The sequence below is a fragment of the Leptonema illini DSM 21528 genome (assembly GCF_000243335.1).
In the GTDB taxonomy this organism is placed as follows: Bacteria; Spirochaetota; Leptospiria; order Leptospirales; family Leptonemataceae; genus Leptonema; species Leptonema illini.
The window spans coordinates 4117500-4175170 of record NZ_JH597773.1; the positions used below are offsets into that span (position 1 = coordinate 4117500).

The 57671-nt window shown below is 54.8% G+C and carries 51 protein-coding genes (2 of these 51 cut by a window edge); 26 read left to right on the top strand and 25 right to left on the bottom strand.

Features of this window, described 5'->3' with window-relative positions; translation table 11 throughout:
• Nucleotides 1–897 carry the 5' portion of an esterase/lipase family protein gene (locus LEPIL_RS19440; RefSeq protein ID WP_002775233.1) on the bottom strand. The gene continues 222 nt to the left of window position 1, outside the view, so only the first 897 of its 1119 coding nucleotides appear in the window; it begins with the start codon at nucleotides 895–897; its stop codon lies off the left edge, out of view.
• 506 nt (nucleotides 898–1403) lie between these two features.
• Here LEPIL_RS19440 and LEPIL_RS19445 point away from each other — a divergent pair.
• Nucleotides 1404–1856, top strand: a complete 453-nt coding sequence (locus LEPIL_RS19445; protein WP_157135120.1) for a Uma2 family endonuclease — start codon at nucleotides 1404–1406, stop codon at nucleotides 1854–1856.
• 6 nt (nucleotides 1857–1862) lie between these two features.
• Here LEPIL_RS19445 and LEPIL_RS19450 read toward each other — a convergent pair whose 3' ends face one another.
• Nucleotides 1863–2630: an SIR2 family NAD-dependent protein deacylase gene (locus tag LEPIL_RS19450; protein WP_002775235.1), complete on the bottom strand. Its 768-nt coding sequence runs from the start codon at nucleotides 2628–2630 to the stop codon at nucleotides 1863–1865.
• 182 nt (nucleotides 2631–2812) lie between these two features.
• Between LEPIL_RS19450 and LEPIL_RS19455 the strand changes: the two genes are divergently transcribed.
• Nucleotides 2813–3580, top strand: a complete 768-nt coding sequence (locus LEPIL_RS19455) for a GNAT family N-acetyltransferase (RefSeq protein ID WP_002775236.1) — start codon at nucleotides 2813–2815, stop codon at nucleotides 3578–3580.
• A gap of 174 nt (nucleotides 3581–3754) precedes the next feature.
• On the top strand, nucleotides 3755–3934 hold the full coding sequence (locus LEPIL_RS19460; protein WP_002775237.1) for a helix-turn-helix domain-containing protein: 180 nt from the start codon (nucleotides 3755–3757) through the stop codon (nucleotides 3932–3934).
• A 101-nt stretch (nucleotides 3935–4035) separates the two neighbouring features.
• On the opposite strand, the gene LEPIL_RS19465 is transcribed toward LEPIL_RS19460, so the two are convergent.
• From LEPIL_RS19465 to LEPIL_RS19480, 3 genes are read right to left on the bottom strand one after another with little or no spacing between them, the layout of a single operon-like run.
• Complete coding sequence (locus LEPIL_RS19465; RefSeq protein ID WP_002775238.1) at nucleotides 4036–5229, bottom strand: NAD(P)/FAD-dependent oxidoreductase; 1194 nt, start codon at nucleotides 5227–5229, stop codon at nucleotides 4036–4038.
• A complete protein-coding gene (locus tag LEPIL_RS23610; RefSeq protein WP_002775239.1) occupies nucleotides 5229–5789 on the bottom strand; it encodes a hypothetical protein in 561 nt (186 codons plus the stop codon). The genes LEPIL_RS19465 and LEPIL_RS23610 overlap by 1 nt, the downstream gene beginning before the upstream one ends.
• Nucleotides 5790–5848: 59 nt before the next feature.
• Complete coding sequence (locus LEPIL_RS19480) at nucleotides 5849–6727, bottom strand: helix-turn-helix domain-containing protein (protein WP_002775241.1); 879 nt, start codon at nucleotides 6725–6727, stop codon at nucleotides 5849–5851.
• Between the two features lie 138 nt (nucleotides 6728–6865).
• Here LEPIL_RS19480 and LEPIL_RS19485 point away from each other — a divergent pair, with 138 nt between their 5' ends.
• The 6 genes from LEPIL_RS19485 (at nucleotide 6866) to LEPIL_RS19510 (ending at nucleotide 13809) form a co-directional block, all read left to right on the top strand.
• Nucleotides 6866–8476 (top strand): NADP-dependent glyceraldehyde-3-phosphate dehydrogenase, encoded by a 1611-nt coding sequence (locus LEPIL_RS19485; protein WP_002775249.1) that lies wholly within the window; start codon nucleotides 6866–6868, stop codon nucleotides 8474–8476.
• A gap of 55 nt (nucleotides 8477–8531) precedes the next feature.
• On the top strand, nucleotides 8532–9128 hold the full coding sequence (locus LEPIL_RS22645) for a Crp/Fnr family transcriptional regulator (protein WP_002775251.1): 597 nt from the start codon (nucleotides 8532–8534) through the stop codon (nucleotides 9126–9128).
• 165 nt (nucleotides 9129–9293) lie between these two features.
• Nucleotides 9294–10346: a S1C family serine protease gene (locus tag LEPIL_RS19495; RefSeq protein ID WP_002775252.1), complete on the top strand. Its 1053-nt coding sequence runs from the start codon at nucleotides 9294–9296 to the stop codon at nucleotides 10344–10346.
• On the top strand, nucleotides 10343–10759 hold the full coding sequence (locus LEPIL_RS19500; RefSeq protein WP_002775254.1) for a GtrA family protein: 417 nt from the start codon (nucleotides 10343–10345) through the stop codon (nucleotides 10757–10759). Before LEPIL_RS19495 ends, LEPIL_RS19500 begins: the two co-directional genes overlap by 4 nt.
• 12 nt (nucleotides 10760–10771) lie before the next feature.
• A complete protein-coding gene (locus tag LEPIL_RS19505; RefSeq protein WP_002775255.1) occupies nucleotides 10772–11767 on the top strand; it encodes a glycosyltransferase family 2 protein in 996 nt (331 codons plus the stop codon).
• Nucleotides 11764–13809 (top strand): hypothetical protein, encoded by a 2046-nt coding sequence (locus LEPIL_RS19510; protein ID WP_002775256.1) that lies wholly within the window; start codon nucleotides 11764–11766, stop codon nucleotides 13807–13809. Before LEPIL_RS19505 ends, LEPIL_RS19510 begins: the two co-directional genes overlap by 4 nt.
• Nucleotides 13810–13823: 14 nt before the next feature.
• Here the strand turns inward: LEPIL_RS19510 and serS are convergent, their stop codons facing one another.
• Nucleotides 13824–15077: a serine--tRNA ligase gene (gene serS / locus LEPIL_RS19515; protein ID WP_002775257.1), complete on the bottom strand. Its 1254-nt coding sequence runs from the start codon at nucleotides 15075–15077 to the stop codon at nucleotides 13824–13826.
• Between the two features lie 49 nt (nucleotides 15078–15126).
• On the opposite strand from serS, the gene LEPIL_RS19520 reads away from it, so the two are divergent.
• Nucleotides 15127–16089, top strand: coding sequence for an RluA family pseudouridine synthase (locus LEPIL_RS19520; protein ID WP_002775258.1), 963 nt, complete (start codon nucleotides 15127–15129; stop codon nucleotides 16087–16089).
• Complete coding sequence (locus LEPIL_RS19525) at nucleotides 16074–16937, top strand: prepilin peptidase (RefSeq protein ID WP_002775267.1); 864 nt, start codon at nucleotides 16074–16076, stop codon at nucleotides 16935–16937. The genes LEPIL_RS19520 and LEPIL_RS19525 overlap by 16 nt, the downstream gene beginning before the upstream one ends.
• Here LEPIL_RS19525 and LEPIL_RS19530 read toward each other — a convergent pair.
• The 5 genes from LEPIL_RS19530 to LEPIL_RS19550 all read right to left on the bottom strand — a co-directional run bounded on the left by LEPIL_RS19530 (nucleotide 16929) and on the right by LEPIL_RS19550 (nucleotide 26004).
• Nucleotides 16929–18218 (bottom strand): GGDEF domain-containing response regulator, encoded by a 1290-nt coding sequence (locus tag LEPIL_RS19530; protein ID WP_002775269.1) that lies wholly within the window; start codon nucleotides 18216–18218, stop codon nucleotides 16929–16931. The genes LEPIL_RS19525 and LEPIL_RS19530 overlap by 9 nt on opposite strands.
• A 10-nt stretch (nucleotides 18219–18228) precedes the next feature.
• Complete coding sequence (locus LEPIL_RS19535) at nucleotides 18229–20136, bottom strand: PAS domain-containing sensor histidine kinase (RefSeq protein ID WP_002775271.1); 1908 nt, start codon at nucleotides 20134–20136, stop codon at nucleotides 18229–18231.
• Nucleotides 20133–21497, bottom strand: coding sequence for an NAD-dependent succinate-semialdehyde dehydrogenase (locus LEPIL_RS19540; protein WP_002775273.1), 1365 nt, complete (start codon nucleotides 21495–21497; stop codon nucleotides 20133–20135). Before LEPIL_RS19540 ends, LEPIL_RS19535 begins: the two co-directional genes overlap by 4 nt.
• Before the next feature lie 35 nt (nucleotides 21498–21532).
• Nucleotides 21533–24082 (bottom strand): methyl-accepting chemotaxis protein, encoded by a 2550-nt coding sequence (locus LEPIL_RS19545; RefSeq protein WP_002775275.1) that lies wholly within the window; start codon nucleotides 24080–24082, stop codon nucleotides 21533–21535.
• Between the two features lie 218 nt (nucleotides 24083–24300).
• Complete coding sequence (locus tag LEPIL_RS19550; RefSeq protein ID WP_169314836.1) at nucleotides 24301–26004, bottom strand: TolC family protein; 1704 nt, start codon at nucleotides 26002–26004, stop codon at nucleotides 24301–24303.
• Nucleotides 26005–26119: 115 nt separating this feature from the next.
• Between LEPIL_RS19550 and LEPIL_RS19555 the strand changes: the two genes are divergently transcribed.
• The 3 genes from LEPIL_RS19555 (at nucleotide 26120) to LEPIL_RS19565 (ending at nucleotide 29192) form a co-directional block, all read left to right on the top strand.
• Nucleotides 26120–26803, top strand: coding sequence for a hypothetical protein (locus LEPIL_RS19555; protein ID WP_002775279.1), 684 nt, complete (start codon nucleotides 26120–26122; stop codon nucleotides 26801–26803).
• Nucleotides 26804–26835: 32 nt separating this feature from the next.
• A complete protein-coding gene (locus LEPIL_RS19560) occupies nucleotides 26836–28491 on the top strand; it encodes a LamG domain-containing protein (RefSeq protein ID WP_002775281.1) in 1656 nt (551 codons plus the stop codon).
• Between the two features lie 74 nt (nucleotides 28492–28565).
• On the top strand, nucleotides 28566–29192 hold the full coding sequence (locus LEPIL_RS19565) for an LBF_2127 family putative lipoprotein (RefSeq protein ID WP_002775283.1): 627 nt from the start codon (nucleotides 28566–28568) through the stop codon (nucleotides 29190–29192).
• Between the two features lie 107 nt (nucleotides 29193–29299).
• Here the strand turns inward: LEPIL_RS19565 and acs are convergent, their stop codons facing one another.
• The 6 genes from acs to LEPIL_RS19595 all read right to left on the bottom strand — a co-directional run bounded on the left by acs (nucleotide 29300) and on the right by LEPIL_RS19595 (nucleotide 37033).
• A complete protein-coding gene (gene acs / locus LEPIL_RS19570; RefSeq protein ID WP_002775285.1) occupies nucleotides 29300–31189 on the bottom strand; it encodes an acetate--CoA ligase in 1890 nt (629 codons plus the stop codon).
• A gap of 201 nt (nucleotides 31190–31390) precedes the next feature.
• On the bottom strand, nucleotides 31391–32071 hold the full coding sequence (locus tag LEPIL_RS19575; RefSeq protein WP_002775287.1) for a 3'-5' exonuclease: 681 nt from the start codon (nucleotides 32069–32071) through the stop codon (nucleotides 31391–31393).
• 37 nt (nucleotides 32072–32108) lie between these two features.
• Complete coding sequence (locus LEPIL_RS19580) at nucleotides 32109–34037, bottom strand: DUF294 nucleotidyltransferase-like domain-containing protein (RefSeq protein WP_002775289.1); 1929 nt, start codon at nucleotides 34035–34037, stop codon at nucleotides 32109–32111.
• Nucleotides 34038–34158: 121 nt separating this feature from the next.
• A complete protein-coding gene (locus LEPIL_RS19585; protein ID WP_002775291.1) occupies nucleotides 34159–36087 on the bottom strand; it encodes a methyl-accepting chemotaxis protein in 1929 nt (642 codons plus the stop codon).
• A 127-nt stretch (nucleotides 36088–36214) separates the two neighbouring features.
• The gene (locus LEPIL_RS19590; protein WP_002775293.1) at nucleotides 36215–36439 is read right to left on the bottom strand and encodes a hypothetical protein; all 225 of its coding nucleotides are present in this window, start codon (nucleotides 36437–36439) and stop codon (nucleotides 36215–36217) included.
• Nucleotides 36440–36598: 159 nt separating this feature from the next.
• Entirely contained in the window at nucleotides 36599–37033 is a 435-nt protein-coding gene (locus LEPIL_RS19595; protein WP_040919155.1) for a sodium:solute symporter family transporter, read from the bottom strand.
• Between the two features lie 91 nt (nucleotides 37034–37124).
• Between LEPIL_RS19595 and LEPIL_RS19600 the strand changes: the two genes are divergently transcribed.
• Together LEPIL_RS19600 and LEPIL_RS19605 are read left to right on the top strand one after the other, a co-directional pair.
• Entirely contained in the window at nucleotides 37125–37406 is a 282-nt protein-coding gene (locus LEPIL_RS19600) for a transposase (RefSeq protein WP_002769616.1), read from the top strand.
• Nucleotides 37403–38269, top strand: coding sequence for an IS3 family transposase (locus LEPIL_RS19605; RefSeq protein ID WP_002771521.1), 867 nt, complete (start codon nucleotides 37403–37405; stop codon nucleotides 38267–38269). The genes LEPIL_RS19600 and LEPIL_RS19605 overlap by 4 nt, the downstream gene beginning before the upstream one ends.
• Here LEPIL_RS19605 and LEPIL_RS19610 read toward each other — a convergent pair.
• From LEPIL_RS19610 to LEPIL_RS19620, 3 genes are all read right to left on the bottom strand, one after another.
• A complete protein-coding gene (locus LEPIL_RS19610; RefSeq protein WP_081476507.1) occupies nucleotides 38234–39571 on the bottom strand; it encodes a sodium:solute symporter family protein in 1338 nt (445 codons plus the stop codon). The genes LEPIL_RS19605 and LEPIL_RS19610 overlap by 36 nt on opposite strands.
• A gap of 33 nt (nucleotides 39572–39604) precedes the next feature.
• Nucleotides 39605–39862 carry a DUF4212 domain-containing protein gene (locus tag LEPIL_RS19615; RefSeq protein WP_002775296.1) on the bottom strand — a complete coding sequence of 86 codons (258 nt, stop codon included), beginning with the start codon at nucleotides 39860–39862 and terminating at the stop codon, nucleotides 39605–39607.
• A gap of 317 nt (nucleotides 39863–40179) precedes the next feature.
• On the bottom strand, nucleotides 40180–41712 hold the full coding sequence (locus LEPIL_RS19620; protein WP_002775298.1) for a hypothetical protein: 1533 nt from the start codon (nucleotides 41710–41712) through the stop codon (nucleotides 40180–40182).
• Between the two features lie 656 nt (nucleotides 41713–42368).
• On the opposite strand from LEPIL_RS19620, the gene LEPIL_RS19625 reads away from it, so the two are divergent.
• Complete coding sequence (locus LEPIL_RS19625; RefSeq protein ID WP_002775300.1) at nucleotides 42369–42704, top strand: ArsR/SmtB family transcription factor; 336 nt, start codon at nucleotides 42369–42371, stop codon at nucleotides 42702–42704.
• A gap of 102 nt (nucleotides 42705–42806) precedes the next feature.
• A complete protein-coding gene (locus LEPIL_RS19630) occupies nucleotides 42807–43658 on the top strand; it encodes a DMT family transporter (RefSeq protein ID WP_002775302.1) in 852 nt (283 codons plus the stop codon).
• A 65-nt stretch (nucleotides 43659–43723) separates the two neighbouring features.
• On the opposite strand, the gene LEPIL_RS22650 is transcribed toward LEPIL_RS19630, so the two are convergent.
• Complete coding sequence (locus LEPIL_RS22650) at nucleotides 43724–46327, bottom strand: HD domain-containing phosphohydrolase (protein ID WP_002775304.1); 2604 nt, start codon at nucleotides 46325–46327, stop codon at nucleotides 43724–43726.
• 85 nt (nucleotides 46328–46412) lie between these two features.
• On the opposite strand from LEPIL_RS22650, the gene LEPIL_RS19640 reads away from it, so the two are divergent.
• Entirely contained in the window at nucleotides 46413–47558 is a 1146-nt protein-coding gene (locus tag LEPIL_RS19640) for an Acg family FMN-binding oxidoreductase (RefSeq protein ID WP_002775306.1), read from the top strand.
• Between the two features lie 4 nt (nucleotides 47559–47562).
• On the opposite strand, the gene hisS is transcribed toward LEPIL_RS19640, so the two are convergent.
• The 4 genes from hisS to LEPIL_RS23715 form a co-directional block, all read right to left on the bottom strand.
• A complete protein-coding gene (gene hisS, locus LEPIL_RS19645) occupies nucleotides 47563–48891 on the bottom strand; it encodes a histidine--tRNA ligase (protein WP_002775308.1) in 1329 nt (442 codons plus the stop codon).
• A 24-nt stretch (nucleotides 48892–48915) separates the two neighbouring features.
• Entirely contained in the window at nucleotides 48916–49980 is a 1065-nt protein-coding gene (locus LEPIL_RS19650; RefSeq protein WP_002775310.1) for a PilZ domain-containing protein, read from the bottom strand.
• Between the two features lie 77 nt (nucleotides 49981–50057).
• On the bottom strand, nucleotides 50058–52259 hold the full coding sequence (locus tag LEPIL_RS19655) for an OmpA family protein (protein WP_002775312.1): 2202 nt from the start codon (nucleotides 52257–52259) through the stop codon (nucleotides 50058–50060).
• The gene (locus tag LEPIL_RS23715; protein ID WP_002775314.1) at nucleotides 52216–53361 is read right to left on the bottom strand and encodes an SPL family radical SAM protein; all 1146 of its coding nucleotides are present in this window, start codon (nucleotides 53359–53361) and stop codon (nucleotides 52216–52218) included. The genes LEPIL_RS19655 and LEPIL_RS23715 overlap by 44 nt, the downstream gene beginning before the upstream one ends.
• 462 nt (nucleotides 53362–53823) lie before the next feature.
• Between LEPIL_RS23715 and LEPIL_RS19665 the strand changes: the two genes are divergently transcribed.
• The 7 genes from LEPIL_RS19665 to LEPIL_RS19695 form a co-directional block, all read left to right on the top strand.
• Nucleotides 53824–54288: a nucleotidyl transferase AbiEii/AbiGii toxin family protein gene (locus tag LEPIL_RS19665; RefSeq protein ID WP_002775316.1), complete on the top strand. Its 465-nt coding sequence runs from the start codon at nucleotides 53824–53826 to the stop codon at nucleotides 54286–54288.
• Entirely contained in the window at nucleotides 54285–54554 is a 270-nt protein-coding gene (locus LEPIL_RS19670; RefSeq protein WP_002775318.1) for a hypothetical protein, read from the top strand. The genes LEPIL_RS19665 and LEPIL_RS19670 overlap by 4 nt, the downstream gene beginning before the upstream one ends.
• A 161-nt stretch (nucleotides 54555–54715) precedes the next feature.
• Nucleotides 54716–55177, top strand: a complete 462-nt coding sequence (locus tag LEPIL_RS19675) for a hypothetical protein (RefSeq protein ID WP_002775321.1) — start codon at nucleotides 54716–54718, stop codon at nucleotides 55175–55177.
• Between the two features lie 113 nt (nucleotides 55178–55290).
• Nucleotides 55291–55692 carry a DUF4430 domain-containing protein gene (locus LEPIL_RS19680; protein ID WP_002775323.1) on the top strand — a complete coding sequence of 134 codons (402 nt, stop codon included), beginning with the start codon at nucleotides 55291–55293 and terminating at the stop codon, nucleotides 55690–55692.
• A gap of 63 nt (nucleotides 55693–55755) precedes the next feature.
• A complete protein-coding gene (locus tag LEPIL_RS19685) occupies nucleotides 55756–56313 on the top strand; it encodes a DUF6580 family putative transport protein (RefSeq protein WP_002775325.1) in 558 nt (185 codons plus the stop codon).
• Nucleotides 56313–56858, top strand: a complete 546-nt coding sequence (locus LEPIL_RS19690) for a peptidoglycan recognition protein family protein (protein ID WP_002775326.1) — start codon at nucleotides 56313–56315, stop codon at nucleotides 56856–56858. Before LEPIL_RS19685 ends, LEPIL_RS19690 begins: the two co-directional genes overlap by 1 nt.
• 260 nt (nucleotides 56859–57118) lie before the next feature.
• Nucleotides 57119–57671, top strand: the beginning of a protein-coding gene (locus tag LEPIL_RS19695) for a DEAD/DEAH box helicase (protein ID WP_002775328.1). 941 nt of this gene lie beyond the right edge of the window; 553 of the gene's 1494 nt are visible here — the first part of the coding sequence; the start codon lies at nucleotides 57119–57121; the stop codon falls past the right edge of the window.

A 57671-nucleotide genomic window follows, 5' to 3' on the forward strand; every position in this document is an offset into this window, starting at 1 on the left:
TCGATAACCCATCTGCTGCGAATTGATACCCACAAGGCCGTCATCGTCACGGTCCGTGCGACTTCCGTCGCCTTTACCGGCCGCTCCGTCGTTATCGCAGTCATCGACGCAGTAGCCGTCGCCGTCGATATCATAGAGGCCGTTCACAAGCAGGAACAGAGCCGGATTCACCGACAGACCGTTCTGCGCCGTCATCAGCGAGCCGTAGCGCGAGGCATAGGTCGAGCTCACAGGATACTTAACGTTGAAGTCTTTCGCACCCGTCGTCTTGCCGTCGTTCGCATCGTAGTCGTTATAAACGAGCTGCTTCGCCGCGGCGATGCCGTCGTTACCCGAACCGTAGATCGTATTGCCGAAGATCGTCGCAAGGGCGTTGATCACGTTTGTGACGCCGGGCTTCAGATCGAGGATGTACTTCGCCGTCGGAGAGCCGCGGTGAGGCGACGAAACGCTGATCAGCACCTTTACGACGGTACGTCCTTTACGCAGGTACAGCTCTTTTGCCGCCTTGCGCGCATCGAGACCGCCCTGCGAGTGACCGACGATGTTTACATAAGAAGCGCCGACGGTGGCCATGTAGCCTTCGGTGTCGTTCGCCAGATCGTAGCCGCGCACCTCAGAGGTCTGAAATGGCTGAACCTGAGCGGCAAAGGCCTTCTGTCCGGCGTCGATATAGCTGTTGCACGAGACTTCGAGAAACTCGTCGCAGGGATCGCCGACAAAGGTGCCATAGTCATCGCCCCAGTAGTCGTAGCCAAGAAGGTCATCAAACCCGGCCATACCGTGGGCAAACACAACGGGGTAGGTCGTACGCGCTGCCCCTGCATGAAGATTTCCGGCCGCTAAGACCAGAAGGATGGCTGGAGCGAGGCTCCAGATAGCAATGTTTTTTCGCATGTTCTTTTTCCCGGTTGAGTTGAAAAAACCCGACCGACGTAAAACTTGCCGCTTACGTTAAGGTTTCGTCAATCGAATTTCGATTCAGAATAAAAGACGCGAGGAAAAAAGGGATCGACGTACGTTTGTTGCCGGCGGCAGACTGATCGGTCTCTATGTTTGCAGGAGCTCCAGACTCTCTGTTGATTTGAACGTCATAACCATTTAGAGCCGGTTTTGAGACGTGTTCTTACGAGATAGCTTGTAGCCAGCAGGCATCCGACTCAGAAAGTGTTTTGATAGACTGAACGCGATAGCAGGCTGCTGAAAAAGCAGCCTGCTAAGGCAAAATAGGATGTTTTGCCAAAATGGCCTTTTTGGAAAAAGGCCATTTTGTAAGGATTTTTGGGCTTAGCTCAAAAATCCGTCAGCCGAAAAAGTCCACGGATGGACTTTTTCAGCAGCCTGATAGGACTGAAGTGGAAAAGATCGTAGAAGAAAGGATCGCAGGAACCCGTGTCGCCTCGATGCAAGTAGAAAGGGCCTTGCTCGAAGAGTTCGGTCATCTGCTTGCCTCTCAGCTCGAAACACCCGACTATCATGTTCGCATAACACATCCGCTTCATTTAGGTGAAGATTCCGTCGTTATCCCGCATCTACAGATCGCTCCCGATGCGTCTGAAATGCCCGCTCTCATTATCGAATTTTTTAACGTTCAGAGCAGGCAAACTACGGCGGCGCGCCTCCGACTATACGAAAGGCATCGTATTCGTGAGTACTGGGCCATTGATCTTGATACGCGCGAGCTGGACCGATACGTACTACTTGAAGGCTATTACCTGCCGCCGCATGCCTTCGATCTGCGAACGGACGCGGTCTTCTCTGTGGTCTTTCCCGAGCTGCGTCTTGAGCCCGCTTTTACGGGCTGGTCGATGTATGAGTCGAGCGATTTGCCGTCACACGATACGCCGGCGCAGTGAAGCGAATCAGGAATTGGCTTCGTCAACGATACGGCGGATGGCAAGCATCGATTCAGCAGCCCTGCCCGGAAGAAAGTGGCGTACGATCTTGCTCAGCTCCGTGCGATCCGGATTGATTTCGAGCGTCGGGATGCCGTGTCGCGCCGCCTCGACGACGGGGCCATATATATACGGAAATACCGCCGATGTGCCGATGACGACGACGCAGTCAAAGCCCCGATTCATCTCGCGCTCATAGACGCGGGTCGCCTCGTAAGGCAGGGCCTCACCGAACAGCGTTACCTGCGGGCGAATCAGTCCGGCGCATTGCGGACAGGCCGGCGGCAGCTCAAGGCCTATGTAATCGTCTCTTTCTTCTTCATGTTCGCAGACGGTGCAGGAAAGTCGATGCAGGTTCCCGTGGATCTCGACGAGCTTCTCGGAGCCGGCCATATGATGGAAGCCGTCGACGTTCTGCGTCAGAACCCAGAGCCGTTTCTTTTTTTTCTCAAGATAGGCAAGTGTCTCATGGGCGGCGTTAGGCCTGCGTCCACGGCTGCTTTTTTCAAGTTCGAGCAGGTACTTCCAGGTGAGCTCCGGACGCCGCTCAAACATATCAATCGACAGGATGTCTTCGATGGCATAACCTTCTTCGGTCTGGCCCGTATTATACAGACCTCCCACGCCTCTGTAGGTCGGCAGACCGGAATCGGCTGAGATGCCTGCTCCGGTGATAACGAGAATGTTGTCCTGTTCGAGGAAAAGTCGGGCCGCCTGCTCTATGGTCGTCTGCACGTTTCAATCTGATGACGCAGACGTATTCAGTAAAGTCATTTTGAATCCGAATCGCTCCCGGAAACCGCCCGGACTCTGAAACTCCGGAAGGACTTCAGGAGTCACATAGAAAACCGCATACTGTCACACAATCATCACACAGTACGGCGACGCTATGCACATCTAACCTGAGAGGAAAACTCATGCAAGGTGTTGCGTTAAAAGAGAAACAGCTGGAAGTGCGTCTCGCAGAAAACCAGCTTGAAATCGAGCAGACACTGTCTCTTCGATACGACGTGTTCAATCGCGAACTGGGCGAGGGCCTGCCCGAATCGGCCGCCACATGCAAGGATCGCGATGAATATGATTTCTACTGTGATCATCTGATCGTCGTCGACAGAGCGTCCGAGGATCGCATCGTCGGAACCTACCGCCTCCTGAGAGGTTCCGTCGCTCGCGCTAACATCGGCTTTTACTCCGACAACGAATTCGATCTGTCTCGCATCTATGACCTGAAAGACGAAACGGCTGAGATCGGCCGCAGCTGCGTGCATCCCGATTACAGAGACGGATCGGTCATCGGTCTTCTGTGGACCGGCCTTGGCTGGTACATCAAGAAGCATGACATCCGCTATCTGATGGGATGCGGCTCGGTGCATGACACTACCGTCGAAACCGCCAACGAGGCCTTCGCTTTTTTTAGAGAGAAGAATCACCTTGTCGACGCCGATCTGCGCGTAACGCCGCGTAACTCTCATCGCATGGAAGGGTTTAACCCTCTGCATCAACCCGAGAATCTGAAGGCGGCCATGTGGAAGATTCCGCCGCTGCTTCATGGTTATACGAAGGTGGGAGCGAAAATCGGCGGCGAGCCGGCTCTCGATGCCGTCTTTGGAACGACCGACTTCTTTATCTTTTTCGACTCAAAGAAGATCTCGGATCGCTACGAGAAGCACTACCTGAAAGACTGACTCCTCTCTCTTTTAACGCACTCCCGTGCAGGGCCGATCGAACCTGCACGGGAGACTCGTCCGCTATCGGTGCCATTCAGACCGCATCTGAGATTGTAACTCAAAAACAACTCCTGTTCACTCTCGCTTCATCATCGCAATTGACCGCCGCTTCGACTTCAACGTTTTCGTTGCATGGCAGATGCGACAGATACCATATTGAAGGCGATGAAAAAGGCAGGCAAGCCCATACAGGCCGGCGAGCTCGAAAAGGCGACCGGGCTACCGCGCAAAGACATCGATAAGGCTATGAAACTCTTAAAAGAAAGCGGTGCGATCGTATCGCCGAAACGCTGCTACTGGGAACCCGCCTGAAAGGAAAAAAAGGCCTCACAGAAGGGAATCTGTGAGGCAAACTACCAGGGAAACAGGCAGAGAAACAGGAGTTCTCTTACGTTTTCGTGTGCATGTCGCTTCTACATTCCGGGAAGCCGTGGTATCCGCTTGAGTTTCGTATTGCGGTAGTAGAAGCCCCATAGCCGCTTCACGGCATGTCCGATGAAGGGAAGCGGTAGAAAGAAAGCCCGTCGATCGCTTCGAAAAACAAGGGCCGCTCCGTTCCCGCTATCCATCAAGCAGATGATATTCAGATGTTCAAAGTATCCTCTTCGATGAGTGGAGCCTCGCTCCATGGCGAGAATGTTATACACAGCGGCCTGAGCCATCGCTTCTGCTATATGCCCCTGCTTCGCCCTCCAGTCGGGACCGTCCAGGGCGGCCGTATCGCCGATAGCAAAAACGTTATACGCGTCGAGAGTATCATCGAAGTTATGCATCACCTCGCAATAATGGTTGATCTGCACGAAGCCGGCCTTGTTGAGCGGTATGTCTGATTTCTTCAGAATCGGATGCCCTGCCAGACCGGGAATATAGATGATAAGATCCGATTCAATAAAGGAGCCGTCTTCGAAGGCGATACCGTTCTCTTTGAACTCAGTGATCTTAACGCCGAAGTGGCGTCGGATGTTCAATCGCTTGAAAAACTTGCCGAGAGCCGTAAGGGCATCGGGCCCCATACGCGCTCCAGGAGAAGGCATCGGGGCGAAGAACGTCAGCTCAAAGCGATCACGTACGCCTTTCTTTCTGAGCAGATGGTCGATGTTGAACATGAGCTCAAAAGCAGGGCCGCCGCGCACGGCAGACGGATCGTCGGGATTGCCGCCAAAACCCACTGCGATGCGTCCGCTGCCGGTTTCGATTATTTCGACTAACCTCTCTCTTATGCGGTCATGTTGATCGGGTGAGGCGCAGATAGAGAGGGTATGCTCCTCCATGCCTTTCACCGGCCTTTTTCCCGCGCCGAGGCCGACGATCAGATACTCATAGGCCGTCCATCCCGCTGTCGTCAGGCGCAGCTGCTTTTTCTTGATTTGAATCTCGGCAACCTCGTCTATCACGAGATCAAAGCCGTGTCTTTCGGCCAGTCGCTTGAGATCGATGCTCACGTCTTCGATCGTCCGCTCTCCTGTCGGCACCCAGATAGAAAGGGGATAAACAAAGAGCGACGGCCGATTGCTGATCAGCGTTACCGGCATACCGGCGCGGCGAAGTTGAATCGCCGCTTCGACTCCGGCGATGCCGCCGCCTGCAATGAGCACTCGCTTCTTCATCAACCGAGCTCGATGGCGCGCAGCATCAGATGGCGGCGATTCTCGCCGGCACGGATCTGCTCGTCGACCTGATCGAGGTTTCGCTCGATCGCGGCCAGTGCGTCATCGACGCTGCCTTCGCTGACGACGACGGGCGTGAAGGCAGTGCGCAGATTGCGGATGTTCGGTCCGTACTGCACCGAGCCGACGACGTTTACGTCATGCTTCTTCAACGCCGAGAAGATATGGCGGAACTTGCTTCCCGGTCCGCGGGGCTGCCGGTGTTCGCCAGATCCGGCTTCGTGTTCTTCACGGTGCCGGCCATGACCAGATCCGTGATGTTCGCCACGGCATGCCTGCCCATGATGGTGGGCGTGGCCTTCTGTGTGGTGTTCACCACGACATCCCTCTGCATGGTGGTTTCCATGCTGCCCGTGACATCCGGGGTTTGCAACGTCGGCGATGTGCTGCCACTGGCCGTCGTCGTTACGGCGATGGATGGAGTAGAGCGAAGCAGCACCGAAATGGGTTCGGCGCAGAGTCCTGTCAGATTCTGCGGCAAGGGCTACGGTAATCGTCATGGCCCTATTGTTATGATTTTCAGGAAAAGTGAAAGAAACGGAACCGGTTTTTTATGGCACTATTTATTCATTTGAGACTTATTTTCAGTTCGGAAGGCCTCCGGAGAGCGGCCCATCTCTTTGCGAAAGAAGCGGCTGAAATATGAGGCCTCCTCGAATCCAAGCTGGTCGGCAATATAGGCTATCTTCTCGTCGGAGTGAACAAGTAATCGACAGGCCTCAAGCACGAGCCGTTCGCGGATCAGCGAGCCGGCCGTTTTTCCGGTGCGGCGCTTGCAGAGCACGTTCAGATAGTTCGAGGTAATGGCGAGAAGACCTGCATAGTCGGAGGGCGCTCGCAGTCGCAGAAAGTGTTCGTCGACAAGGCGTTCAAACTGGCGAAAGAGGTCGGATCGTTCGGCCTCCGCTTTTGGAAAGGCGCGCGCCGCCTCAAGAAGCAGGAACTTCGTCAGCACCCGAAGAATGTTCGCATCGGCCTCTCTGCCGCGTCGGAACTCCTCGTAGATCAGATGCATCGGCCGCTCGATGCGATCGGCATCATTTTTGAGAAGAGGCTCTTCATCGAGGCTGTGAAAGTACGGCAGTTCGAGCAGAGGCGGATAGGCGCAGTTGCGTTCGATGAAGTTTCGCGAGAAGAGGATGTTATAACCCTGTACGTCGTCCGAGAGCTCCCACGAGTGGATCTGCCCCGGTGTCAGAAAGAAGGTGACGCCTGCCCGGATCTCATAGTCGTGAAAGTCGATGCGGTGGCGACCTGACCCGGCCGTGAACAGGATGATGTTATAAAAGTCGTGGCGATGCGGGAAGGTCGCATGGCGGATGACCTGGCGAAAGCTCTCGAAGCGATCGATATGGAAATCCTGGATAGGACTATCGGTCGTGATCCCTTCGATAATCTGGTCGATACGCAGAGGGGGGAAGAGCTGTTTTTCGCTCATCCTCACCAGCCTTGCATGTCATGCCCATTGCGCAAGCCAGTTCGCAGGCGTTGATTTCTGAACCGGTCAGAAAAGGCCGCCCCGCAATCCGCTGATTCTTAGATCTTGACTGCGCCAGGGCCGGATGAAGCGTTGAGTATGGCCGAAAACTCCGCTCTTCTGAAATACTTCCCGACCGAGCTTCCCGTCGATGTGGCGCCCGGCCTTCCCACACAGCAGCGTCGCTATCTCATCGACGGGCGCATCGAAGAGTGGAAGGGGCCGATGATCGACGTCTATTCGCCCGTTTGCGTGCAGAAGGATAACTCCGTTGAGCCCGTCTATCTGGGGTCGGCGCCGGCCATGGACGAAGAGACGGCGATGCGCGCCCTTGATGCCGCCGTGCGCGCCTGGGATCGCGGTAACGGCCTGTGGCCGCGCCTTTCGGCAGAGCAGCGTATCCAGGCCGTGCATGCGTTCACCAAACGCATGGAAGAGAGGCGCGAAGAGATCGTGCGCTGGATCGTCTTTGAGATCGGTAAGCCGCGATCCGAAGCCGAGAAGGAGTTCGATCGCACGACCGAGTATATTCGCGATACGCTTAACGCCGTGAAAGAAGGCGCCCGATCGACGGCTCGCTTTACCGTGGAGCAGAGCATTCTCGCGCAGATCCGCCGTGCTCCGCTGGGCGTTGTGCTCTGTATGGGGCCTTTCAATTATCCGCTGAACGAAACGTTTGCGACGTTTATTCCCGCGCTTGTTATGGGGAATACGGTACTTTTCAAGCCGCCAAAAAACGGCATCCTGTTATACGGCCCTCTGCTTGAGGCTATGGCGGAGTGCTTTCCTCCGGGAGTGGTCAATACCGTCTATGGCGACGGGCCCGTCGTCATTCCGCCTGTTATGCGTTCGGGTAAGGTGGATGTGCTGGCCTTCATCGGATCAAGCCGTGTAGCCGATCAGTTGAAGAAAGAGCATCCACATCCGCATAAACTGCGGGCCATTCTGGGCATGGGCGCGAAGAACGCCGCCATCCTGCTTCCCGACGTGAAGATCGAGTCGGTCATCGACGAATGCCTGCGCGGAGCGTTAAGCTACAACGGGCAGCGCTGCACGGCGCTCAAGATCTTCTTCGTGCCTCGTGATAAAGGCGAGCAGTTTGTCGAGGCCTTTCGCGAGAAGATGGCCTCTCTTTCCGTTGGCATGCCCTATCTGGACGGCGTACAGATCACTCCGCTGCCCATCGAAGGCAAATCGCAGTATCTGCAGGGGCTTGTCGATGATGCCGTTTCGCAGGGAGCCGCCGCATACGGCGGAGGGTATCTCGGTCCGCTTTTTCTGCCGGCGATCCTTTACCCTGTAAAGAAAGGCATGAAGGCCTATGAAGAAGAACAGTTCGGCCCCGTCGTTCCTGTCGTGCCCTATGATGATCCCGAAGAGGCCCTTGACTGGATCGTCGAATCTCATTACGGACAACAGGCATCATTATTCGGCGAAGATCCGGCGCAGGTGGCGCATTTTGTCGATGAGCTTGTACATCAGGTGTGCAGGGTTAACCTGAACAGTCAGTGTCAGCGAGGGCCTGACGTCTTTCCGTTCACAGGCCGCAAAGGATCGGCCGAAGGAACGTTATCCGTATCGGATGCTCTGCGCGCCTTCAGCATCCGCACGCTTGTGGCGGCGAAAGAAAACGACGCAAATCGTGCACTGCTGCGAAAGATTACAGAAGAGCGTCTGTCGTCGTTTATCTCGACGGATTTCCTGTTCTGAGTTGTGTGGCGTTATTCACTTGACCTATGCGTTCGCCGGGCGATCAGCATGCAAGATGAGAGCATGCACGGCTGAGGAATTTACCGCCCTTCGCACGATCATTGATCGAATCTCGCCCATCCCCGATGTGGAGTGGCAGTATGCATCACAGTTCCTTGTGGCGGAGGATTTTGCCGGCGGCGCATTCTTGCAGAGAGCGGGCGACAATCCACAGGCCTCGTTCGTGATTGTCGAAGGAGCGGTTCGCATTTATTACCTGAGTCGCGGCGGGCGCGAATACAATCAGGCTTTTTTATGCGAGGGACAGATTGCCGCCTCGATGCGTTCTGTGATCGGCGGGATTCCATCGAAGTTCTTTATCCAGGCGATGCGCCCGACGAGGACGATCCTGCTGCGGCGCGACAGCGTGCTGAAACTCTACGATCGCAACGATTGCTGGAATCGACTGGGCCGTGTGAGCGCCGAAGGAGCGTTGATCGGTCTTGAATCGAGACAGGCGATGACCTTTGAGTCGCTTGAAGAACGGTATCGCACGTTTCTCGATGAGTATAAGGATTTTCCTTACCGCATTCCCAACTATCAGATCGCCTCGTATCTGGGCATTACTGACGTCGCCCTCTCTCGTCTGCGTCGGCGTATGAATCTGGTTTAAGAGAACAGGATAGATGTTCGGAATGTATGAATTCGACCGGATGCTCAGGCAAGCCAAAAAATCCCGAATCCGGAGGTACGGTCGCTTCGCGGCGGTTGTAAATCTTTGTTTCTGCCCTCTCATACGGGTTGATTTTATTGCGAAACTTCCGAAATTGAACCTGTTATGATGCGATTGCCACAGAGATTGATCCTCATCCTTGCGATGCTGAGCCTGGCCACCCTTCACGCCGAACCGGGCGGGCAGGCGCGGGAGCTCCAGAATACCTTTCACCAGATCTACGAGAAATACCAGGACTCCGTCGTCTTTATAGCGACCGAGCGTACGGTGAGGGTGCAGTCCGATCCGCTCATGCAGCATTTCTTCGGACAGAGGACTCCGCAGACGCAGCGTCAGCAGGGCATGGGCACGGGCTTTGTGATCAGCGAGGATGGTTACGTCTGTACGAACCATCACGTCGTTGCCGGATTCGATCGCGTGCGCGTGCGCATCCACGAACGGGAGTACGAGGCGAAGATCGTCGGCTCCGATGCGCTCACCGACATAGCTCTATTGAAGATTGAAGGGGCGAAGGGCCTGAAGCCCGTGCAGTTCGGCGATTCGTCTAAAGTACAGGTCGGCGACTGGGCCGTCGCCATCGGCAACCCATTCGGCCTCGACCGCACCTTCACCGTCGGTGTGATCAGCGCCGTCGCCCGACGCGGCGTCGACGACATGGGCATGGACCATCTGCAGACCGATGCGTCGATCAATCCGGGTAACTCGGGCGGTCCGCTCATCAATCTCGACGGCGAGGTCGTCGGTATGAACCGCATGATCTTCTCGCAGACGGGCGGCAACCTCGGCATCGGATTTGCCATCCCCGTCAACCGCGTGCGCGAGATCGTCGATCAGCTGCGGCAGAAGGGAAAGATCGTACGCGGTTTTATTGGCATCCGCATCGCCCCGCTCACGCCCGAGATGATCAAAGAAGGGAATCTACCGATCGAAACGGGCCTGTTTGTGGCCGGCGTCTTTCAGAACGGACCGGCGGGCAAGGCCGGCATCCGCCCTGGCGATGTAATCTACGCGATGGATGGACGCCCACTCTCTGATCCCGAAGACCTGATCCGCTCTGTCATGGCCATGCCGCCAGGAAAATCGGTACGCTTTGCCGTAATCCGCGGGCAGAAAAAGCTTTCCGTCCTGGTGCATGTCGGGCAGCGTCCTGAGAAATGATCGATACGGATTCCCGAAGCGCCCCGGTGCTTCACCGGCGTACGTTTTTTGAGGCCGTGCGCTTCGCCGTTGTGGGCCTGGTCAATACGGCCATCACGCTTGTTCTGATCTACGGGCTTACGGCGCTTGGCCTTTCTTATCTGATGGCAAACGCGATCGGTTATGCGGCCGGCTTCGTGAACAGCTTTGTGATGAATCGACAGTGGACGTTTCGCAGCAGCGGACACTGGGGCAGGCAGGCCGTGGCCTTCTTTCTGGTCTTCGCCGTGAGTTACGGCGTTCAGTTCCTGGCCTTGCTGGCGCAGACGGAATGGCTGGGCGTGCCGGTCTGGCTGGCGCAGGGTACGTCGATGGTGGTGTATACGGGCGTGAATTTCCTCCTGAATAAGATTGTGACTTTCCGAAGCGTATGAAAACTGTCCCTGATGTTCCGGGGAAAGCTGTCCATTATCGTACCTTGTTACAACGAAGAAGAGGTCGTCAACGAGACCTACCGCCGTCTGAAGGCAGTCTTACAGGAGAGCGGACTGCGCGATCATGAGCTGATCTTCATCAATGACGGAAGCAGAGACGGGACGCTACCCCTTCTGCGATCCATCGCCGAAAAAGATCCCCTTGTCGTCGTGCTCTCTTTCTCGCGAAACTTCGGTCACCAGCCCGCCGTGACGGCCGGCCTGCACCGATGTACGGGCGATGCCGCCGTTATCATCGACGCCGACTTACAGGACCCTCCGGAGCTGATTCCGCAGATGGTGCAGAAGATGCTTGATGAAGAGGCGGGCGTCGTTTATGCCGTGCGCGACGAGCGCAAGGGCGAGACCTTCTTCAAACGCTTCACAGCGTCGCTTTTCTATCGTCTGATCAACGGCCTTTCTGATGTGCCGCTTCCGATGAATACGGGGGATTTTCGCCTTGTGGACCGCAAGGTCATCGACGAGTTCTGTCGCCTTGAAGAGAAGAACAAGTATATTCGCGGGCTGATTAGCTGGATCGGATTCAAGCAGGTGCCGATCTCATACGTGCGTGAACCTCGCTTTGCCGGCGAGACGAAGTATCCTCTGTCTAAGATGCTGAAGTTCGCGACGAACGCTCTTCTCTATTTTACAAGAAAGCCTTTGAAGATGGCGATGGGGCTCGGTTTCTCAAGCGTCGTTGTCGGGCTCTTCCTGACAGTGTATGCCGTTCTTTCGCGTGTTCTCTATCCTGAAACGACGATCTCAGGATGGACGTCGACGATGATCGCCATCGTCTTTCTTGGCGGCGTGCAGCTGCTGACGATCGGAGTGATCGGCGAATACGTCGGCTCAATCTTCGACGAGGTGAAGAATCGTCCGCAGTATATCATCGGCGAAACGATTTCAGGCAGGAAGACGAAGGATCGCAGTCGAGCGGCTAAGAAGGCGACAGGAAAGCGAAGATGATGTTGCGGTCTGTTTTCTGGGCTGCCGTCTTTTGCATCGGAGGCTTCGCTCTCTGGACGCAGTTCGCGAACTGGAATGAGCTCTTTCTCGCTACGTGCCCGAATAAGGACTCGCTTGTCTGGGACGGCAACATGCGCTTCGTGCAGGCCATCGACATCGTCGACGATGCAAGGCGAGGGGTTATTCTTCCCGGTATAAGCAGTATTCTTGCTTCTCCTACCTGGCCGCCGCTTCGCACGCTTTTCAGCATTGTCTTGCTTGTCTGGAACGGTTCACCCGATCCGGTGCTTGACGGTCGTCCGTCGGCCTTCTTTCTCTTTGCGACGGCGGCGCTGCTTTTCGCCTTTGCCTTCTTCTTTCGCAAGCAGAGTGAGGGTGCAGATCAGAGTCGGGAAGCGCTGCGACCTTACTTTAATGGTCTGCTTGCGTTAACCGTTCTCTTTCTGCTGCTCGGCATCGTCGATCTGCCGCAGTTTGTGTTCAGCTCCATGCTTGAGATCCAGGGCATGTTCTTTTTTACCTGGAATACCTGGGCGGCCTTTTCTATTCTGAGGCATATCGATGCCGGCGCTCGTATAGAGAAAAATGCGCGGAACGTTTCAGGCGATTGGGGCGTGTCAGGCGGGCGGAGTAGGTCGGATGCGAGCGCATCGGCGCTCTCGGCTGCGTCCGTACCGATGCTGCTGCTCTGGTCTTTCGCTCTTTCCGGCGCCGGCCTCTATCTTACAAAATATCCGTTTGGAATCCTTACGGGAATGGCACTTCTGCTTGTGTGTATCGTGCGCTCCCCCGGAGGATTCGCCTCGGCCGTGATACGCGTGTTGAAAGAACGTTATACGGGCTGGCATCTGATTCCGCTCGGCCTGCTTGCGGCGGCGGCGTTGATCATCGTGCTCGGTCCGTATCTCGGTTCGGCTGTGGTCAATACAAAGGGCGTGAAGCGCTTTCTTTATCTGGCCATCGTCATCGTCTTTATCGACTTCAATCATTATCTGTATCGCTGTCGGCCGGATTTCTTCTCGACCGAGCTGCGTCTTTTTTATCTGTATTTCCTGCTTCCGTTTGTCTTTATTCTTCTCTCGCATCCCGATCGCTTCGGATCGCTTGTGCAGGCGCAGACGGATCGCGTGCCGGGCGGCAGTCGCTTTTATCCGGTCGCTCTCTTTCAGGAGTATTTTCTGGCCTCCGATGCGCTGGCCGCCATCGTACTCGGTGGCCTGGCCTCGGCGTTGGTCGCCTTTGCCTTTGCTCTAAAATCTCGCTCACGGCATGAGCCGGCATCTTCAAGCGAGGGTATGCTGCGTTATACAGATGAACCCGCGGCCGAGCTGCCTTCTTTCCTGCGTTTCCTACCAGAGCGCACGTCGCTCTCTCTTGAGGGGCAGATGATCCTCTTTGTATGGGCGAACATCTTTGTCATGCAGTTCATGACTTCCAATCATCAGGCCCGCTATCTGTTTCAGATCTTTCCCGTGTTTCTGTTCTTTCACGGAATGCTCTTCTGGCAGCTTGGACGGTCGTTACCCGGCTCTTCGCTTCTGCGTCAGACGGTGCCGCTGCTTATGATCCTGCCTCTGCCGCTGCTGGCCGCCCGTCCTCTGCTTGCCGTCTCATCTGATTCGAGAAACGTCTGTTTCGCAACGACCGATCCGGCGCCGATTGACGCCGCCCGTCGCATCGCCGCTCACGTTCCCGAGAACACCGATGCAATTCTGCTGAATGACTTCCATGACACGGCGTCACCCGTTTTCGGAAGACGCCAGGCGACGGAGATCGATCTCTTTTTGAGATACCGCACCTACGGCGGCGGACGCATTCGCACGGATTCAAAGTACCGTTATCCGACCTGGATAGAGGATAACAGGCCGATCTTTAACGAGCTCGTGCACGTCACCTATCTGTGCGGCGAAAAGGCCGGGCAGGGACGTGATCGGGCGACGGAGCGTGCGTTAAAGGCGGGCGTGCGGATCGAGCCGGTCGATACGTATAACGATCCCGACGGTCTGTGTATGACGCGCTACAGGCTGCTGCCTTCGCGCTGAACGACGCCCCGGGCTTACAGATACTTCTGTAATACGTCGGGGATGTCGAACGTTCCGTCGGCCTTCTGGTAGTTCTCCATAACGGCGATCATGGTGCGACCGGCGGCAAGGCCCGAGCCGTTCAGCGTATGCGCATAGACGTTGCCGTCTTTCGTCTTGATGCGAATCTTGCCGCGACGGGCCTGATAATCCCCGCAATTTGAAACGGACGAGATCTCAAGCCAGCGGTTCAGGCCGGGCATCCAGACCTCGAGGTCGTAGGTTTTGCGGGCCGTCGCTCCCATATCGCCCGAGCAGAGAAGCAACACGCGATACGGTAGCTTCAGCGCCTTGAGCACCGATTCGGCATGTGCGAGCATCTGCTCATGCTCTGTCGCCGAGTTATCCGGATGCGTGATGCGAACGAGTTCGACCTTTTGAAACTGATGCACACGCACGAGTCCGCGAGTATCCTTGCCGGCTGCTCCGGCCTCGCGTCTGAAGCACGACGACGCCGCCGTAACGGCGACGGGCAGCTCTTCTTCTTTGATGAGTTCGTCGTAATAAAGATTCACAAGCGGCACTTCGGCCGTCGGAATCAGCGACAGGCCGTCGCGCTCGAGCTGATAGTACTCACCCTTAAACTTCGGATACTGGCCCGTCGTCATCATACACTGATCGTTGACGAGAATGGGAACCCACATCTCTGTATAACCATTCTGCTTTGTGTGCAGATCGAGCATGAAGCTGATGATGGCTCGCTCCAGCCGTGCGGCCAGGTCGCGATACGTGTAAAAGCGCGATCCGGCAAGTTTTGCGCCTCTTTCAAAATCGAGGATGCCGAGCTTCTCGCCGATATCATAATGCGGAAGCGGCTGAAAGTCGAAGCGGGGAATCTCGCCGACCTTTCGCACTTCGATGTTGGCCTCGGCGTCCGCTCCGTCGGGAACGTCGGCATCGACCCAGTTCGGAAGGGCGACGACGATCTCATCCTGCGCGGATTGGACCTCTTCAAGCTTCTTTTCAAGCCCGGTAATCTCGTCGCCGATGCGGCGCACCTCTTCTTTGCGAGCCTCGGCCTCGTCTTTTTTGCCCTGACCGATTAAGGCGCCGATTTCTTTGCTGGCGCGGTTCCGATCGGATCGGAGGGCTTCGGCGCGGGCACGTATCTCTTTCGATTCTTCGATCAGTTTCAGAAGTTCAGAGATGGCCACGCCTTCGTGGCGGCGGCGTGAAAGCATCTGTTTCAGCGCCTCCGGGTTTTCCTGGATGAGGCGAAGCTCGAGCATAGCCGCATAGAATGGTTGTCCGGCTGCCTGTAAAGTAATTTCTGGTGATGTGGAGTTCAAAGCAGAAGAATCGCAGATGCGGCTTGATCAATTCCTGGCACAGGAGCTGATCGCCCATTTTGGCGAAGAGCGTTACAGCCGATCGACGGTACAGCGCTGGGTCAAACAGGGAGCGGTGCGCGTTTTTGCCGAGGAGCGAGAACTTCCCGAAAAGAAGGTGAAGCCTTCGCTTGCCATTGAGACAGGCTACGTCGTTCATCTGGAGATTCCGGTGGAAGAACCGACGAAGCTTGAAGGCGAGTATGTCGATTTTACCGTTCTCTATGAAGACGAGCATCTTGCCGTTATCATCAAGCCTGCCGGTATCTCGGTGCACCCGGGCCCAGGTGAAAGCGGAGGTACGACGCTTCTTCACGGCCTGCTTCATCGCTGGCCCATTATCGCCTCGGTCGACTCGCAAGAGGCGAATCGACGCCCGGGTATCGTGCACCGGCTCGACCGCCCTACCGAGGGCGTAATGGTCGTCGCGAAAACGTCGCAGATGCAATGGCAGCTTTCGCGCCTCTTTCAGCGTCGTGAGGTCGAGAAGCGGTATCTGGCCTGGTTAAACGGCTCGCCCGGCGATCCCAAAGGACGCATCGAGCAGCCGTTGCGCCGGCATCCGACCGATCGCATGCGTATGCAGGTGCATAAAGACGGACGCCTTGCCATCACCGAATACAGCGTTCTCGACTATAAGATCTCGCGAAGAGGGCGCAAATTCACGAAGGTCGACGTAAACCTGCTCACGGGCAGAACGCATCAGATTCGAGCGCACTTCGCTTATTTGAAGTGCGCCATCGTCGGCGATGAGCTGTATTCCAATTCGGCTAAAGAGTTCTCTAAATTCGGATTGCTGCTGCTTTCGCGAAGCCTGAGCTTTGAACATCCGGTTACGAAAGAGCGGATGAGCTTTGAAGCGCCCATCCCCCGTCGCTTTACGGAGTTTGAAGAGAAGTGCATCTTTTTCTGAGTATTGCGCCCTATCTCTTTATCGCCCTGATCGGCGCCGCGCTGGGCAGTTTCTACAGGGCACTGGGCGATCGCATCCTCTATTATTTTTACGGGAAGGGCCGCAAAGAAGAAGTAAAAGAAAAGGGAACGAAACAAGAAGGCGGCGCCATCAGGCGAACGATGCCGGCTTCGAAGCGATGGAAGCTGCTTTTCACGCATCCGTCTTCGTGCCCTCATTGTGGAGGGCGCATCTCTATAAGCAGACTGATTCCCGTTATCGGCTGGTTTATTGCCGGTGGGCGCTGCGAGCATAGCGAGCATAGCAAGCACTGCGGGGAACGCATCTCCGTATGGCATCCGATAACGGAGGCGTTGTTTGCCGCCCTCGGCGTGTTCTTTCTGCATTACAGTCAGAATGCCGTCGCCGCTCTGATTCTGCTTCTTTTCTGCGGCCATCTGCTTGTGGCGATGGTTACTGACTGGAATCGGCTAACCCTCGATTACGAGAATACGGCCGTCTTGCTGCTTCTCTCTGTAATTTCGGTCTATCTGCATGAGGGCTATTCGAGTATGCCGATGCGACTCGCCGCCGGTTTCGGCGTTCTGGGCTTTTTCTTTGTTTCGTATATCGTAACGAAGGGGCGTCAGCCGGGCTTTGGAGACATACTGCTCGGCGCCGTTCTCGGCTTTCATCATGGATTTCCCTGGCTGCTGCTGCCGCTTCAGATCGGAGCGGCAGGTTCGCTTCTGCATCTGTGGCTGATCAATCGTAATATGCGATCGTCGGCTCCGCTCGGTTTTTATATGGCGGTGGGTTCAGTCGTTACGATGGTCGTAACGACGGTGCTGGCGTCTATGTTACTCTGAGCGAACACAGTTGCGACCGGCCTTTTTAGCCTCATAGAGGGCCCGATCCGCTCGATCCATGATCGAGTTGATCGTGTCGTTCATCTGAAACTGCGTGATGCCGACGCTTGTCGTAAGCGGCCTGTCGATTCCCTGAAAAACGTGAGAGGCGACGACCTCGCGCACCTTTTCACCGAGCAACATCGCCTGTTTGAGATCGGCTTCGGGAGCCAGGATAACGAACTCCTCGCCGCCCCAGCGTGCGAGAAAATCGGATTTGCGGATGCTGGACTGCACCTTTTCAGTGAACTCTTTCAGGATTTCATCGCCCATGAGATGACCGTAGGTATCGTTGATCGATTTGAAAAGGTCGAGATCGAGCATCAGAATAGAGAACGTATGCCCGCCATTATAGCGATGTATCTTCTGGATGTTGAACTGTAGAATCGTATTGAAGTGGTGGCGGTTATACACGCCCGTAAGCGGGTCGATGGTGGCCAGCTTTTCCAGCTCCTGCCTTTGAAGCTCCAGCTCCGTTATATCAAAGAACGAAACGATGTAACGATGCTCGAATCCTGGAACAAGGCTTGCGTGCGGGCTGAAAATACGCGTCGTACCGTCTGCGACGTCTTGCATCTTGACTCTCAGAGCGACGTTAGATGTGCTTGTCGCCTGCAGCCAGTCGCTCTTGCCCGAAACGAAGCCTTCTTCTTCAACGAAGAATTCGCATATGCACTTATGTTTAGCTCTGAATGCGGCAAGCGTTTCGAAACCCGTGAAGCGAAGAGCGGCTCGATTCGCTCCCGAAAGACTTTCACCGTCGGTGAGGATCGTAATGAGGTTCTGCGAATCGAGCACCGTCTCGATAAAGGATTGTTGAAGCGCGAGACGGCGTCGCAAAAGAATAACAGTGCGCAGCTCGTCAAGCGTGGCCAGCAACTCCTGCATATGTATGGGTTTCATGATGAAGCGCGTCACACCGGTGCGAATCGACTCCATCAGAACCTCGCGGTCTCCGAAGGCCGATGTGATGATGATCGGAGCATCATGCTGTATCTCTTTGATCTTGCCGGCCATCGTGATGCCGTCCATAACGGGCATGCGGACGTCTGTGATGACGATATCGGGGCGATGCTTTTCGAAAAGCTCAAGGCCCTGTTGACCGTCTTCGGCCGTTATTATATCGGGGAATCGCTGTTCGAGTATCTTAAGCGTGTACTCACGATTTACGTAGCTATCTTCTACGTAGAGAATCGAAAGCCTGCCCTCTGCCGGCGCGAAAAAATCTTCAATGAGTTCCATGCGAGGCCGGTCAGAATTGAAGAGTAAAGCAGGCGCCTTCCCTCCGGTTATGATGCCGGATTCCTCCTCTCATAGATTCAGCGATCATTTTCACGATATACAGTCCGAGTCCGGTGCCCGCTTCGATGGGGCGCGTCGTAAAGTAAGGTTCGAATATGCGGTCGGCGATATCATCGGGCACGCCTCCACCGTTGTCAGAGATGTCGATTTTTCTCAGCGTATCATTGACGTCGATTACGATTCTTCCACGGACGTCGGGCCTGGCGATACGCCTCTGGTTGATGGCATCTCGTGCGTTGTTTAAGAGATTGAGGATAGCCTGCTTGAAACGATTCGGGTAGCCGACGATTTCGAAGTCGCCGCCGAACGTTTCGATGACGATATCTGGCATCTGATCGTGCACGATTTCCACGCATTCGAGGATGCTCGATCGTACACGGAATTCTCTCTCTTCTGTCTCTGGTTTCAGGTAATCGCGAAAGTCGTCGATCGTTCGCGACATGTATTGCAATTGAGCAGTAGCGTCGTTTACGACCGATTCGACGGCTTCGGTGGTTAAACCTCCTCCGTGGCTCAACTCCGAAAGGTATTGCATCATCAGCGAGACGGCGTTCAGAGGCTGCTTCCACTGATGGGCGATGGCGCCGAGCATATCGCCCATCGCCGCCGTCTTCGCCTGTTGAATCAACAGACGTTCCGTCTCGCTTTTCTGTTTTTCCTTTTCCGTTTCCGCCGTGACGTCCTTGCACATGGCGTAGAGCACATAGCCCTCGTCGAGATCGACGCGCGAAAGGTCGACGTGTACATTGATTGCGTTTCCGTCGGCTCTGCGATGAAGATAGGTGAATTGCTGTCGGCCTTCATGCTCGGCTCGCGCAAATACCTGTGTTGCCCTTTCTTCGGAGCTCTGACCGTCGATCTGAAGCGGAGGGGCGAAGTCGTGAGGATGCCGTCCTTTGATCTGCTCTCGATCTGAAAGACCGAATAATGCGAGCGCGGCGTCGTTGCAGTCCAGGTAAACGGTGTTCTGTAAGATGAAGACGGCTCCGCCTGCTCTTTCGAAAAGCAATTGATACCGTCGCAGGATGTCGGTGCGACGAAGGATTTCTTCGTCGACCCGGCGTTGCAGATCCTGGTTCAGTTCTTTCAGTTCAGTCTCAAGTCTAACTCTGTCAGAGATATCGTGAATGATCGAGAAAAGGTACTGCCTGTCGTAGATCTGCGCCGGTGTACTGTGTACTTCTACCGTGCGAACCTCGCCTGATGCGAGACGATGCGGGAAGATGAAATAGTTACGCCTCAGCCGTTCCGCCTCATCCATTCGCCGTTTGATCTCATCTCGCGGCAGGGCGTTGATCTGCGAGATGGACATCTGCTCGAGCTCTTCGATGGAATATCCATAGAACAGAGCCGCTGATCGGTTCGCCTTCACGATTCGTCCGTTAACCGGATCAATGAGCAGAAAGATGGAGGAGTGCTTTTCGAAGAAGGATCGGTATTTTAACGACTCCATCATCAGAGCGTCGACGTTGTTCTTCTGCGTCGTTATGTCGGTAAGGTATCCGTAGATAAATGTCGGCCGATTGGATTCATATTCGACGTAGCCATATTCTCGCACCCAGCGGACCGAGCCATCGCGATGGATGATGCGATATGGTTGATGACGATACTGTGTCGCCCTCTGGACGTCGGTATAGAACGTCATTTCCTGAACGATTCTCTGTATGTCTTCCGGATGGATGATCTCACGATGATGCAATCCATCCAGAAATTGTTGTTTTGTATATCCGCAGAGGTCGTTCACGTTCTCTGAAATGGCCAGCACGGTCCACTGCTCATCGGCCTTTCGTTTGAAGAAGACGAGAGGGCCGTGGCTCAGCCGATCGAGAAATCCGATGATCTTTTCATCTTCGATCATAAAAGCCTTACTGTTTTTACGTTCACAAACGATCGAATCCCTTCAAGCGAAAGCTCGCGGCCATAACCCGAGTCTTTTATGCCGCCGAAAGGAAGCGCCGGATCGGATCGGACGGTGGCGTTGATAAAGACGCTTCCCGCCTCGATGAACGGAGCCATCGCCATCGCCCTTTCCGTATCGCCCGCCCATATCGAGGCGCCGAGCCCGAAGCGACTATCGTTAGCCAGTCGAACGGCCTCTTCATCTTCTGAGAAAGGCAGCACGGCTGCAACAGGACCGAAGGCCTCCTCATGATAGAGCTGCATGGCAGGCTGTAACGCGTCGATAATGGTCGGAGCATAATAAGCTCCCTTTTCGAAAAGCGGGCCGCCGCCGAGAACGATTCGCGCTCCGTTTGCGCCTGCATCTTCGACAAGCCCGTGCAGCTCCTCGCGAAGATCTTTTCGTGCGAGCGGCCCGATTTCAGTCTCGGACCGAAGCGGATCGCCGATCTTCAGGGCCTGCATACCGGCGCGAAAAAGATCAAGGAAAGAATCGTATATCTTTTCGTGAACGATGAATCGTTTCGCGGCGATGCAGCTCTGTCCGCTGTTAACGCATCGCGCACGGACGGCGTTCTCGGCCGCAACACGAACATCGGCATCGGCAAGCACGATATAGGGATCAGATCCGCCCAGTTCCAGAACGGCGGGCTTTAAGAAACGGCCGGCAAGGGCGGCAAGCGATCGACCCGCCGCCTCGGAGCCTGTGAGCGTAACGGCCTGGACCTCGGGCATGACGCTTTCGAGTCGCGAAGCGGGAAGAAGTAGCGTTCCAAAAACTCCGTCAGGAAATCCGGCCATTCGAAAGATCTCTTCGATCTCCAGTGCGCATCGGCTCACATTCGAAGAGTGTTTGAGTAGCATGACGTTTCCCGCGGCAAGGGCGGGCACGGCGGCGCGAAAAACCTGCCAGAACGGGAAGTTCCATGGCATGACGGCAAGCACGATACCGAGCGGATCAAAACGAACAGAGGAATGGCGAAATGGAGCGGAAGGACGGATCTCGGTCTGCAAGAAGCGTTCGGCGTTTTCGGCATAATAATCGCAGAGCAGGGCGCATTTGTCGACCTCTGCCAGCGCTTCAGTGATGGGCTTTCCCATCTCAATCGTCATGATGCGGGCGTATTTTTGCTTCCCATCCCGGAGGGTTTTCGCCGCTGATCGCAGCAGGTCCGTGCGACGCATCAGCGGAAGAGATTTCCAGTGAGCAAAGCTCCGACGAGCCCCGTCGATCAATCTCTGAACATCGGCCGGAGTATGAACGGCGAAGGTCTCAACGGTCTCGTCCGTAGCCGGATTGATACTGGTTAGAATCTCCATAGATGGCATTCACATGCCGGGAGCCCGCCTGACGTTCAAGGATTATTTCGATCATCCTCGTGCGGCAGTGCTCCGTTATCAAGGGCTTCGAGGCTTGCTTCAAGCTTGCGTTCCTGCTCCGTTTCTGTAAAGAATTGCAGAATCTCTTTCAGGTCGCCCGTAAAGCCCAGCAATGTGGCCGCTTCGCTGTGTATCTTTTCGTTCTGGCTGAGATGGCCGGTTACGGCCTTCATTACGGTATTCAGTCCGATTCCGATCTCGTTCAGCGCGTATCTCTGCTCTTTGCTATTGGCTGAGATAAATTTGACGATTTCGTTAATCTCGTTGTTACGTTCGGCGACGAATTGATTGGTGAGGCTCAGGTCGTTGCGGGTTTTTGCAATCTCTTCTATGACGTCGTTGATCGTGTTCATGTCGACAAGAACGCGGTTGAAAAGTCGTGCCGCTTCCGTAGCGTTTTCGAAACCGCGCTTGCTTTCTTCTCGGTTTCCCTGTACGAGCGAGCTGATGTTTTTCACGCTCTCTGAGATACGGTCGGCGAGTCGCGACACCTCGTCGGCGACGACGGCAAAGCCGCGTCCGGCCTCGCCGGCACGCGCCGCCTCAATCGAAGCGTTCAGAGCAAGCAGGTTGACCTGCTTCGAAATATCGTTGATAAAACCCACGATGCCTTCGATCTGATTGGCGCGATCGTCCAGGCTGCGCATCGCATCTTTTAGATCTTTAAGAAGAGATCGTCCGATGGACGCCTCGCTTCGCGTTGAGTTATAGAGGGAGTTCAGCTGATTCACAGTCTCATTCATCTTGCCGATTGTGACCGTGAGTTTTTCGATGGCCTGTAGATATTGATCGATGTTGCCGATCTGCTGCTGCGTCTTGTGATCGACCTCTTCAACCGTCGTCAGGATTTCCGTGCTTGAAGTGGCGATCTCTTCTACCGTCGCCGATATGGCCTGGAACTGCTGACGGTTCTCTTCGGTAAGAAGAAGGTTCTGCTGATTGCGTCTGAGGATGAGACCGATCGTAAAACGTGTCTGGTTCACGATGCTCTGCAGCTTTTCAATGAGCTCGTTCAGGTGCAGCGAAAGCTGGCCGAGGCTATCGCCGGTAATATACTCGATGTGCGCCTGAAGATCGCCCTCGGCAAGCCGTGTTACCTGATCCTTCAAGCTGCGAACGCTTCCAAGATTGAAAAACAGAAGCAGATGCATGCCGGCTGAGAATGCCAGGGCAAGCGGAAACATGACGAGAGAGATATAGAAAAGAAGATGGTCTACGTTCTTTTCAAGATGCTTCGCATCGGTCAGGAGCAGCACGGAAAGCGGCCCGCCCTGATGAGGACCGATGAGCACGCGATCGACATTGTCTTCGTGATAGTAGACGACCTGCGGTTTTCTTTCGTCGCCCGAAAACTCAGCGTCTTCGAGCGAGGCGAAGCTCTTCCCGATAAGAGAAGTATCAGGATGATACGCGATCGTTCCATCTTCTCTTGCAAGAACAATGTGCAATCCTGCGGGCAGGGCGGCCTGTATGAGAGAGAATTCGCCGTGGCCGTCATATATCAGGCCCGCAGCCGTATTTTTACCCGTGCAGGCGGCAAGCAGCAACGCTTTGTCGTTTTCATAAACGACATCAATAAAGAAAGAGCGACCCTTCCATTGATCGGGTGCGGGCAGGGTAAGCGAGCTTCCTCTGACTATTCCGTCCGCCCATCGAACGATGTATTTCAGCGTCGGGCTTTTCGGATGTTTCAATTGCTGACGGATCTCTTCGTCCGTGGCGTCTCTATCGATCAGAGAGCGGGTCTGTAAACATTGCGCCTCCATGACCTCGAGACGCTGATTGAGCTGCATCTGTAGAACGGTCCGCAGGCCTTCCTTTTCTTTCAGCTCTTCCTGAAACAGCGAGTGGCCGCCCGTAACCTTGATAACGAGAATCAACCAGCCCGTGAAGAAGCCGAGGGCGAGAAAGACCGAAAACGAAACGATCTCTCGTAGTTTATTAAACTGTAGAAGATGAACGGGAGCCTTTAAGAATTGCGTGGCGTTGAGCAGATTTCCGATCAGCAGTCGATGGAAGGCAAGCAGGACAAAGAGCGCGAGGCTTGCCGAGATCAAGGTCTGGGCAATAAACCGAACCGAATCATAGATGCTTGCATCGATAAATGCGAAACGTATCGTCATCGCAAGCACGGCGAGCAAAGTGATGCGTACGCTCAGGTTCAATGTGAACCGGAACGGAATCTGTAGCATCCGGTTCACGCTCTGCGCTCGCTGCTGCTCGCTCCAGGCGTTTAGATTATTCAGCTGTTCGAAATACGAGTCGACATCCTTCCGGTTTCTGAGGTAGCACAGAAGTCCCGCTATGACGGAAACCGAAAGAGAGGCGCCATAAGCGAAGAGAAGCGTCAGCGGCTGGTTGAGCAACGAAGGCTCAAGCAGGATCCTGAAAAGGAAAAAGATCGGCAGTGCAAAGATCGACAGCAGCGCCTCGGGCAGCAGAAAAAGCAACCTCTTGAAGGCCGTCGCTTCCACGGGGACGCGAATCGATCTGACATATTCGAGAATCCTGTCGACTATCAGCATCTCAACTCCATGAATCCTTACAGTATCGGCAGATTTCCCAAAGCGGCGGCGCGCAAAGCGGGGTTTTTACAGCCTGTTCTGAAAGAACTGTTCTTGATTTTGAGCCCGTCTCGAAACCCGTTCAGGTCTCGTTTTCAGGCCCTTTAGCCGGTGGCTAAACGCAGGCTTTCCTATGAGACGGAAGAACGCTGCGTTTTCTAAGCTTGAATCGGCGAGAGTTACTTTTCCAGTCGGTTTTCCATCTTATAGATAACGTCGTCGATATCGATGTTATATTTCGGGAAAATCCGATTCCGGATCATATCGTAACGGACGAGGGAGATGTTGTATTGTATGGAGGCGCGCGTCAGAGCCTGTCTTGCCTGAACGAGCGAATCAAGGGCGTTTTTAACGGCAACGGCCGTAAACCGACCGCGCTGATATCCGTTTACAAGACCGAGATAAAAGGCCTCCGTCTGGCGAAGGGCGTTTCGAGCCTTCTGAAGCGCCTGAAAGCTGACGCGAATCTGATCGTGACCCTGGACGACCTCATCCTTTACCTGTCGTGTAATCTCGGCCTTCTGGATGGTAAGCTGCTTTAACGTAATGCGAGCGTTGCGCGCATCGACCTTCGCCCCTTCATCCCAGAGCGGATATTGCATATAGAACTCCACTCCCGTTTCTGGATAACTTCCGTCGGGAACGGCGTTGAAGGCAGTCGTTCCATGACGGCCCCAGTCGCGACTGGAGTACTTACCACCGATGCGCATCGTAGGCAGCAGGTTGTTGTCGGCCAGCTCGGTAGAAAGGCGGGCAATCTCCATCTGTTTGTCGATGGCCTTCAGGTCGGGGCGATGCTGGAGAGCATATTCCGTATCTTTCTTGATGTCGATATCGGCGGGCAACTCGTCGATGAGATCGGTAGCGCCGGTAAGCTTCAGATTCGGATCAAGATTCATCGTACGCAGAAGATCACGACGCATCGTATTACGATTGAGCTCCGCCGCCTCTACCTGGATCTCGGCCGAGCTGACGAGGGCGTTCCATTGATTCAGTTCGAACCCTTCGGCCAGCCCGATGTTCAATTTCTGAGCCGTGATGTTTCTTATGTTCGTGGTGTTGTTCAGAAGCAGTCTCGACGTCGTCACTTCCTGTTCGGCGATGGCGAGATTCCAGTAGTTGATCATCGTCTGAACGACCAGGCCGGTCAGCTGATATTCAAGCTGCTCTCGCTTGAGCAGCGATTGCTTGCGGGCGATCTCGTTCAGACGTCGCTGGCTATAACCGAAAGAGTTCTTCAGCAGTTCCTGTTGAAGCTGAATGGATACGGCTCCCGTATGAACCGGCGGCTGGGCGAGTCGCGAAAGCAGCGAATTCGAAAGCGCCGTCGCACCTTCGCCGGCATTGGAATCGAAGCGCGTATCAGAGCCTTCCAGTCGCAGGAAGGTGCCGCTTTCAAACAGCTTCTCGATACCGGCCGTATACGTGTTCTGGCTGACCTTCGTTCCTGAAAAGATGGTCGAAGGAAGCGTTTTATCGGTCTTTTGATAGTTCTGCGCCTTGAAATCTACTTTAGGCGTATACTTCGCCTCTTCTTTCAGGAGGTCGGTGTCGGCCTTGACGATCTCAAGCTGTTGCAGGCGAACCGTATTGTTGTTCTGTAGAACGAGCTTGATCGTCTCTTCCATCGTAAGGGATCGCGGCTGCCCGGACTTATCGAGCGGAATCGTCATCAACTCCTCAGCGAAGGGAGACTGTGTTTCCGTCGTCTCTGCATCCGTTTCGGTCTCATCGACGGCCTCTGCGGGCTGAGTCGCATCCTGATCGGTCGTTTCTTTCAGGTTGGACTCCGCCGGGGAGTTCATCGTCGTGGATTTGCACGAGGCGACGAGGAAAAAGAGCATGCCGGAAAGCAGGGTGGTTAGGATTGTTCTTGATAACATGGCAGTTGTAATGATTGTCGGGTTCAAAAATCGTATCCAGATTGGTCCGTCCATAAAAAATATCAATCTCTCTCTAACAGAGGCGTGAAAAACGCCCGCAAAAGGCCTCATAACAATGAAAAACAGACGAATGCGAGACGGTCATTATGTTCGGATTGTTCAGTTTTTACTGAATGGTCGACCGAGCAATCGTTTTCTCGCCGCCCTGTCGCTTCTGATCGTAACGGGCTGTTCTACGCCGCCCCTGCAGACGGATGAGCCGGCCATACCGCTCTTTGACGGCTATCCGCTGCCCGTTGATTCGCTTCAGCCGGCGGGTCCCCTTGTTGTAAAAGGAGACGGCGAGGGCCTCTACAGGCTGGCCGCTCAGAACGATGCAGCCTTAAAAAAGAGGCTCGAACAGGAGGCTACGCCGATTCGCCGGTCGTTCTGCGACGCGTGCAATGATGAGTGTCGTCGTCGCCGTGTCGACGACATGAAAGCCCGTACAGAAAGACGTAACCTGGCCCTGCGAAAGCAACTGAAGCTGCGTCTGGACGCACTTGAGGGTCGCCTTGAGACCCATTCTCGCAGGCAGGGGCCCGATTCTGTGATGTCGGAGTTCCGACGTAACCGGCTTTTGCTCGAAACAGTAGCGGATGAGCGACTGCTTCACATCCAGGAATACTGGCTGCAATCCCTTCTCGCCTGCGAAAGCGCTGTACGGCCCGAGGATCGATTGTTCCTGCCCTATTATACGGCCTATTTCAAGCTTGTGAAGTCCTTGCCTGCGGGATTTGCAGCAGAGTTTTTTCCATAAAGGGGACGGAAAAAACGGCCGACCTTTGCAGAGTGAAAGCCTGGCTTCCTCTTGCTCTTCTAACGGTCTCGGCGCTATCCGCCGCGCCGCGTATCGTTCCCGCTCCCGAACGCCTGCCCGTCGACCTCGCCGCTCTGGCTCGCAAAAATCCGCTTTTACAGTATCGCAGTGGATTGCAGCTCGCCCCCGGAACGGCCGTCGACCTGGACAATGCCCTTCTGTATCTCAACTTCGATGAGCCGGCAGCTCCGTTGCTCAAGGATCGCCGCGGGCTTTACAGGGTACTCGAATCGAATTACACACCCTCCACAGAGGCGCATTCGGGCGATCGATCTGCCTTCTTTCGCTTTCGCCGGCAGATGATCCGGCTACGAACCACTGAAGACCTGTGGCCCCTGCAAAACGAGCAGGCCTTTACTATCAGCTTCTGGATGAGGCCGAGACATTTCTTTCGTTCTTCTAACCTTTTTCGCCGCGTAGCCTACGCCTCTGGAGAGCGCAAAGGTATCGAGATACTGCTGGAGCAGGATCGTCTGCGGCTGAACCTTGAAGGCGTCCTCGTCTATGAAGGCGAGACCGAGCCGTCTCACAGCATACGTGTGCCGCGACCGTTGCAAAAGGATCGCTGGTACCATCTCGCCGTATCTTTCGATCTTCCAAAATCGACCGTTATTGTGTTTCTCGACGGGAAAGAAGAAGGGCGCTTTCGCCTGAATCGCGACGGCCGCCTGCCTGAAATCGACTTCAGCGGGCCGGAGCTTGCGCCGATCCAGCTCGGCGGCGACTTTATAGGACAGATCGACGAGTTGATGATCCTTGCCGGAGCGTTATCCGAGGAGTCCGATCTCGACACTTCGCCTTATGGAAAACTGCAGTACAATCATCAATCCGGACGCGGAACTCTGCCTGTGGTGCCCGTTGTAACCGAAGTCTTTCAGCTCTCCGGAGCTTCAGAAGCGATCGATATCACCGCGAGCGGTGAGGCCGGCGGCGGCTCCTCTCTTCGCCTTTACTACAGAATATCAGATAAGCCCTTTCATGAGAGCAATCGCACGCTTCCCTGGATACAGTTCGCCGATCTTGCCCGGGGTGGAAGCCACCGGCAGAATGTTCCTCAATCGGGACGTTACGTGCAGCTGAGAGGAGAGTGGCAGCCCGATCCTTCGGGAACGATGGGGCCTGTCTTAAAATCCATGGCCATCGAGCAGCATCCGCTGGCTCCGCCGATCAAGCCGAGCGAGGTGCGCATCATTGAAGAGCTGTCGCGCGACGGAAGGATCTGCCTTGAGTGGCGGATCAATCCCGAGATAGAAATAGAAGAGCGCGGCGGTTATCTGGTCCATGTCGGCGTCAGGCCGGGCGAGTACGAGGCCGTTTTGAATAAGGCCTTTGCCGCAAACGATCTCGTTCTGATCCGTCGCCGGAACTTCATCGAGTTTCCCCTGACGGCCGAGGAGCGACGTCTTGAACAGTTGCGACCTGAAAGGATTCGCGAATGGAAGCGTTCCCATATACGTATTTTTCTGGATAACGCCCTTTTATCGCGGGCAAGGTTTACGCAGAACGTGCGCCGTCCTCTACCCTTTTTTGAGCGAAACCATCCATACTATTTTGCCGTCAGTGCCTACATACATGAACAGGCTCCGTCGAAAGTTTCTGCTCCGGCTCGGTCGATTTTCAACGATTGAAAGAGCCCGAGCAGATGAAGACAGGCGAAGCCGCTAAAGTGTTGACGGCCTGCCGGTAAGGGTAAGGCTTATTCATGCGCCTGCCTGCCTTGCTCCTTATTCTCTGCCTGCTTCATTGCTCCGCCGATGTGCGTCAGGTTCCGCTGCGCCGGCCATTTCCCGCTCCGCAGCCCGGCGGAAAGGTCCTGTATATAGGCATCTTCGACATCATCTCGTCGGAGCGCGAAGAGATGGTCGCACCGATGAAGGAATCGTTCCGTTCCTTCCTTCAGTCCGAGCGATACTTCGCCGATGTGCGCGACATGATGAACGATGCCGGGGCTGTCGGCAAAGAAGACGTCATCATAGATATACGCATCGGTATGCAGCTCGATGAGAGTTATAACTGGTGGTATACATGGCCGGGTGTGTATCCCTTCTCTGCCTACTGGCCGTTTCAGGGACGTCAGGCGCGCTATCGCACCGAGATGGACGTGCAGGTGAACGGATTGAGCGAGCAACCCATTCGGTTTATGTGCTCTCGCAGTAACACCGATTCCGTCGTTTTCTATGGCTTCTTTCGCGTCGCCTGGATTGAGTCCATTATTGCACAGACCAATCTTGAAATCTTTGATGAATGCAGTCGTCGTATCGTGCAGACCGTCAGGCTGTACGATACGAAGTCTGAAAAGCCCTCGCCCGAGAAGCCGGGCAGGCGATGAAACAGAGAAACCTCCCGATCTGACGTGATCTACGTTCCGATGGGAGGCTTCACTTTTGAATCGGTCTTAAAACTCAGGGTCAGGACCGATTCATATTAGAAATTCCGTCAATCTTCCAGCGTAGAAAGATCTCCTGCATCCTGTCCCATCTCCTGTGCTTTGAGCAGACGACGCACGATTTTGCCCGACCGTGTTTTCGGCAGGTTCGTGCGGAAGTCGACCTCGCTCGGCGTGGCGATCGGGCCCAGCTCACGACGAACGTGGTCGCGCAGGGTTAGACGGAGGTTCTCGGTCGGCTCATGGCCCGGCCGCAGAACGACGAATCCTTTAATACGCTCACCTTTCACTTCGTCGGGCAGACCGATAACGGCGGCCTCGGCCACGGCCGGATGCGAAACAAAAGCGCCTTCCACTTCGGCCGTGCCGATACGGTGACCGGCAACGTTCATCACGTCGTCGGCGCGACCGAGAACGCAGAAGTATCCGTCTTCATCATAGAAGGCGACGTCGCCCGCCGAATAGCAGCCCGGGAATTCGCTCCAGTATTCTTTATAGCGATCGTCGTCGTTCCAGATCGTCCTCATCATATAGGGCAGAGGGCGACGGATGATCAAGAGGCCGCCTTTGTTAGGCGCTACCTTTTCGCCGTCGGGTGAAACGACATCGACGATCGCGCCCGGCATCGGACGGCCGACCTTGCCCACCTTCGCTTCCATCGACGCAAGAGTGCCAAGAACGGGCGAGGCGATCTCGGTCTGCCACCAGTTGTCGACGATGTATCCGTGATCTTTAAGGATGTTTTTCTGGGCCCAGAGCTGCGCTTCAGGGTTAAGCGGTTCACCGGCCGATGCGATCAGGCGCAGGCTGCGAATATCGTATTTGTTGACGAATTCTTCGCCGAAGCGCATGAACATACGGATGGCCGTCGGCGCCGTAAACATGACGTTCACGCCGTGTCGTTCGACGACCTTCCAGACGACTCCCGGGTCGGGGTAGTTGATGGCGCCTTCGCGAGCAACGATCGTCGCTCCATTCAAGAGCGGCCCGTAGACGATGTAGGAATGTCCGACGATCCAGCCGATATCGGACGTCGACCAGAAGATATCGCCGTCTTTGATATCGTAGAAGGCTCGCGAAAGATAGTAGGTGCCGACCATGTAGCCGCCATGCACATGCACGACGCCTTTCGGGCGTCCCGTCGTACCCGACGTATAGAGAATGAAAAGCGGATCTTCGCTATCCATGATCTCGGGCTCGCACCATTGCGGCTGCGCTTCCATAACCTCGTTGAAATCCACTTCTTTCAGCGAGCCGAATTCGACCTGCGGCTCCTGACGGCGATGAACGACGATATGCTCCACGAATTCAAGATCTTCGACCGCTTCGTCGACGATGCCTTTCAGCGGCACGATCTTTCCGTTACGATAGGTGATATCGGAGCAGATGATTACTTTCGCATGCGAATCTTCGATTCGATTGCGAAGGGCCTGCACGCCCATACCGGCATAGACGACGGAATGGATGGCGCCGATGCGAGCGCAGGCAAGCATCGAATAGATACCCTGCAGCGTAAGAGGCATATAGATGATGACGCGGTCGCCTTTCTTTACTCCCATCGCTTTCAGAGCATTTGCAACCTGACAGACGCGACGGAGCAGGCGATCATAGGTTACGAGAACCTCTTCGCCCTGTTCGCTTGACCAGATGATGGCGACACGGTTTCGATTGGGACCGGCGACGTGACGATCGAGAACGTTTTTTGTGATGTTGAGTTTCCCGTTAAGAAACCATTTATGATGCGGAGCGTTAAACTCCATGACCTTATCCCACTTCTGATCCCATACCAGATCAGATGCGATGCCGCCCCAGAAGCTATCGGGCTGCGTAATAGAATGGAGATACAGTGCTTCGTAGTCCTGAATAAGAGCGTTTTGCTTCAGCGATTCGGTCGGTTGCAGCCGCTGATCCTGCTGCATCAATGTGTCGATCGTACTCATGTGATGAAATCCTCCCCTCAATTTAAACAGTGAGTGTGGTTACCCTGCGTGCAAGCCTCAGGAGATCAAATCATTTTATAAAATGTCTGTAATAATACCGCCGGCTCTTTGTAATGATGAAGTCGGCGTTAATTGAACGTTGTTCAGGAACAAAATGGTTTGTCGTCAAATGATATAGTGGTCGCAATCCGCTATTCAACATCAGAATGCAAGACTTGCCATCGTCATCGTCTGCTTCTCATCAATGCGGCTGAGCAGCTTGAGAAAGAGCTGCGCCGTTATATAGGCGTCGCCTGCGGCCGTATGTCTGGCTGTTCGCCTGATGTTATAGCGATCACAGAGAGCGTCAAGGCTGTATTCTTTCCAGTTGATTTCTTCGGGGTTTTTATTCGGATGCTCAAGGCGCACCGCCATGCGGGCCGTATCGATGCAGCGATTGTAGATCTGCACCGGGAAGTATCTCTTTAGATTGAAACTCAATATCTTTCTGTCGAAGGAGATATGATGCCCTACAACGACATCGCCGCGCAGATACTCGAGAAGAGGCAGCATAACGTCAGAAAGTTCTTCTCCCTTTTGAACGTCCGATGGGCGAAGCCCGTGGATGCCGATGCTTTCATCGGAACCGGCATGCTCCGATCGAACGATGCACTCAAAGGAATCGGCGATGATGATTTCTCTGTTCTGCACGGCGACCGCGCCGATCTCTATAATGTTGTCGCGCTTGAAATCCAGACCGGTCGTTTCGGTGTCAAGCACGACAAGGCGGCTCGATGAAATCCTTGCCGATAGATTCGTGTCGCGCACGGCGATAAGGTACTGCCGTATCGGGTCGGGTAACGATTTGCGAAGCAGCGCAAGGCGAAGACGAAGAGCATCCAAGAACAGACTCCTGAGAAGTTGTTATTTTTTTTCTCTGCTATCGCAGAAGGTCGAGCTGGAATCGAACGCGTACGATTCGCTGTATCTCCTCGATGGTCGAAAAGGTATTACGTAACGTCTGGCGGTCGATCTTGTCGAGTTCTTGAGGATTGATATAGCGGCCGGAGTCGTTATTTCGCAGCCCGTATGTCGCCCGGAATTGCATGTAGATGCCATAGGCCCGGATCGCCTCTTCGTAGATGGAGCGATGATCCGGCTCGAGCTCGATGAGTGTGCGATATCGTTCCACCGTCGAAACCGAATTCAAACGTTCATGACTGATCGTTAACAGACGGGCTGCATCTGCAAGCGGCATCATGCAACGCGCCTTGAGGTCAAAGCGATCTTCATGCGCTCCTGATTTCTCGACGATGAAGTTGCGGAAGAAATTCAACGGGGGCGGATTGGATATGGCGTTCTTCGCCAGAAAAAGCAAAAAGGCCGGGTCCTTCTTTTTATACGTGATGATACAGTTGCGAAGCTCGTCGGCAAGCGAGCTGTCGCCATAGGCCGGGCGCAAATCAAAGAAGATCGTCGTATGCATGACGGCCTTATCGTCGGGCACTCGAATCCAGCGTCCGAAATACTCTTTCCAGGCCGATACGGGTTTGCACCACATCGGGTTGCGCGCCATAATGTCAGACGGGCATTCCTGAAATCCGCAGGAGATCAGAACGTTGTTCACCTCGCGCCCGAGAGCAAGGTAGTAGCGTTCGTATTCATCTTCACGTCCGGGCGGCGGATCGGCATAGACGATGGCGTTATCCTGGTCGGTGCGCAGCAGCTGCTCTTTACGGCCTTCGCTACCAAGCGAGAGCCAGCAGAAGCGATCATCGGGTGACTGCAGGCCCATCTCTTTCAGTTTCTGAATCGATAAATCGATGGCCCGGTCGATCAATTCGTCGTTAATCTCGGTCAACGTACCGGCGATAAACTGAATGGAAACGTTCTGCTGCAAATAATCACGCAGCAACTGTTCGGCCCTGTCGCGAATGCGCGGCAGAGGCGTGAGATCGGTCGCCTGCTCGATCTCTTTCACAAGAACGGCCGGATTGTTGCCGTGAAGAACGAGAACGTCGTGCTCCGAGACCATGCCGCGCACGGCTGACTCAGACGTTCCATCTTCGGTGATGGCGACGTGTTTGATGTTGTGTCGCATCATGAGTACGATGGCGTCGGCCGCTGTCAGCTCGGGCGAAGCGGTGATCACCGGGCTCGACATGATTTCATCTGTGCGGCTGGAAATGGGAAAAAGACCCGTCGCTACCTTCTTTCGCATATCGGAATCGGTGATGATACCAAGCGGATATTGCCGATCGTCGAGCACCATGATGGAGCCGACGCGATGCTCCGTCATGATCTTTGCCGCATCGGAAACAAGCATATCGGGGCGGCATTGAACGACGCGCTTGGAGACGTGAATTTTGAGTATTTCGTCATGGGCGCTGAATTCGCTGCGATCATGGTTTTCCAGCCCCGTCCCGATGTTGCGCTTGTGATAGACGTGCATGCCGGCCGAGAAACCCGAGGAAAAAAAGCGCAGGATGCGCGGGTGCGTGTAGATAATCTTTTTGAAGGGTTCCCAGGGAAGCAGATAAAGGATGCAATCCTCCTCGGCCTTTGCCGTAAAAAGATACAGGCGTCGGGCGAGCAGGGCGGCAATTCCCAGGAGATCGCCTTCGTCCAGGGATTCGACCAGACCCGTTTCATTTTCTTCTTCAATGGTCAGGTGAATATGTCCTTGATTGATCACATAGAACACATCTTCGGGCTGCTCTCCCTGGTGGAAGATCACCTCGCCGGCTTTTCTGAACTGTACGCGGGCAAGGGCGCTCAGGCGAACAAGCTCATCCTCCTCAAGAAAGGAAAAGGGTGGATATTTCTTTAAGAAGTCGGCGATGCGATGCTTCAGGCTTTCAGAGACCATCGGCAAGTAGTCTACTCTCTTTATTAAAAATGTAAAGTAAAATCTCGGCCGCCGACAGCGGTAGCGCAGGAAACGGAGATTCGATTTTCTACGTCCTCAGCGTTCCGGGCAGGCCCGCAAATCATTGCTCGATCTTGAAGGCGATACGGATCGCTCCCCAGTGCTTACCGTTTACATAAACCGGAACGGAAAGGTCGTTCATGATCTCGCCCGTATCGCGGCGGTATGTCTGTAGCAGGTAAGGGGCCTCGTTGCGGGCCGCCTTAAGACCCACCGTATCGTTGAAAAGACGCTTTGTGCGATTCCCCCAGAGATCGGCCTTGTAATCGCCCGTAAGCGGTTTCGAGAATTTGAGGTTATGCGTGGGAATATAACCGTTGTTGTCGTTCATCAGGGCAAAGACGATGCGCGGATCACGGACCAGATAAGCCTCTTCGATATCCTGTATGTACTTATCGGTAAACCAGTCGAAGCGCGTATTGTACTTCACGGGGTTGGTTCCCTCGATGGGCCTGTAGTCGCGGTCCCACAGGTCGTCCATGCTCAATTCGCCCCGGCGCATCCCGTCTTCGAGGGCGGTAGCGCATTCACGCGACATCTCTTCGGCGAAGGTGCGGATGCGTTCGATGATCTCTTTCGTTTCGTCGCCGATTTCGAATTCGTTTGCATGCAGGCGAATGCTATCGGCGTCGGCTCGCAATCGGCCGATCGCCGTCGTGATTTCATTCAGGCTCCCTTCGTCGCCGCGCATCGCCTGATTGATATGCCCGAGATTACCGGCAAAGGTTTCGATGTTCTGAGCCTGTTCTTCTGAGATGGCCGAGATGTTCTGAAGTCGCTCGTTAACGACCTCGATGCTTTCGACGATGCGAATCAGATGCTCTTCGGCGCCGGATGATATCTCAATGCCGCGCCGGGCCTTTTCGTGGCCGTCCTGCACCGTTGCCAGCGTCTGGTCGGTGTTGTCCTTGATGCGGTTTACCGTTTCAGAAATCTCGCGTATCGCCTGTCGCGTGCGATCGGCGAGTTTGCTCACCTCGTCGGCGACGACGGCGAAGCCCTTGCCCGCCTCGCCCGAACGCGCCGCCTCAATGGCTGCATTCAGCGAAAGCAGGTTCGTTTTTTCGGCGATCTCTTCGATGACCTGAACGACGCGATGCACGCGTCTCGTCGATTCAGCCAGGTCGCTCGACGCCTTCACCGTTCGCTCAACAAGATCAGAGAGCGAACGCAGGGAGGCGATCGTTTCAGAGAGCGCCTTTTTGCCTTTCAGGGCGACGTCGTAGGCAAGGTCGGCATGATGTACGGTGCTGGCAATATCCTGCGTCGTCAGGTTGATGTTCTTGCTGAGTTCGCGAATGCCCTCGTCAAGGCGCTGCACCGATTCGGATTGTGAGGTCAGTCGGTTCTGTATGCCCGTCGTGCTCTGTAAGATGGCGTCGGCGGCTCGCGTAACGTCGTCTGACACCGATTGATAGAACATCTGCTGCTGTTCGTACCGGCGGCTTCGAGCCTTCACATCGCTGAGCGTATCGCCGTATGTCTTTTCAAGCTCTTCGTATTTGTGAATGGTTTCGAGTTGATCATGCTGTTCTTTTCGCGTCTGCCGTGCCGTTGTCCAGGCAAGGGATGCGGACGAAAGCAACAGTACGTTAAGACCGATCAGATGCTGCCATTGCGTGAACGGAGATCCTTCGATGAGGTAGGTAAGGGCGTTCAAGGCGACGAGCATCACGACGCCGAATACGGCGAGCGCATTCAGATTGATCACGGCCGAGAGAAAGATGATAGCAAGTACTGTATAAACCCATACGACGGGCTGCGCCGGAGTGGCGATCACAAGGCAGAGGGCGACGATGGCGCAGCCGATCATGCGAATCCAGGGAGAGATGCGCGGAAGCAGCAGGCTTGCGTTGCAGATAAAGGCCACGCCGAGCAGAAGCAGCGCCAGCGGTGAATCGGGCGGAGGAATGAGGGCCAGCAGAAGAAAAAAGACACCGACAAGAAAGGCGGTGATCCGAAGCCCTCGGTTTGTTGATTCCAGTTTCAAATCCGCCCTCCGCAGTTTATTATCTGTGTATTTCAGTCAGTTCTGGCTGCGTACTGAATGAGAGTATTTCACCCGTATTCCGTCAAGAAAATATGCATAATATTGCGAACGTATATCGACTTCCCTTCTATTGATCGGACTTCTGTTCATCATTCTGAAAATTCAAAACGCCGATTTTCACCAGAAGAAAGACGATACCAAGCAGAGCCAGGCCTATGCCCAGGGAAAGCGCAAGGTTGCCGCGAAGAAGCGGTTCAATATAAAAACGGACCGCCATAGTAATCGCGCCGTAAACGCCAAGGAAGATGATGGATTGAAGTCGATTCAGCTGGAAGATGGATTTTTCTTTCATCGTTTTTGCCTGTAAATGCTTGTGCGGATAACAAGAGCCCTTTCGCGCTCACTCCAGACTCTACTTACGAGTCTCCGTAACGGAATCGTCGTAGCAGAGGGGAGTAAAAAAAAGAAAGGGCGCGATTGCTCGCACCCTTTCCCCGATTCTGTAATGGAATCAATGGGCAGAAGCGCCGCCCGCTCCACGCGGATAACGGATGCTTTCTACCAGATCCATAACCTCTTGCGGCGGAGCCGGAGTGAACTTCGATACGACGTAAGCGACGATGAAGTTCAGAAGCATACCGACCGTTCCGATTCCCTCAGGAGAGATACCGAACAGCCAGTTTGCCGCCACATTCTGATCGGCTGCAACCATGAACTTGAAGTAGATGATGTAGCCGGCGGTAAATACCAGACCTGTGATAAGGCCGGCAACGGCGCCTTCGCGGTTCATGCGCTTGTTGAAAATCCCCATGATGATCAGAGGGAAGAACGACGATGCGGCAAGACCGAAGGCAAAGGCCACAACCTGCGCCACGAATCCAGGAGGCTTGATGCCGAAGTAGCCTGCGATGATGACGGCACCACCGGCAGCGATACGAGCGGCCATGAGTTCTCCTTTTTCAGAGATGTTCGGGTTAAGAACGTGATCTTCCCCCCTTTTCCTGGACAGGAGACAGTAAAATGAAAAGGGGTAATTTATGGGCAAAAGAGGCCAGCATTACGATGATAGCTTTCGCAGAATGGCGGTGGATCGGTGGATTCGCGGCGGCAAAACCAGCAAGGAAGTAGCCGACGATCTTGGAATCTCTGTCAATTCCTTGAGAGCATGGAAAGCGCTGTATCTATCAGAACCGGGTGGACCCCAGCAGCAAAACCTGCAAGAGGAAGTTAATCGTTTAAAAAAGGAAGTCATGGAGCTACAGGAGGAGCGCGATATTCTAAAAAAGTCCGTTGCCATCTTCTTGAAACCCCGAAAATGAAATTCGCCTGGATACAGGAGAATCGCTCCGAGTTTTCGGTAAGGAAGATGTGCCGTGTGCTTGATGTATCGGAGAGCGGCTTTTATGAATCACAGATTCGACCTCCTTCACAGCGCTCAACAGAAGATGCTCGAATTGTGGAAGCAATCAGAGTGATCGCTGATGAAACGTTTGGTACCTATGGCAGTCCTCGCGTGACTCCGGAGCTCCATAATACAGGCATGAAAGTTAACCGAAAGCGGGTGGAAAGGCTGATGAGGGAAAACGACATTTCTGCAAGAAATCCGAGGGTTTTTCGTGTAAAGACGACGGATTCCAATCATGAATTGCCGGTTTCGCCCGATCTTGTTCAGCGAAACTTTGAGCCAGGTGCACTTGATCGAATCTGGGTAACTGATATCACCTATATCGAAACAACCGGAGGATTCGCTTACCTGACGACCTTCATGGACCTTGGAAATCGTGAAATCGTCGGCTGGAAACTTTCTGACAATATGCGATCGGAGTCGATCGTTGCCGCTTTGAGGCAGGCCTTGAATCGAAGGGGGCAGAATACCAAAGGCCTGATTATACATTCAGATCGTGGGGTACAATATGCATCGAAAGAGTATCGTGATGTATTGAAAGGTAAGAAGATAAGCCAGAGCATGAGTCGCAAAGGGAACTGCTGGGACAATGCTGTTCAGGAATCGTTCTTCCATACCTTGAAAACTGAATGTTTATACAGAATCGGGTTTTTTCCGAATTTTGAAGACCTACGAAGAATTCTGTTTGACTATATCGAAGTGTTCTACAACCGTAGAAGGAGGCATTCTGCTCTCGGGTACTTAAGCCCGGTAGCTTATGCACAGCAAATTGCATGATTCCCTCCGGAATATTGGGGGAAGATCAACGCTCTTGATCAGGTCATGCGCCACAGAGGTCGAGATGACAAGCAACAGACCCGCAGCAGTCGACAGAGCGGCGGCAAGACCACCGGCAGCGACGAGAGCCACGACCCAGTTCGGCAGGCCGCCGATCTCGGGGTTAGCCAGAACCATGATGTCACGGTCTACAGTGAGTTCATTGCCCTTCCAGCCCGCTTCTTCGGCCGCTTTCAGAACGGATTCGTTCTTGGTCTTGTCGTTGTAGTACTGAACCAGACCGTCGCCGTTTTTATCTTCGAACTTCAGAAGACCGGTTTCTTTCCAGTTTTCGAACCAAGAAGGCAGTTCGGCAACGGGCTTGTTGTGAACGGTCTGAACAAGGTTCGTACGGGCGAAGGCGCCGACAGCGGGAGCCGTCGTATACAGCAGGGCGATGAAGAACAGGGCCCAGCCTGCAGACGTACGGGCGTCGCGTACTTTCGGAACCGTATAGAAGCGAACGATCACGTGCGGAAGACCGGCCGTTCCCACCATAAGGGCGACGGTAATGGCGAACATGTCGATCATGTTCTTCGTGCCCGCCGTATAGGCGTCAAAGCCGAGTTCAGTCGTCAGTCCGTCGAGACGATCGAGCAGGTAAATGTTCGATCCATCACTGAGTGTAGCGCCGAGACCGAGCTGCGGAATCACATGCCCCGTCATCATCAGCGAAAGGAAGATGGCCGGCACCAGATAAGCGACGATCAAGACGCAGTACTGAGCTACCTGAGTCCACGTAATGCCCTTCATACCACCGAGAACGGCGTAGAAGAACACAAGCACCATACCGATCACAACGCCGAGGTTGATGTCTACTTCGAGGAATCGTGAGAATACGATTCCTACGCCGCGCATCTGACCGGCTACGTAGGTGAACGACACGAAGATGGCGGCCACAACGGCAACCAGTCGAGCCGCTTTTGAATAGTAGCGGTCGCCGACGAAGTCGGGAACGGTGAACTTGCCGAACTTACGCAGATAGGGGGCAAGCAGCATGGCAAGAAGCACATAACCGCCGGTCCAGCCCATCAGATAGACGGCTCCGGAATAACCCATGAACGAGATCATACCCGCCATGGAGATGAACGATGCAGCCGACATCCAGTCAGCGCCCGTGGCCATACCGTTAGCAATCGGAGGAACCGATGCAGCGGCTACATAAAAGTCTTTCGTGCTTTTCGCCCGGGACCAGATGGCGATCCCGATGTAGAGGGCGAAAGAAAGCCCGACGATGATATATGTCCAAACTTGAACAGACATTCTGTCTCTCTCCTACCTTATATTTGTTTTCTCTCAGTCCTCGTGGACGTCGAATTCTTCGTCGAGTCTATCCATCAGCCATACGTAGATGACGATGAGAAAGACGAAGATGATCATCGAACCCTGCTGTGCAAACCAGAAGCCCAGCTGGAATCCGAAGAGCCTAATACTGTTCAGGGAGTCAGCAAACAGAATCCCTGCCCCGTACGATACCAGGAACCATACGGCAAGAAGGATACCCACGTAGGTGAGGTTCTTCATCCAGTAGTCCCGAAGGTTTTTACCGCTCATTCAGCTTCTCCTTCAATAGAGTCGGGGTTTGACCCCCGCTGTCGGGTCATCGCTGACCCATCTTACCGGCATCGCCGGAAGACCGTTATCAACTCCGATTCTCAGAACGATTCGCACCGCATATCGGGCTTCTGAAATCGGTCGCAGTATCGCTGCGAAGTGCTTCTCAATCAAATCAAGTCAAATCGAATCAAGTCAAAAGGTTAACAGAATCCTTCGAGCTGTCAGACAGCGAAGGATTGTGAATACCCTCTGAAATATCCATAACACTCGAAAAAAAACCGGGGCCGGAGCCCCGGTACAACTCTCTCCTCTTCTTAGAAGTTCTGTTGAACGCTGAATTGAATACGGTGGTTAACTACCGTATACGTTTTGCCGATTTCGCCTTTCTTGCTGATGACGGAATCGTTGTTGATTGTCAGACTGCCCACATTGAGCGTATCAACGCTCGCAGGAATTGCGTACGTTCCTGTCGTTGCGTAGTTAAGCGTGGCCATGTAGTTCTTGTCATTCTCTTTGTATTTGGCTGCCGAGTAGATATACTCGAAACCAATCATCGTCTTACCGGACGTGAGTTTGACACGCGGAGCGATCGTGATCACTTCTTTAAGATCCATGGCGTTTCGCCCGGTCACAACAGTCGTTCTCACTTCGTCGGCAGCGCCTTTGTTGATGGTGCGACCACCGACGATGCCGAACTCAAGGTCTTTACCATAGGAGACCTCGGCCCAGTAGGCGTGTGACTTCGTCTGCGAGAACTGACGCTTTGTAGTCTGCTGATAACCTGCTATGTCAGCTGCCGGTACACCAAGAGCTGCCAGGTTGGCTTCAAGGACGCTTTCTTTCATTGCATAGCCGCCGACGCCGAGCAGAGCAAACCAGTTGTCGCCCCAGGTCGTCGATGCTTTAATCTTCAGATCGCCCGTTTTAAACTGCATGTAGGCCGAGTAGATCTGTGTTCTGACTTCTGCGTTGTTGTTCCCGGTTCTGGTATTGGTACAGGTCGTGGTAGCAACGCCGTCGCAGTCTGTAGCGATCACAGGGTTCGTTGCGTTGAGCGGAACGATGATTTTATTGTCATACGTACCACCGACCGTGAAGCCGCTGATCGTGTAATCACCCTGTACGGCAAGTTCCGGACGTTTCGCGTTACGAAGGGCCTTGCCACTGGGTTGTCCGGTGATCAATGTGGATTGGACGTCAGCGTCGGCATGGTAGGATTGCTCCAGGGCATACAGGCTGAGGCGAAGGCCTTCAACCGGCTTGAACGTAAAGGCGATCTGCGGAGCTCGGCCCAACGGATGGATCGGTGCCAGAGGGTTAAACTGCAGCGTTCCAGGGAACACTCCACCCTGAAGGAAAAGCGGATGCCAGTCCTGGCCGGCACGGAAGGCGACTTTACCCCAATCAAGGTTGATCCATGCATGGCGCAGACGCGTCATGTTGGCGTTGTAGTTTGCGCTTCCAAAGAAATCGAGCTCGATCAATCCACTGACTTTGGCGCCGAAGGCGTCAGGGCCGGTAATCTTGCCGCTGAGTCGGGATTGGACGGCCGTCATGCCTGTTTGCCCGTAGGCGTTCAGATCTTCCTTGTTACTGAAGATGTACAGATCGCGCGCTGTCGCATCCGTAATTGCATCGGGTGCTGCCGTGATCTGGCTTCTTGCAGCCGGGTAAAGCAGGAACATATCATCGCGCGCAGCGACAACTGCTCGCGAATCGTTAAAGGCATCGAATTTCACGAAGCCGCCGAATTTTATTCCATACTCTGGCTCGCCCTGCGCATGTACCATGGCAGGGGCAATCAGAGCGGAAAGGGCCACTGTGAGCCACAATCTTTTCTTGGTCATACTCTCTCCTTTCAATCTTTCAATCTTCATCAAGGTTTTTATTTTATTTTAACTTTTTCTCTCGGACCGGATTCTGTCGCGCACTAAAAGCGTGCATGCTTACGCTTACGTAAGGGGGAGTTCTTCTGGCCTGCGTTTGCAACCTGTGCAATTCTCTGGATGATGTTTGCAATCCCCCCTGCTTCGCTTGAGCAGTATAACTTCAATTCCTGTTCTTAGAACAGGCCTTAGAGCATGGTCTTTGTGAGACGTGGCTCGAAGTCCTTGTTCTCAATCCTCTCTCTTCCTTGCAGCTTTGAGCCTGTCAGGTCGACAGCCTCTCATTGCAGCCTGCTTGCAGACGTCAGTGTCTCTCGGGCAGGGCCTCTTTGTTGCCCGGTTTCGAGAGATACTCTCAGAATCCGTTGCAGCAAATTACTATATTTTATAAAGGATATTGGAAGAGCCGCCGTATTTTACAAGAATTTTTTGACCTGGAGGCCCGAGAAATTAAAAAAAATTAATAATTCAATTTAAGGAATGAACGTCGTTCATCTTTGTTTCTGAATGGGTGTTCATGATTGTGTCGTGCGTTAGTCGGCAGCTGGCGAAAGTATGAAGCTGAGAATCATTATGAACTGAAGTTCGAGCCCGCTTTCTCAAAAGGACTATACAGTGTGTTCGCTTTTCTGGAAGGCTTGAAGTCGATGGGCGTTCCGAAAACCGAGGAATTCAACCGACAGCAGAATGAACTGGCTGCGATGGCCCGCGCGCTGGCCAGCCCGTCTCGTGTGGCGATTCTTGAATTCATTTACGATCGAGATAACTGCACGTGCAGCGAGATCGTCGATCGTCTGCCGCTTGCCCAGGCGACCATCTCCAGACATCTGAAAGAGCTGAAAGAGAACGGCCTCATAGAGGGCAGGGCCTCAGGCACCTCGGTGCTCTACAGCATCAATCGCAAAAAGTGGGATCTGTGCCGGGCTCGCTTCGAACGCTTCTTTCGCCGTTGAGCGGACTCTCGCAGAAGCTCTTATATATGAAGAAAGCGTGATTTTGCGTCGGCTGTCTGCCTCTTTCACTTTTCCCGGTTCGGCCCCGAAAAAACCTGGGTTGTGAGCCGCTGGCGAGACACTCTACTGTTACTGCTGACGGTCCTGTTCTGGGGCACGACCTTTCACGCCGCGCGCTACGCGATGCAGAGCTTCACTCCAGTGGCGCTCGCCGCCGCTCGATTCTTGATCGGAGCGCTCTTTTTACTGATAGTTACAGGGCGCCTCACGGATCTGACTTTGCTTCGCAACCGGGACTTTCTGGGGCGTATCGTGTTGCTGGGCGCCGTCGGAGTCGGCATCTATAATCTGCTTTTTTATGAGGGAATCGCCCGTGTGAATCCGGCCAGGGCCGCTCTCATTGCAGCGGCCAATCCAGGCATCACGGCGCTTTTGCTTCGCGTCTGGAAGAAGGAGGCGTTACCCGTAGCCTCGCTTGCCGGTATCGTCCTGGCCTTTGCTGGCGTGGCCTTTGTCGTCTTTGAACCCGGATCAGGCTGGTCGATCGGAGTGGGAGAGCTCTGCATCATGGGAGCGGCAACGGCCTGGTCGATCTATAGCATCGCCGGGCGCGATGTGATGCGCACCTACGAACAGCGTGCCGTGACGCTTTACTCCGTCGTCGCCGGGTCGCTGATGCTTCCGCTTTTTGTCGGGAGCGTGGACGATACGCATTTTGCTATCGGCCCATTTATTGCCGTGCTCTATATGGCCATCTTTGCCACAGGCCTTGCCTACGTCTGGTGGGCGAGGGCGGTGCAATCGCTCGGGCCGGCTCCCGCTGCCGTCTTCATGAATCTTGTGCCGGTGACGGCTCTTGTCATCGAGGTCTTGCTCGGCGGCAGCATTGAGACGCGACAGCTTTTCGGGGGCGCCCTTGTGATAGCGGGCGTCTGGCTGACGAATCGCCGATGAGCATTGATCGAAACACTAACAGGCTGCTAAGAAAAGCGGTGAGCAAACGGCGGGCAGACGCCCGGTCAGGGAGTGCGGGGCGAGATGTCGATCGTGACTCCCGTCCCGGCCAGTTCTTCGTCGAACTGCGTTTCTTCGGGGACGGGACGTACGTCGTTCAAAAAGAGCAAAAAGTCATCGCCCTGAATGCGAAAACACAGGCAGTCAGGGTACAGTTCTCGTAGCCGCCCTGCCACCCTCTGTAAGAGGACGTCGCCTTCATGCCAGGAAAGGCGTCGGTTATAAGAGTGAAATCCGTGCAGCTGCAGATCGATTTGCTTCGACAGAGCCGGGGTCTCGCCTTTTTTCTCAAGATAGGCGAGGTATTTTTCGTTATAAAGACGCGTCAACTGGTCGCGAAAGAAAAAGGCGAAGCGCTCCTGTTCGAGCATCGTCGCCGGTTCCTGGTGAATGGATTCGTCGACCGTGACGTCGGCAAGGGCCGGTCGGACGGCGGGCACGATCTCGGGATCATACCGGCTGCCGGCAAGTCGCTCGATTTCGTCGAGGGCGTCGTTCACGGTTTTTCTCGGGCGATAGATGCGGCTGGTCGTCATCGCATCAAAGGCGTCGGCGATTGTAAGAATCCGGGCCAGCAATGGAATCTGCCTGCCTCTCGCTCCTTTCGGGTAACCACTACCGTCGAAATGCTCGTGGTGATAGCGGATGATCTCGGCCAGATTGCGATAGAGCGGCGTGCCCGAAAGCATCGTGACGCCGATGTCGACATGCATGCGAATGAGTCGGTGTTCGTAGGGATCAAGCGGGCCCGGTTTCAATAGAATGGAGTCGGGCGTCGAGACCTTACCGACGTCGTGCAGCCTGGCGGCTCGCGTTAACAGCTGAATCTGCTCAGAGCTGAGGCCGAGTTCGAGAGCGATGAGTTCACTGTAGCGGGCGACGCGAGATTGATGTCCGGCCGTATAGGAATCGCGCTGTTCGATGAGGCGGGCGAAGGTCTCGATGACCTCTTCCTGTTCGAGGAACTTCTCCATCTCGATGCGCTGCAGGTCTTCTCGAATGCGAAAGGCGTTGATGGCGAAGCCGATATCTCCGGCAAGCTCTTCAAGCATGCCTGCCTCTTCGCTATCGAAGCCGCGCTCGCGTCGGGAGTAAATCGTTAACAGACCGATCGGCGGCAGGTCGGATCGGGGCCGCAGAGGATAACAGGCCACGGCCTGGATGCCGGCCTGAAGGGCCCGATCTTTCCAGGGCATGAAGTCTGCCGCTGTGGTGATATCGTTTATGATGTAAGGATGGTTGTCTAAAAGGGCTCTTCCCGCCGGCCCGCGTGAAAGGGGGTCTTTCGGGTCGAGCGAGATTTGAGGCTTCACCTCAAGGTAGCGCAGGTGATCCTCGGAGTGATAAGCGATTCTGCATTCCTGGCCGTCCACAAAACCGATCCAGGCCATGGTGTAATGCGAATGCTCGGCGAGTCGATCGCAGCACTTCTGTAAAAGAACGGGCAGGTCGGTCTCGGTGACGAGCAGCTGGTTGATGTCGGCGACGGTTTGAAGCGCTTGCCTGAGATACCGTTCATGCCTGTACATCTGATCGATGTAATCGGTCCTGCTCGTCAGTTCGACGCGCATATCTTTCAGGCTTCTGTTCAGACGATAGGATCTGTACGTCCACAGGGAAAGAACGAGCAAAACGGCAAGTGCTATGCCGATCAGATATAAATCATAATCATGCAAGAACTGCCTGAGTGAAATCGGTTCGGGCTCGTAGGGTTCTAAGGCCAGCTCGCGAAGGCAGGCGTGCACCTCTCTGTAGTCGGCCGGAGCGACCCATCCGATTCCGGCAGTGTTTAACTGAAGCAGGGAAAGCGTTACCGATCGGGCGAGGTCGGTCGGCGTACCCGGCATAGCGGCAAAGGCCCACTCCGGATACAGAGTCGAGCTGTGCCGCTCTTTCATGCCGGGCGTTAGCTGTTCGTTAATGACCGTGAGATCGTCGGGCGAGAACGTCTCGGATTGCAGCGATTCGATGATACCGGTACGCACGACGCCCGCATCGGCCGTGCCTGTGAGCACCGCATGGATGACCGCTTCATGCGTTCCGACGAAGATGATCCGGGAAAGATCATCGGTTTGAACGCCGGCTCGCTTCAGTTCGCGCAGAGCGGCGATCCATCCTCCAAAGGATGTAGCGTCCGGGGCGGCAATCGAGCGGCCTTTGAGATCGCTGATTGTATCTATGCCGGCAAGATCCTTCCGTTTGAAGATGACGGTGCTGAACGAGCTGCGCCGACCTCTGCCTGATGGAATCTCCATGGTAGCGATACGTGAGGCGCCATATCTGGATTCTGCGAGAACATAGATCGCCGGATTCGCGATCAAGAAATCGAGATCGGTGCGGCTCAGCGTTTTGTCTGTTTCGCTGAGAAGAAAAGGAACGGCCTCAAATCGGTAGCCCGGAATCGAGCGATTCAGTTGTTCGAGAGTGGGAGTAAAGTCCTCATAAATACGGGGAAGGCCTCGATGAGCCAGTATGCCGATACGCACTGTCGTCTTTTCTGCGTACAGGGAGTGGCGCGAGCCCGGTGCGATAAGGGAAAAGATTGACAGAACAACGAAAAGTGAAGGGATTTGAGTTGCTGATAACAGACGACGATGCAACTCTCGCATAGACCGGTATTGAAAACGCCTGCGCTCTGGTGGCAAGCAAAGATTCTCAGTTAAGGATCGAGAGGGTTCTACGATCGGAGGCATTATGGGTTTAAAAGAGAATCAATCTCACATGATTCTGAGTCGGCGAGAGCTACTTGCTGCGGGCATGGCAATATCCGTAGCTTCGCTTGTCGAATCGTGTGGATCGGTACGCGATGAAGAGTTAGTCGAATCCGATCCGATGCTTTTCGCACTGAAGATCGGGCCGACGGCGCCGAATCCTCATAACACACAGGCATGGAAGGTCAGGTTGATATCGTCGACGGAGGCCGAGCTCTATGTCGATGAAAAGCGCCTGCTTCCTGAAACCGATCCTCCGAACCGGCAGATCCATATCGGGCAGGGCACGTTTATCGAACACTTCGTCCTCGGTGCCGCAGCGGCCGGCTTTACAGCCAGTGTTAAGCTGTTCCCGCTCGGGCCGTACGGCGCCGCCGAAATCGGCCGAAAGCCCGTTGCCAGGCTAACGCTTACAAAAGATGCTATAAAAACGAGTGAGCTCTATGGCGCCATCGCTCTTCGGATAACGAATCGAAGCGAATACTCGGGGCCTGATATTACTGTCGCTGAATTCGAGCGGCTGAAATCTCTCGTCGGTCCTGTGGCCGGTCGTCTTGATACGAGAACGGGCAACGGCGGAACGCTGACCGATCTCTTTGTAAAGGCCTTCGCCGTCGAAACGAACACGCTTACCACAAACGAAGAATCGCGGCTTTGGTTTCGCTTCAATGATTCCGAGATTGAGAAATATCGAGACGGCATCTCGCTTCGCGGCAACGGCGTCTCGGGATTAAAATATCAGATCGCCTCCCGTTTCGTTATTGAAAACGATAAGGCCTACTGGAACGCCCCGGAGACGAAGCAGTATTCGATTGATGCTTTTCGCGGCCAGGCAACCAGCGCGAAAGGCATCGTCATGATCGTGACGCCGAAGAACGGCCCTGTCGACTGGGTGCAGGCCGGTCGTACCTATGCGCGCCTGCAACTGGCGGCGACGGCGATGGGCCTGTCCTCGCATCCGATGAGTCAGATCTTACAGGAGTACGAAGAGATGCGCTCACTGCGCGAAGAATTCGAACGCGAGGTCGGGGTCACAGGCTCCGAGAAGGTGCAGATGATCGCACGCCTTGGCCGGAGCGATTATTTCTTTCGTGCGCCGAGACGTGATCTTGCGTCGTTTCTTGTTTAGCCCCTCAGCGTTTCTTCAGATAATCGGCCACCGTATGCCGCGTCTCGGCATGCTGTGATCCCGTCTGTAGATCCTTGATGATAACGGTGCCGGCCTTCGCCTCGTCTTCGCCGAGGATCAGCACGTAACGGAAGCCTTTCTTTTCGGCGAGCTCGAACTGTTTGCCGAACTTCTTTGTCGCTTCAAGAGAGGCCTCGATATGCACCCCTTCGGAGCGAAGCTCTGAGGCGAGCTTCAGCGTCTCGCCGAGCAGATCGTTATTCATCAGAGTGAGGAAGGCGCGGTGCGATACGGTGCGCGACGACTCCAGCCCGTGCCCTTCGAGAAAATGCTCGAGTGTGACGTCGCCCATGCCGAAACCGACGGCCGGAATATCCTCTTTACCGAACTGCCCGAGCAGGCGATCATAACGTCCGCCGCCGAAGATCGCCCTGCGATTCTCGGGGTTCGTGTCATAGATCTCGAAAACAAGGCCCGTATAGTAGTCGAAGCCGCGAACGATCGCCGGATCAAAGAGCACGGCAGCTTCATGGCCCGATTTACGAAGAAGAAGCCGGACTGCGATCAGATGATTGAGAACGGCTAACAGATCGTCGGCCTTCTGGCCTTCGAGCTTCAGATGAGCGACGATTTCGTCAGGATCCCGGTCAAGCGAAGCGTTATCCATCGCAAGAAACGAGCGTACGCGAGATTCAAGCTCGGGATCTTCGCATTCTTTTGCCAGCTCTTCGGCGAAGGCCTCTTCGGTGATCTTTTCTTTCTTGTCGATCAGACGTCCGATGCGACGCAGCTTCTCGCGGTCGTCGATACCGATCCACAGATCGAGCAGACGTCGGTCGCTGATGCGAACGACGAACATATCGTCGCTTGCTCCGTAGGCGCGCATGAGGTCGACGGCGATCATGAGAATCTCGGCGTCGGCGCCGGGGCCCTTTGCTCCGAGCAGGTCGACGTTCAGCTGATAGAACTCGCGAAGGCGTCCGCGGCCGGGGCGTTCGTAACGCATGAAATTCGCGATAGAGAACCAGCGCAGAGGAAGAAGGCAGGAGGCGGGGCGATCGACGGCCATACGCGCAAGCGTCGGCGTCATCTCGGGGCGAATCGAAACCTCGCGATCGCCGCGGTCGGTAAAGGTATAAAGCTGTTCGTTTACGATCTCTTCAGATGACTTTGCGCGATAGAGATCTGTCGATTCAAGCACGGGCGCCTGATATTCGCCGTATCCGTAGCGTTCGCATACTTCCCGTTGAGTCTGGAACATCCAGTTGCGGAATTCCATCTCGGCGGGATAAAAATCCCGTGTGCCTGGATAGGGGCGAAATTTTGCAGCCATGAGCCCTCCCGGAGCTCACGTCTATCAGCTCCGCAGCAGTTTCTGAATCAGCGAGCGGTACACTTCTTTCGTGCTTTTGCGATAGTCGGAATGTCCCTGACCTGAAAGGTCGATTCCAACAAGCCATTCTCCGTCCTTCTTACCGATATGGCGGATGTTGCCGTAGAAGCGGATCGGAGCGTGCATCTTGAAAAGCAGGTCGAAGGTCAACCAGTCTCTGAGAGGCAGGTTTTTCTGTAGAACTTCACTGTCTATCTGAAGCGCCACACCTCCCTCTGAAATGTTTATGACCTTCTGCTTCTCTTTCACAAGAGAGGCATTTGCATCAATCACCTTCTGCAAGAGCTCGTCGGCCAGCTCTTCGGCGCGGGATTGCACGGCGGGGTTCATGCCCGAGGACGGCATCGGAAAGAAGATCAGAGCCAGCAGGATGCTCTTCTGATCTTCGTACATGTGTACGGGCTGAAGAAAGTGAGGCCGTCCCTGTATGGTAACCTCGATGCCTTTTTCGGGATGTTGTGTGGCGATCTCAGCAGGCAGTCGCGGATCACCGGCAAGGGCGACGCGCAGTCCACCGAACTCGGCCTGATGCAGCTTTTCAAACTCGGGAAAGATCACCTGCGTCGTGATCTGTAGCTTCGTGTTATTGGGAGCGATCTTGTTCGTAGAGATGCGAAAGTTCGAGGCGACGACCTCGCCGTCGTTCAACGCAAATCGGGGGAAGGCCCTCTGAACGGAACCGACGCGAGCCTGCAGAGGAACAAGGACGACATGACCCGGGCTGACCTGCTCGGACAGCGAGAAGTCGATCTCAAGCTGTCGGTTCAACGTAATAAAGAGCGTGTTCTGTGTATTCAGCTTAACGGAAGGATTGCAGTAGAATTCAAGACCATCGCCGCGCCGCTCGCCTGGCGTAAACTCCGCAGCCGGGTGCGTACCTTTCAGATAGAGCGGACGACGGTTCAGTTTTTCTTCGATCAGCTTGAGGATGGCTTCGCGATCCTTCATAAGCTGCCAGCTGCGCGGAGTCTCTTTCAACAGCCTGAAATCGTAGTTGCTGAATCCGTTTGTTACTGCGTCGTTTGCCATTGTCGCGCTGCCTTAAAAGCCGATGCACCATATATCGGGCCCGGCTCTAATCTTTACGACGCCGCTTTTGTAAAAAATCAGTCGATTTTTTTAAACTCCACCCTGCGATTGATCGCTCCTTTTACTGCATCTTTTACGGGGATCAACGGTCGATCATAGCTGTAGCCGCGAACGATAAGCCGGTCGGCGGCGATGCCCAGCTCGATCAATCGCTGCTTCACGGCATTGGCTCTGTCAAGGGAAAGCTTCTGGTTGTAGGTGTGGGACTTCGTCTCGGGCCCTCTGTAGGTGAGATCCGTATGTCCCTGGATCTCGATGCGAATGCCCGTATTGCTCTGCATGATGCGCGCAATCGCTCGCAGCTTCTTCATCTCGCTTTCTTTGATTACGGCGCTGTTCAGATCAAAGTAGATGCGTTCGTTGCCGATGCATTGCGGATCGCCCGCCTCGCATGGATTCGTATCTTTGCCCGCCTTCAGGCGGATGACGATCTCTTTCAGCTCTTTCGTTTCTGTGAAGGATTGCTCCTGTGAGACATAACCTGGAGAAGAGGCCATGATGGCGAATCGTTCGTCGTTGCGTACGGGCACGGCGAAACGGCCTTCGGCGTTCACATCAAGAGGGACGGCCGTTCCGTCCGCCTCGCGTTTCGTGATCGTCGATCCCGGTAGCGGCAGCCCTGTCGCATCGTCGACGACGATGCCGGCGAGGCGTCTTTCATATGTGGCCTCTTTACGAATCGGCTCCAGATAGAAGATGCGTTCGTCCTTGCGCCCGGCCGGTATGACGCCGCGATAATCAAGCACCGTCTGATAGGGCTGGTATCCGGGCGCGCTGATGCGCAGTCGATAGCTGCGACCCGTATAAAGATCGGTGGTGAAGTTGTTCTCGATGGTCTCGCCGTCGTTTTTCACCCGTCGCTTTGACGTGATCACCTTCGTCATCAATTCAAAGTCGATATGTATCGTCGCATCCATACCCAGAGGCAGTCGCGAAGATGCGTCGAGAATGCGTCCGGTCAGCGTAAGTTTAACCGACTCGATCAATTCGGTCGGCACGGCCACTCTGTAGATATCGAAGCGACCCTTCGCGTCGGTATGCCTTCGATCTGAGGAGAAGTAGCCCCACATGCCGTCGTCGGTGAGCTTGAAGGCTTCGTCGTCGCGCTCGGAGTTGAACGGACGACCGGCGTTTAACGGCATCTCGAACTCAAGGCCGTTCCAGTGTGAGATGTAGATATCGAATCCGCCAAGCCCGCCTTTGCGATTGGAAGAGAAGACGAGCTTCTGTCCGTTTGCCGTAAGAAAGGGCGTGATCTCGTCGTCGGGCCCGTTCACGAGAGGACCGAGATTGATCGGAGACGCCCACAGTCCGGTACGCATATCGCGCTCCGTATAATAGATATCGTCGCCGCCGTATCCGCCCGGCCGATTCGAGACGAAGAACATACGTTTGCCGTCAGGGGTCACATAGGCCATGCGATCGTCGTAATCGCCGTTGATCTCGTTGATATGCATGAGCTCGCTCCAGCGATTGTTGCGGTAGCGAGCGTAGTAAATATTCAGTCCTGCATAACCCTGCCGTCCGCCCTCGGCTCTGCGTGAGGTCAGATAGATCTCGACGGGTTTTGATCCGACCATGACGATAGACGGATGTCCTTCAAAGCCGTCGCTGTTCACCGAGAACTGTCCTGGAGGATTCTCTGCCGGCTTCTGTACCTGCATCGTATCAGAGGGATTGCCGATCAGAGGAAAGGCGAACGGAAGCGGCACAGACCACTGCGGTCGTCCTGTTCGATCGCGATAGTTAGCATTGTGGCTGTACCACAGATCATGTCCTTCGGTCGAGCCGGGTCTGGCAGATTGAAAGACAAGAAAGCGTTCGTGAAGCAAAGGCAGGGGGGCGTAGTCATCCCACGGATGATTGAGCACCATCTGGTTCGCCGGTTCGTCGTCGGCGAGTATGCTATCGGGTTCGATGACGGTATCGACGGGCTTCGCTGTGTCGGGCTCTTTCTCGACAGGTTTCGTGCTGTCGGGCGCCTTCTCGGCTTCAACTGGCTTCTCGGTTTTTCCGGGAAGCGTTTCGGCCGCCTCGGGCTTCTTCGCAGTCGGCTTCGTAACGGTCGGAGTCTGTTTGACCGGCGTCTTTTGCGTCGCAGGAGGTTTTGCCGGTTTTTTGACCGGCTTTTTCTCAGGCTTCTTAACCGGCTTCTTGGTTTGTGTTGCCGGCGGCTTATTGTTGACCGGAGCCGATCGGGAGTCGACCGGCAACAGCATCGTCCATATAACGACGGCGCTCGTCAAAGAGAGCGTCAAGATTCTTCGCCGACCCTGGAACAAAGCCGAAGACGCCCTCCCACATGCGCTGCGTTTCCATGCAGAGGTAAAGGAAGAGGCGAGGGTCGCGGTCCTGAATCTTTTTTCGGATCGATGCATACATGGATTCCCGTATCGTTTTAAAGTAACGGTACTTGCCATCCGATCCTTGAACCATTTCTTCGCGCGTCAGAGCGTCGGCGGAGAATCGCGATTGCATGACCTCTTTCTGACCGGGCGAGTAGCGGAACGATCCGACCGAGATCCATGAGATACGATCGGGATGAATGCGGTCAAAGAGTTCTTCAAGCAGGCGATGGTAGTTCTGTTCCCAGTTCTCATGATGGATCAGCGGATCAAGATGAAAGGCCAGTCGATATCCCGCTCCCTGCACCTTCTCGGCCGCCTGCAGCCGCTCTTCAAGCGTCGCCGTGCCGGGCTCGACGGCATCGATGACATTCTGCGGATTCAGCGACCACGAAACGACCGTATGCTCGCGATGGTCGAGCTGCAGAAGCTCGTTCACGTTCGACGATTTCGTCTTCAGTTCAAGCGTCGCATTCGGAGTTTTCGCAAAGCGTTCGACAAGGATCGTCGAAAGGCCTGTGATCGGCTCGAGCGCAAGCGAGTCGGTGTATTCGCCCGTGCCGACGCGAAAGTGAAACTTCTTGCCGAGGATCTTGCGATCAAGCTCGGCGAACATGTCTTCGAGGTTCCCGAAAAGCGTCATCAGCGGATGATTGAGGAAATTCTGCAAATAGCAATAATGGCAGTCGTAGAGGCAGCCCACTCCGAAGTTGATGACGAAGTACTGACAGCAGACCATGCCATCAGAGCCGGGGCATGAAGAAAGGAAGCGGCCCGGATAGTTATAAACCAGCAGCGTATCTTTCTCGAAAAGGTTGCCGTTCTTCTGGTAGTGATCGAGCAGGGCGCGCGGATCGTCGATCTCTTCGATCACGACGGAACTGTCTTTGAGCTTGCTGCGGATCGATCGGGCCAGCTCACCTTCGGCGACGGCCCGGTCTATGTAGATCTTCTGGATCAGTTCAGGACTGCGCATCCGGACCAATTAAATGGAAGTATCGAGAAAAGCAAGGCCGCATCACTCCCACCCTCACCCCTGCGTGGCGCGATCCTGCGCCAGGCAGGGGCCGCTTTGACATCCATGTCCCGCTTTCGGGAGGGAGTGATGCGGCTGGATGGGGTTAGACGCGAGCGACGTTTGCCTCGCATACATTCCATTCGCCCAAATGCCAGCTCGTTTGCACTCAGCCTGTAGTGGACCACGGATGGGAGAGCGACGGCGCCTGGCGCTCGGATTGCGCCATGCGCCGGACAGGATGAGTGCAAACGGGCCCTACCAGGCCTGGCACGCTCCGCTCTCAGGTGGGTGTCGGGTGACGGGAAGGGGAGGCAGCGGGGTTCGGATGGGCGCGGTCGTGTCGGAAGGTGGGCAGCCGGATGGGTGCGATGCGGCGGCTTTACTCTTGATTTTTCTCTGACGATGCCGTAAGTTGCTTCCATGCTCGATCTGTATTCTGAGTTTGAGCGGTTGATTGCCGCTATGGCTGACCGGCAGATAGAGTATGCACTCTGTGGCGGCCTGGCGATTGCCGTGTACGCACAGCCGCGCGCTACGGTCGACATAGATCTGCTTGTAACAGACGCCATGCTGCCTGCAATGCGCCTGTTGTTAAAAGATCTTGGGTATGAGATCGAGGCAGGGCCGATGGAGTTCGGTGGCGGGGCGACCGTCATTCACCGCTTTACGAAAGTGGATGCCGATGGAGACTTCCTTTCGGTTGACCTTCTCCTGAAGACGCCTGCCAATGCTCCGGCATGGGAGCAGATTCAACGATTGCAGTGGAACGGCCAGCCGTTAAACGTTGTTTCAAGAGACGGCTTGATTCTACTCAAAATGATGCGCGATAGCGAGCAGGATCGCGCCGACATCGCCGCTTTACGCGAAGGGACGGGCGAACCATGAAAGAGGTGGAGCTGACATCGGCAGAGATCGATCGTCGCCTGCGTCGCGTCGCTCAGCTGAATCGCCTCTGTAAAAGCCTCAAGCAGGCCGGGACGATGCAAAAGGCGGTGGACGGCGTCGTCGGCCATCAGAGTGTTTCTTCAGCGGACGCTCAGCGTCGACAGAGGCGTATGTCATCACGTAAATTCCTGTATATTCTGATTGTTACAAAGATAGTCGTACTGGGGTTCAGTATCGCCCTGGTCCTGTTCCTGATGAAAACCTGAAGACCGTTCCTTATCCTCGCAATTAATCGTTGACACAAGCTCCGGGGAGTGCTGATCTCTGGCGTCTGACAGAGTTCGGGTTTGCAGGCATATCGGGCAAGTTGCCCGGTAAAGCCAGGCAGACCCGCGAAAATCAAAAGGTAGATAATATGGAGAGAAGTATGAAGAAGTCGATGGTTGTCGGATTAGTCCTGGCGATGGTGCTGGGCGTTTCGTGCAAAGATGCAAAAAAAGAGGCCCTGCTTGCAGAGGTTGCAAAGCTTGAGGCCGAGCATAAGGCGGTGAGCGACGAGCATCACAGCCAGCTGCATGCCGGTCATGATGCACTGAAGGCCGATCACGATAAGGTGAAGGCGACGGTTAAGAGCAAAGAAGGCAAGGCCACGATTGAGGCGCATGAGAAGCTGATGGCGCAGCATGAAGAGCTCATGTCGCAACATATGAAGATGATGGACGAACATGAGGCCGCCTTCGCGAAACTCAAAGATGGCAGCATGTCGACGGCCGACATGGAAAAAGAGATCGCCCGCATCCGCTCTGAACATGAGAAGATGACGCAGGAACATAAAGCGATGATCGAAGAGCACAAAAAGATGGAAGAAGAGCATAAGACGCTGAAGTAATCTCACGAATCGTCTTTGCTTTTTGATCAGGCTGCTCCGGAAACCCAGCGTGGCTTCCGGAGCAGCCTCTGAAAAGTTCTTGTAGTCTGGTGGGCCCGTGGCATCCTCTTTTCATGCAACCCATTCGAATTATACTGACGGGCTTAATCGCCCTGACCCTACTTCAGTGCGGCAAGGAACCGTCCGCCCCACAGACCTCCGGCGAAGTGACTGTCGAAATCACCGGAAAAACGCTAACCGGCACCATCGTCTCGGGAGCGACGCTGCTTGAGACGATGGACAAGCTGAAGGCGGCCGGCCAGATCCAGTTTGAGGCCTCGGGCACGGGCGAGATGACCATGGTTGACTCCCTGAACGGGCAGAAGAATGAAGGGGCCGGCGATACAAAGCGCAACTGGCTCTATGCGCACAACGGAAAGCTCTCGCCGCTTGGCATCGGTCAGCTTAAACTGAATCCTGGCGATCGCATCACCTGGTGTTTCGTGCTCTGGCAGGACCGGGAAAGCTGTAAGTAAAAATCGCTTTGCCTTCTGAGACAGGACGAAAAGATTGCACTGTTTACCGGAATCGGGGGATCTATGAGCTTTAATCGTTTCAAATCTGAAGATGCAGGTCGCATCCTGCTTTTTATCATCCTTGTAGGCTTTGCCGTTCTGGCCCGTACAATGGAGCATGCGCCGAATTTCACGCCGGTCGCCGCCATCGGCCTCCTGGGCGGCTATCTGTTCCGCTCACGTCTGGCCGGACTTCTTTCCGTCCTCGCCGCCATGTTTGTAAGCGATCTCATCATCGGTTATGAAAGCGTGACGATGCGCGTCGTTGTGTATCTCGCTCTCTGTGTGCCCGTTCTTCTTGGTTCTGCTCTGAAGAGCGTGAAAGGAGCCAGGCTGGGTTTCGGCCTCGTCGGTTCTTCGCTTCTTTCGTCGGTGTCTTTTTATCTGACGACGAACCTGGCCGTCTGGGCATTCAGCGGAATGTACGAGCATACGATGCAGGGCCTTGTCCTCTGCTACACCTATGCGCTGCCCTTCCTGCGTAATACCATGATCGGCGACCTCTTCTACACCGGAGCCTTCTTCGGTATCTACGCCGCCGTGCGCCATTTCGCCTGGCGTCCGGTTACATCAGCAGCCTGATGCAATCCGGCCCCCGGCGCCGCTTCAGACTTCGTTACCTGCTCCTGCTGGCCGTTGCCGCAGGAGCTTTCGTTTTTCTCGGCCGCCATGCCTGGCGCGAATGGCGCTGGCGCTACATCGTTATCCATCATACGGCCTCCGATGCCGGGAATCTCGAATACTACCGACGTCTGCATAAAGAAGAGCGCGGATGGCCCGATATCGCCTATCACTTCGTCGTTAATAACGGAGCCTCAAACACCGTTCCGGGCCAGATCGAAGAAAGCAATCTCTGGAAAGAGCGCAGCCGCGGATTTTCCACGCGCAACACCTACGTGAATACGGTGGGCATCGCCGTCGTCATGGTGGGCAATCTTGAACGACATGCGCCGACAACGTTACAGTATCAGTCTCTTGTAAGCCTGCTTGTCACACTTGCGCGTGAGTATGATATACCGCCGGAGCGCATCATAGGGCATCGCGAATTACAGCAGACGAAATGCCCCGGACAGCATCTTGATATGGCGAAGCTGCGCGAAGATGTGGCACGGGAACTTGCGAGATAGAATGCCCGGCAGGTAATGCTGTTCGCTTCTTTCCATATACGTTCCATTACGTTCACTCCAGTGCCGCGCCGAACGAGAAGGCCGGAGGTGCGTCCGTTTTGTTGTTGTCGTCAAAGGCACGTTCAAAAAACTGACACTCTGTCCGCACCTCAAAAGGCAGGGCGGATATTCCGCCGTTTTCCTCTGGACTCAGAACCCTGGTTCCATCCGAAAACCGCAGCAGGCAAGGGCCTGCATTTTTACTGGATGGAGACCAGGATTTGAAAACACTTACACCAACAAAAGAAGCGACGTCATTTGAAGAGTTCGGCTTCGCCGATACGATTCTGCAGGGCATCAAAGAAGCCGGCTTCGAAACGCCGAGCCCCGTACAGAGCCTTGCCATTCCGGCGTTACTTGAAGGCCAGGATGCGACCGTAATGGCCGCCACCGGCACTGGAAAAACGGCAGCCTATGGCCTGCCCTCTCTCGACTACCTCGTACGTCATCCGAAAGAGACCATGCTTGTCATGGCTCCGACGCGAGAGCTTGCCGGACAGATCAGCGATGAGCTGTATCGCCTTGGCAAATTTGCAAACATCCGCAGCATCGCCATCTATGGCGGCCGCTCCTACGGACGTCAGACAGACATCATCAGCCGCGGAGTAAACGTAATCGTCGCCACCCCCGGTCGTCTGCTTGATCTGCTTGATTCCGGACGCCTGAAATTCTCGCCGTCGATCGTCGTTCTCGACGAAGCCGACGAGATGCTCGATATGGGCTTTCTCGACGACATCCAGCGCATCATGGACTATGTACCCGATCGCGCCCAGA

Coding starts and splice junctions, on each gene's coding strand:
- LEPIL_RS19445 (WP_157135120.1), top strand. CDS start 1,404: ATGCAAGTAGAAAGGGCCTTGCTCGAAGAGTTCGGTCATCTGCTTGCC.
- LEPIL_RS19455 (WP_002775236.1), top strand. CDS start 2,813: ATGCAAGGTGTTGCGTTAAAAGAGAAACAGCTGGAAGTGCGTCTCGCA.
- LEPIL_RS19460 (WP_002775237.1), top strand. CDS start 3,755: ATGGCAGATGCGACAGATACCATATTGAAGGCGATGAAAAAGGCAGGC.
- LEPIL_RS19465 (WP_002775238.1), bottom strand. CDS start 5,229: ATGAAGAAGCGAGTGCTCATTGCAGGCGGCGGCATCGCCGGAGTCGAA.
- LEPIL_RS23610 (WP_002775239.1), bottom strand. CDS start 5,789: ATGACGATTACCGTAGCCCTTGCCGCAGAATCTGACAGGACTCTGCGC.
- LEPIL_RS19480 (WP_002775241.1), bottom strand. CDS start 6,727: ATGAGCGAAAAACAGCTCTTCCCCCCTCTGCGTATCGACCAGATTATC.
- LEPIL_RS19485 (WP_002775249.1), top strand. CDS start 6,866: ATGGCCGAAAACTCCGCTCTTCTGAAATACTTCCCGACCGAGCTTCCC.
- LEPIL_RS22645 (WP_002775251.1), top strand. CDS start 8,532: ATGAGAGCATGCACGGCTGAGGAATTTACCGCCCTTCGCACGATCATT.
- LEPIL_RS19495 (WP_002775252.1), top strand. CDS start 9,294: ATGATGCGATTGCCACAGAGATTGATCCTCATCCTTGCGATGCTGAGC.
- LEPIL_RS19500 (WP_002775254.1), top strand. CDS start 10,343: ATGATCGATACGGATTCCCGAAGCGCCCCGGTGCTTCACCGGCGTACG.
- LEPIL_RS19505 (WP_002775255.1), top strand. CDS start 10,772: ATGTTCCGGGGAAAGCTGTCCATTATCGTACCTTGTTACAACGAAGAA.
- LEPIL_RS19510 (WP_002775256.1), top strand. CDS start 11,764: ATGATGTTGCGGTCTGTTTTCTGGGCTGCCGTCTTTTGCATCGGAGGC.
- serS (WP_002775257.1), bottom strand. CDS start 15,077: ATGCTCGAGCTTCGCCTCATCCAGGAAAACCCGGAGGCGCTGAAACAG.
- LEPIL_RS19530 (WP_002775269.1), bottom strand. CDS start 18,218: ATGGAACTCATTGAAGATTTTTTCGCGCCGGCAGAGGGCAGGCTTTCG.
- LEPIL_RS19535 (WP_002775271.1), bottom strand. CDS start 20,136: ATGATCGAAGATGAAAAGATCATCGGATTTCTCGATCGGCTGAGCCAC.
- LEPIL_RS19540 (WP_002775273.1), bottom strand. CDS start 21,497: ATGGAGATTCTAACCAGTATCAATCCGGCTACGGACGAGACCGTTGAG.
- LEPIL_RS19545 (WP_002775275.1), bottom strand. CDS start 24,082: ATGCTGATAGTCGACAGGATTCTCGAATATGTCAGATCGATTCGCGTC.
- LEPIL_RS19550 (WP_169314836.1), bottom strand. CDS start 26,004: ATGTTATCAAGAACAATCCTAACCACCCTGCTTTCCGGCATGCTCTTT.
- LEPIL_RS19555 (WP_002775279.1), top strand. CDS start 26,120: ATGAAAAACAGACGAATGCGAGACGGTCATTATGTTCGGATTGTTCAG.
- LEPIL_RS19565 (WP_002775283.1), top strand. CDS start 28,566: ATGCGCCTGCCTGCCTTGCTCCTTATTCTCTGCCTGCTTCATTGCTCC.
- acs (WP_002775285.1), bottom strand. CDS start 31,189: ATGAGTACGATCGACACATTGATGCAGCAGGATCAGCGGCTGCAACCG.
- LEPIL_RS19580 (WP_002775289.1), bottom strand. CDS start 34,037: ATGGTCTCTGAAAGCCTGAAGCATCGCATCGCCGACTTCTTAAAGAAA.
- LEPIL_RS19590 (WP_002775293.1), bottom strand. CDS start 36,439: ATGAAAGAAAAATCCATCTTCCAGCTGAATCGACTTCAATCCATCATC.
- LEPIL_RS19595 (WP_040919155.1), bottom strand. CDS start 37,033: ATGGCCGCTCGTATCGCTGCCGGTGGTGCCGTCATCATCGCAGGCTAC.
- LEPIL_RS19600 (WP_002769616.1), top strand. CDS start 37,125: ATGGGCAAAAGAGGCCAGCATTACGATGATAGCTTTCGCAGAATGGCG.
- LEPIL_RS19605 (WP_002771521.1), top strand. CDS start 37,403: ATGAAATTCGCCTGGATACAGGAGAATCGCTCCGAGTTTTCGGTAAGG.
- LEPIL_RS19610 (WP_081476507.1), bottom strand. CDS start 39,571: ATGTCTGTTCAAGTTTGGACATATATCATCGTCGGGCTTTCTTTCGCC.
- LEPIL_RS19615 (WP_002775296.1), bottom strand. CDS start 39,862: ATGAGCGGTAAAAACCTTCGGGACTACTGGATGAAGAACCTCACCTAC.
- LEPIL_RS19620 (WP_002775298.1), bottom strand. CDS start 41,712: ATGACCAAGAAAAGATTGTGGCTCACAGTGGCCCTTTCCGCTCTGATT.
- LEPIL_RS22650 (WP_002775304.1), bottom strand. CDS start 46,327: ATGCGAGAGTTGCATCGTCGTCTGTTATCAGCAACTCAAATCCCTTCA.
- LEPIL_RS19640 (WP_002775306.1), top strand. CDS start 46,413: ATGGGTTTAAAAGAGAATCAATCTCACATGATTCTGAGTCGGCGAGAG.
- hisS (WP_002775308.1), bottom strand. CDS start 48,891: ATGGCTGCAAAATTTCGCCCCTATCCAGGCACACGGGATTTTTATCCC.
- LEPIL_RS19650 (WP_002775310.1), bottom strand. CDS start 49,980: ATGGCAAACGACGCAGTAACAAACGGATTCAGCAACTACGATTTCAGG.
- LEPIL_RS19655 (WP_002775312.1), bottom strand. CDS start 52,259: ATGCTGTTGCCGGTCGACTCCCGATCGGCTCCGGTCAACAATAAGCCG.
- LEPIL_RS23715 (WP_002775314.1), bottom strand. CDS start 53,361: ATGCGCAGTCCTGAACTGATCCAGAAGATCTACATAGACCGGGCCGTC.
- LEPIL_RS19665 (WP_002775316.1), top strand. CDS start 53,824: ATGCTCGATCTGTATTCTGAGTTTGAGCGGTTGATTGCCGCTATGGCT.
- LEPIL_RS19670 (WP_002775318.1), top strand. CDS start 54,285: ATGAAAGAGGTGGAGCTGACATCGGCAGAGATCGATCGTCGCCTGCGT.
- LEPIL_RS19675 (WP_002775321.1), top strand. CDS start 54,716: ATGAAGAAGTCGATGGTTGTCGGATTAGTCCTGGCGATGGTGCTGGGC.
- LEPIL_RS19680 (WP_002775323.1), top strand. CDS start 55,291: ATGCAACCCATTCGAATTATACTGACGGGCTTAATCGCCCTGACCCTA.
- LEPIL_RS19685 (WP_002775325.1), top strand. CDS start 55,756: ATGAGCTTTAATCGTTTCAAATCTGAAGATGCAGGTCGCATCCTGCTT.
- LEPIL_RS19690 (WP_002775326.1), top strand. CDS start 56,313: ATGCAATCCGGCCCCCGGCGCCGCTTCAGACTTCGTTACCTGCTCCTG.